Genomic DNA, 41262 nt, shown 5'->3' on the forward strand with positions numbered 1-41262 from the left:
CCAGCTGGCCGACGACAATGGCGTGGAACTGTCGGCGACGTTGCTCTCCGCCCACGCCACGCCGCCGGAATATCAAGGAGATGCCGATGGCTATATCTCGCTGGTCTGCGAGACCATACTGCCGACGCTGTGGCAGGAGGGACTGTTTGAAAGCGTTGACGTCTTCTGTGAAAACGTTGGCTTCAGCCCGCAGCAAACCGAGCGCGTATTTCAGGCGGCGCAGGCGCTGGGCATTCCGGTAAAAGGCCACGTTGAGCAGCTCTCGTCGCTGGGCGGTGCGCAGCTGGTGAGCCGCTATCACGGACTGTCCGCCGACCATATCGAGTATCTGACGGAAGAGGGCGTGGCGGCGATGCGCGAAAGCGGCACCGTGGCGGCCCTGCTCCCCGGCGCGTTCTACTTCCTTAATGAAACCCGCAAACCGCCGGTGGAACTGCTGCGCAAATACCAGGTGCCGATGGCGGTGGCGACCGATTTCAACCCCGGCACCAGCCCCTTCGCCAGCCTGCATCTGGCGATGAACATGGCCTGCGTCAAGTTTGGTTTAACGCCGGAAGAGGCCTGGGCCGGGGTAACGCGCCATGCCGCGCGGGCGCTGGGGCGGCAGGACAGCCACGGTCAGCTGGCGGCGGGCTTTGTGGCTAACTTTGCCATCTGGGATGCCGAGCATCCGGTCGAGATGGTGTATGAGCCGGGGCGCGCGCCGCTCTGGGGACGCGTGGTACGAGGAGAACGGCAATGATGCTGTGGCAAGCTACGCCCGCCAGTCTCTGGCAGGGACGCGATGATAGCGCGGAAGCGCCCAATGCGCTGCGCCTGTTCCAGACTATCGCCCGCGCGGAACGCTTCGCGCCGCAGGAGATGCCCGGTGATATCGCGCTGCTCGGCTTCGCCTGTGACGAAGGCGTCCGGCGTAACAAAGGGCGTACCGGCGCCGGGCATGGTCCGGAAGCGCTGCGCCGGGCGCTGGCCAATATGGCCAGCCATCAGGGCCACGACCGCTGCGTGGATATGGGCACCATCAGCGTCGACGGCGAACAGTTAGAAGCCGCGCATCAGGCGCTGCGCGAGGCGGTGGCCGCCTGCCAGCGTGCCGGCAAACGCACGCTGGTCCTGGGCGGCGGTCATGAGACGGCCTTCGGCCATGGCGCTGGGGTTCTGGATGCCTTTCCGGGCGAAAAAGTGGGCATTATTAATCTCGATGCGCATCTGGATTTACGCTTTGCCGAATGCGCCAGCTCCGGGACGCCGTTCCGCCAGCTGGCGCTGGAGTGTGACGCCCAGCAGCGCGGTTTTCACTATACCTGCATCGGCGTCAGCCGGGCGGCGAACACCCAGGCGCTATGGGATGAAGCAGCGCGCCGCCAGGTGGCTGTCGTTGAGGATCTGGCGGTGCTGGCGGCCTTCGACACTCACGTGTTGCCGGAGCTGGAGCGCAATATCGCGCAGTATGATCGTCTGTATCTGACCATCGATCTCGACGTGCTGCCGGCGCGCGAAATGCCGGCGGTTTCCGCGCCGGCGGCGCTGGGCGTGCCGCTGGCAATCCTGCTGCGCATCGTTGAGCCGTTGTGCCGCAGCGGAAAGCTGCAGGCGGTGGATTTGGTCGAGTTTAATCCGCAATTTGACATCGACGGACAGGGTGCCCGCGCGGCGGCCCGTCTGGCATGGCAAATCGCCCATTGGTGGCGCTAGCGATCCGCGCTATTATTTTCGCTTCGCCGCTCCGCTTATTATGCATAAGGAAAGCCAGGCCATGTTTGCACAACAACCTCGTTCCGCGCCCGCGCCTTTCTATGAAAAGGTGAAGCAGGCGATTAGCGAAAAAATCTACCGCGGCGAGTGGCGTCCGCACGACCGAATTCCCTCGGAGGCTGAACTGGTTGCCCAGTTCGGCTTCAGCCGGATGACCATCAACCGCGCGCTGCGCGAGCTGACGGATGAAGGCCTGCTGGTCAGGCTGCAGGGGGTCGGGACCTTCGTCGCCGAGCCGAAAGGGCAGTCGGCGCTGTTTGAAGTGCGCAGCATTGCCGATGAAATTGTCTCTCGTCGCCATCAGCACCGCTGTGAAGTGCTGCTGCTGGAGGAGACCGAAGCCGATCTCATTCAGGCGGAGGCGCTCACCGTCGCCGAAGGCACGCGTATCTTTCATTCACGGATGGTGCATTTCGAAAACGAGGTTCCGGTACAAATCGAAGATCGCTGCGTGAATGCTGCGGTGGTGCCGGATTACTTGTTACAGGATTACACCACTACCACGCCGCATGATTATCTGTCGCTGATCGCGCCATTAACCGAAGGCGAACATATTGTCGAGGCGGTGCAGGCGACGTCAGAGGAGTGCGCGTTGCTGCGCATTCTGCCGCACGATCCCTGCCTGCTCATTCGCCGTCGCACCTGGTCGAAGACGCATATCGTCTCACACGCTCGCCTGCTGTTCCCCGGCGCGCGCTACCGTCTGCAGGGCCATTTCAGCTCGTAATTTTCCCTGGCGTCAGCAAAACGTGATTGCTGACGCAATATAACAAAATTGTATCATTTCTGTTAAATCCTGGCTTGCGCATAGTTGTATAGACAAGTATATGTATCTACGTACACAACGTTAATTGTCAGGAGAAACCCCGATGTCGCAAAGCAAATATCGCCAGCTGGACGTCCGTGCACCGAGAGGCACGACGCTGACCGCCAGGAGCTGGTTGACCGAAGCGCCGCTGCGTATGTTAATGAACAACCTCGATCCCGATGTCGCTGAAAACCCGCATGAGCTGGTGGTCTATGGCGGTATTGGTCGCGCTGCGCGCAACTGGGAATGCTATGACGCTATCGTGAAGGCGCTGAAAAACCTGGAAAGCGACGAGACTCTGCTGGTGCAGTCCGGCAAACCGGTCGGCGTCTTTAAAACGCATGAAAACTCGCCGCGCGTGCTGATCGCTAACTCCAACCTGGTTCCGCACTGGGCCACCTGGGAACACTTCAACGAACTGGATGCCAAAGGGCTGGCGATGTACGGCCAGATGACCGCCGGCAGCTGGATCTACATCGGTAGCCAGGGCATCGTGCAGGGCACCTACGAAACCTTCGTCGAAGCCGGTCGCCAGCACTATCAGGGCAGCCTGAAAGGCCGTTGGGTATTAACCGCCGGTCTGGGCGGCATGGGTGGCGCGCAGCCGCTGGCCGCGACGCTGGCGGGCGCCTGCTCGCTGAACATCGAATGTCAGCAGAGCCGCATCGATTTCCGTCTGCGTACCCGCTACGTAGATGAACAGGCCACTTCTCTGGATGACGCCCTGGCGCGCATCAAAAAATACACCGCCGAAGGCCGCGCCATCTCCATCGCGCTGTGCGGCAACGCTGCGGATATCGTGCCAGAGCTGGTGAAACGCGGCGTGCGCCCGGATATGGTTACCGATCAGACCAGCGCCCACGATCCGCTGCATGGCTATCTGCCGAAAGGCTGGAGCTGGGAGGAGTATCAGCAGAAAGCCGAATCCGATCCGCAGGGCACCATTCTGGCGGCGAAACGCTCAATGGCCGACCACGTGCAGGCGATGCTGGCCTTCCACGAGATGGGGGTGCCGACCTTCGACTACGGCAACAACATTCGCCAGATGGCGCAGGAAGTGGGCGTCAGCAACGCCTTCGATTTCCCGGGTTTCGTGCCGGCGTATATCCGCCCGCTGTTCTGCCGGGGTATCGGCCCGTTCCGTTGGGTAGCGCTGTCCGGCGATCCGCAGGATATCTACAAAACCGACGCGAAAGTGAAAGAGATCATTAAAGATGATAAGCATCTGCACCACTGGCTGGATATGGCGCGCGAGCGCATCAGCTTCCAGGGACTGCCGGCGCGTATCTGCTGGGTAGGCCTGGAGTGGCGTCAGAAGCTCGGTCTGGCGTTTAACGAAATGGTGCGCAGCGGCGAAGTCTCCGCGCCGATCGTGATTGGCCGCGATCACCTTGATTCCGGCTCCGTCGCCAGCCCGAACCGCGAAACCGAAGCCATGCGCGACGGCTCAGATGCGGTATCCGACTGGCCGCTGCTGAACGCTTTGCTTAACACCGCCAGCGGCGCGACCTGGGTGTCGCTGCACCACGGCGGCGGAGTAGGTATGGGCTTCTCGCAGCACTCCGGGATGGTTATCGTCTGTGACGGTACCGATGAAGCGGCGGCGCGTATCGCTCGCGTCCTGCGCAACGACCCGGCGACCGGCGTGATGCGTCATGCCGATGCGGGTTACGATATTGCTATTGAATGCGCAGCAGAACAGGGTCTGAATCTTCCGATGGTGGCAGCAACGCAGGGGAACGCTAAATGAAATCGTTAACGCTCATTCCGGGGAAACTGAGCCTGTCGCAGCTCCGCGAGGTTTACAGCCACCCGCTGAACATTACCCTCGACAGCAGCGCGTTTGCCGCCATTGATGAGAGCGTGGCCTGCGTCAACGCCATCCTTGCCGAAGGGCGTACCGCCTACGGTATCAACACCGGTTTTGGCCTGCTGGCGCAAACCCGTATCTCGACGGACGATCTGGAGAACCTGCAGCGTTCGCTGGTGCTGTCCCATGCGGCGGGCGTAGGTGAGCCGCTGGACGACGACCTGGCGCGGCTGATTATGGTGTTGAAGATTAACAGCCTGTCCCGCGGTTTCTCCGGGATCCGCCTGAGCGTGATCCAGGCGCTGATTGGCCTGGTGAATGCCGGCGTGACGCCGTGGATCCCGGCGAAAGGTTCCGTCGGCGCCTCCGGTGACCTCGCACCGCTGGCGCATATGTCGCTGACGCTGCTGGGCGAAGGCAAAGCGCGGGTACGCGGCGGCGAATGGCTGCCGGCCACCGACGCGCTGCGTCAGGCGGGGCTGGAACCGATTACCCTGGCGGCGAAAGAGGGATTGGCGCTGCTGAACGGCACCCAGGCCTCGACGGCTTTTGCGCTGCGCGGTCTGTTCGAAGCCGAAGATCTGTTCGCCTCCGCGGTCGTCTGCGGGGCGTTAACCACTGAAGCGGCGCTGGGTTCGCGTCGTCCGTTCGACGCGCGTATTCACGAGGTGCGCGGCCAGCGCGGGCAGATTGATGCGGCGGCACTGTATCGTCACCTGTTGACCGATGACAGCGCGATCTCGCGGTCGCATCATAATTGCACCAAGGTTCAGGATCCGTACTCACTGCGCTGCCAGCCGCAAGTGATGGGCGCCTGCCTGACGCAGATCCGCCAGGCGGCGGAAGTACTGTTAGCCGAAGCGAATGCGGTCTCCGATAACCCGCTGGTCTTTGCCGCCGAAAATGACGTCATCTCCGGCGGTAACTTCCACGCCGAACCGGTGGCGATGGCGGCGGATAATATCGCGCTGGCGATCGCCGAAATCGGCTCGCTCTCCGAGCGTCGTATCGCGCTGATGATGGACAGCCATATGTCGCAGCTGCCGCCGTTCCTCGTGAAAAATGGCGGCGTCAACTCCGGGTTTATGATTGCCCAGGTCACAGCGGCGGCTTTGGCCAGTGAAAACAAAGCGCTGTCACACCCGCATAGCGTTGATAGCCTGCCGACGTCCGCCAACCAGGAAGACCACGTCTCGATGGCGCCGGCTGCCGGCCGTCGCCTGTGGGCGATGGCGGAAAACACCCGCGGCGTACTGGCCGTTGAGTGGCTGGCGGCGGTGCAGGGCCTGGATATGCGCGAAGGGCTGACCACCAGTCCGCTGCTGGAAGAGGCGCGCCATCTGCTGCGCGAACGCGTATCTCACTATACGCAGGATCGTTTCTTCGCCCCTGATATTGAAAATGCCATTGCACTTTTGGCTGCACGTCACCTGACGCGTCTGCTGCCTGCCGTACTGCATTAATCACCGTTGTTCTCTGTACCCGCGTCGGGGGAAGTCATTCCCCCGGCCGACCTACATCGCATATTTGTCGTCATATAAAAAAATCAGGACACCTGTATATGCAACAACAACACAAACCGCATCTGCTGCGCGGGCTGAATGCCCGACACATTCGTTTTATTGCGCTCGGTTCCGCTATCGGCACCGGGCTGTTCTACGGTTCGGCCTCCGCCATTAAGGCGGCGGGCCCGGCGGTGCTGCTGGCCTACCTGATTGGCGGCGCGGCGGTCTTTATGGTCATGCGCGCGCTGGGTGAAATGGCGGTGCGCAATCCGGTTTCCGGCTCCTTTGGCAGCTATGCGCGCCAGTATCTCGGGCCGCTCGCCGGGTTTATCACCGGCTGGACCTATACCTTTGAAATGGTGATCGTGGCGCTGGCCGACGTCACCGCGTTCGGTATCTATATGGGGTTGTGGTATCCCGATGTGCCGCGCTGGATCTGGATCCTCAGCATCATTTTCTTTATTGGCGCGATGAACCTGTGCAACGTGCGGGTGTTCGGCGAGATGGAGTTCTGGCTGTCGCTGATTAAAGTGGTGGCGATTATCGCCATGATGGCGGCGGGCGCGGGGATCATCTTCTTTGGCTTTGGCCATAGTTTCCCGGCTACCGGGCTGGAAAATTTGTGGAGCCACGGCGGCTTTGCGCCACATGGCTGGCAGGGGATCATCGCCTCGCTTGGCATCGTGATGTTCGCTTTCGGCGGCGTGGAAATTATCGGCGTCACCGCGGCGGAAGCGCAGAACCCGAAGAAGGTCATCCCGCAGGCCATCAACACCATTCCGCTGCGTATTATTCTGTTTTACGTCTGCACCCTGGCGGTGCTGATGGCGATCTTCCCGTGGAATAGTTTTGGCGAGCAGGGCAGTCCGTTTGTGCTGATCTTCGATGGCCTCGGGATCCCGGCGGCGGCGACCGTGCTGAATATCATCGTGATTAGCGCCAGTATCTCGGCGATTAACAGCGATATTTTTGGCGCCGGGCGCATGATGTACGGCATGTCGAAAGAGGGGCTTGCGCCGAAGTGCTTCCAGCGGATTGCCAGCAACGGCGTACCCTGGATGACGGTGGTGGTGATGGGCGTGGCGCTGCTGGTGGCGGTGGTGCTTAACTATCTGATGCCGGAGCAAGTCTTTGTGCTGATTGCCTCGCTGGCGGCGTTCGCCACCGTCTGGGTATGGCTGATGATCCTGCTCTCTCATTTCTCGATGCGCCGCGGTTTGTCGGCCGAAGAGCGCAGTAAGATCGAATTCCCGATCCCCTTCTGGCCGGTTGGCCCGCTGTTGACGCTACTGTTTATGGGGCTGGTGATCGCCGTGCTGGGAATGGTGGAAGAGACGCGCGTGGCGCTGTTAGCCGGGCTGGTCTGGCTGGGGCTGCTGACGGTGGTGTGGTATGCACGCGTGCGTAAAACCGCGCTGCAGGTGGCCACGGAACAGTAAGGTCAATCTCCCCGGTGGCGCTGCGCTTACCGGGGCTACAAATGGCACGGAGCGTAGTATTGTAGGACCGTAGGCCGGGCAAGGCGTCAGCCGCCGCCCGGCATAAAAGCGGCTCCGCGCCCGCGGCAATCGCCCGGCGGCGCTGCGCTTGCGTAGGTCTAAGGATATTGTAGGTCGGGTAAGCGTAGCGCCACCCGACAATATACCGGCACCGTGGGTTGCCCGGATAAGGCGCAAGCCGCTATCCGGGGGGATAATTAACTGAACAGGGCGGTGATGGAAGCGCTGGCGAGGGAATGGAAATGGACGTTAAAGCCGACCATCGCGCCGCTGGCCTCGGCATCGACATCAATCTTATCGATATCCAGGGCGTGGACGGTAAAAATGTAGCGGTGGGTTTCGCCCTTCGGCGGTGCCGCGCCGCCGTAGCCTGCCTTACCAAAATCGGTGCGGGTCTGAACGGCCTCTTCCGGTAGCTCCGCCTGACCGGAGCCGGCACCCTGTGGTAGCACCCGAGTATCGGCAGGCAGGTTGACTACCACCCAGTGCCACCAGCCGGAGCCGGTCGGTGCATCCGGGTCGTAGCAGGTGACGACAAAGCTTTTGGTGCCCGCGGGCACATCATCCCACATCAGGTGCGGCGAAATATTGTCGCCATCATAGCCCATGCCGTTGAAGACGTGACGATTAGGCAGCTTGCCGCCGTCCTGGAGATCGTGACTGATCAATTTCATGCTTCATCCTCATTGATAATGTGCAGATTAACAAAGAAGTGTAGCCTTCCCGGCGGCGCAAATCCGCTGTTTATTCGCTAAAAAATGTTTCGTCCTGCACGGCCAGGTTGACCGCACGGGTCAGGCGGGTCAGCTGTTTGGGCGTGATGATGTACGGGGGCATCAGATAAATCAGACGGCCAAACGGGCGGATCCACACCCCTTGTTCGACGAAAAAGCGCTGCAGGGCGGCCATATTTACCGGACGCCGGGTTTCAACCACGCCAATCGCGCCCAGCACGCGCACATCGGCGACCAGCGCAGATCCCCGCGCCGAAGCCAGCTCGGCCTGTAGTTGGGCTTCAATCGCCGCCACCTGCTGTTGCCACTCGCCGCTCTCCAGCAGGCGCAGGCTTTCGCTTGCCACCGCGCAGGCCAGCGGATTGCCCATAAAGGTGGGGCCGTGCATAAAGCAGCCGGCTTCGCCATTGCTGATGGTTTCCGCGATCTCGCGGGTGGTCAGTGCGGCGGAAAGAGTCATGGTGCCGCCGGTCAGCGCTTTACCCAGACACAGAATATCGGCGGCGATACCAGCGTGTTCGCAGGCGAACAGTTTGCCGGTGCGGCCAAAGCCGGTAGCAATCTCATCGGCGATCAGCAAAATCCCTTCCCGGTCGCACATTTTACGCACCCGCCTCAGCCACTCCGGATGGTACATCCGCATTCCGCCGGCGCCCTGGACGATCGGTTCGAGGATCACCGCGGCGATGTCGTGGCGATGCGCGGCCATCAGGCGGGCAAACGGCACCATATCCAGCTCATCCCACTCGCCGTCGAAGCGGCTTTGCGGCGCGGGGGCAAACAGGTTATCCGGCAGATAGCCCTGCCACAGGCTGTGCATTGAATTCTGCGGATCGCAGACCGACATCGCGCCGAACGTGTCGCCATGATAGCCGTTGCGGAAGGTCAGGAAACGACGACGCGGCTGGCCTTTGGCCTGCCAGTACTGCAGCGCCATTTTCATCGCCACCTCTACCGCCACCGAACCGGAATCGGCGAGGAAAACGCACTCCAGCGATTCCGGGGTCATCGCCACCAGTTGGCGGCACAGCGCCACCGCCGACGGATGGGTGATCCCGCCAAACATCACGTGCGACATCTGATCGATCTGCGCTTTCATCGCCGCATTGAGGCGCGGGTGATTGTAGCCGTGGATCGCCGCCCACCAGGAGGACATGCCGTCAACCAGTTGTTCACCGCCGGCGAGGGACAGCTCGCACCCGTGGGCGGAAACCACCGGGTAGACCGGCAGGGGAGAAGTCATAGAGGTGTAGGGGTGCCAGATGTGGCGCCGATCGAAGGCGAGATCGTCCAGTGTCATAAGCGACTTGTAAACCATTTTGAAAACATTTAGGTTTACGAGTATAAACCGAACCGCAAATTAACAAAACCTTTTGGAGAGGCTAATGGCTCACCACGCACGCTGGACAATGTCGCAAGTTACTGAGTTATTTAATAAACCACTCATCGATCTGTTATTCGAAGCGCAGCAAATCCACCGCCAGCATTTTGACCCGCGTCAGGTGCAGGTCAGTACGTTGCTGTCGATTAAAACCGGCGCTTGTCCGGAAGACTGTAAATATTGCCCGCAAAGCGCACGCTACAAAACCGGTCTTGAATCCGAGCGCCTGATGGAGGTCGAGCAGGTGCTGGAGTCGGCACGTCAGGCGAAAAACGCCGGCTCCACCCGCTTCTGCATGGGCGCGGCGTGGAAGAACCCCAATGACCGCGATATGCCCTATCTGGAGCAGATGGTGAAAGGCGTCAAGGCGCTGGGGCTGGAGTCCTGTATGACGCTCGGTACCCTTACCGATAGCCAGGCGCAGCGCCTGGCCGGCGCGGGGCTTGATTACTACAACCATAACCTCGACACCTCGCCGGAATTTTACGGCAACATCATCACCACCCGTACCTATCAGGAGCGTCTGGATACGCTGGATAAAGTGCGCGATGCCGGGATCAAAGTCTGCTCCGGCGGCATCGTCGGGCTGGGAGAGACCGTAAAAGATCGCGCCGGGCTGCTGCTGCAGCTGGCTAATCTGCCGACGCCGCCGGAGAGTGTGCCGATCAACATGCTGGTGAAAGTTAAAGGCACGCCGCTGGCGGATAACGACGATGTCGACGCTTTCGATTTCATCCGCACCATCGCCATCGCACGCATCATGATGCCCACCTCTTACGTGCGTCTCTCCGCCGGCCGCGAACAGATGAACGAGCAGACCCAGGCGATGTGCTTTATGGCCGGGGCGAACTCGATTTTCTACGGCTGCAAGCTGCTCACCACGCCGAACCCGGAAGAGGACAAAGACCTGCAGTTGTTCCGCAAGCTGGGAATCAACCCGCAGCAGACGGCGGTGCTGGAAGGCGATAATGAGCAGCAGCAGCGCCTGGAGCAGGCCTTACTCACCCCCGACACTGAGGAATATTACAACGCGGCGGCGCTATGACCTGGCAGCAACGAATCGAGCGGGCGCTGGACGAGCGGCGGGCGGCGGAGGCGTTTCGCCGTCGCCTGCCGGTAAGCCACGGCGCCGGACGCTGGCTGGAGCGTGAAGGGGAGCGCTGGCTCAACTTCTCCAGTAATGACTACCTGGGCCTGAGCCAGCATGCCGGCATTATCGCCGCCTGGCAGCAGGGGGCGGAACGTTATGGCGTCGGCTCCGGCGGATCGGGCCACGTAAGCGGCTATAGTGAGGCCCACCGCGCGCTGGAAGAGGAACTTGCCGACTGGCTCGGTTACCCGCGCGCGCTACTGTTTATCTCCGGCTTTGCCGCCAATCAGGCGCTGGTTGCCGCGCTGGCGGAAAAAGAGGATCGGATTGTCGCCGACCGCCTGAGCCACGCCTCCCTGCTGGAAGCGGCGAGCCTCAGCCCGGCCCAGCTGCGGCGCTTTGCCCACAACGATCCGCAGCAGCTCGCGCAACTGCTGGCGAAACCGCTGGACGGTCTGCAGTTAGTGGTGACTGAAGGCATTTTCAGTATGGACGGCGACAGCGCGCCGCTGGCGGCCATTCATGCCGCAGCGCAGACCGCCGGGGCGGTATTGCTGGCGGATGACGCCCACGGCATCGGCGTGGTTGGTGAGGAAGGGCGTGGAAGCTGCGCCGCGCAGGGGGTGCGCCCGGAGCTGCTGGTGGTCACCTTCGGTAAGGCGTTTGGGGTGAGCGGCGCGGCGGTACTGTGCAGCGAATCGATGGCCGATTATCTGCTGCAGTTTGCCCGTCATCTGATCTACAGCACCGCCATGCCGCCCGCCCAGGCGGTGGCGCTGAGCGCGGCGCTGCGGGTCATTCGTAGCGATGAGGGCCAGCAGCGGCGGGAAACTCTGGCCGCCCGCATCCGTCAGTTCCGTGCAGGGATGGGCGATGTGTCGCTGGGGCTGACCGATTCCGTCAGCGCGATCCAGCCGCTGATCGTCGGCGATAACGCGCGAGCGCTGAGCCTGGCCTGCCGTCTGCGCGAGGCCGGCTGCTGGGCGACGGCGATCCGACCACCGACGGTGCCGGTCGGCAGCGCTCGCCTGCGTCTGACCCTGACCGCCGCTCATCAGGCTGAGGACATTAACCGTTTACTGGAGGCGCTGCATGGTCACGGTGAATAAGCAGGCGGTGGCCGCGGCGTTTGGCCGGGCGGCCAGCGGCTATACGCAACATGATGAATTGCAACGGCGTAGCGCCGATCTGCTGCTGCGCCAGCTGGCGCGCCGCGATTTTGCTCAGGTGCTGGATGCCGGCTGCGGCCCCGGCAGCATGAGCCGCTACTGGCGTGAGGCGGGCAGCGTGGTGACCGCGCTGGATCTCTCCGCCGGCATGCTGGCCCAGGCGCAGCGCCACAACGCCGCACAGCATTATCTGCAGGGCGATATCGAAGCGCTGCCGCTGCCGGATGGCTGCGTCGATCTGGCATGGAGCAACCTGGCGGTGCAGTGGTGCGACGATCTGCGCGCGGCGATCGGCGAGCTGTGCCGGGTGGTGCGGCCCGGCGGGCGGGTGGCGTTTACCACGCTGCTGGCCGGATCGCTGCCGGAGCTCAATCAGGCGTGGCAGGCTATCGACGACCGGCCACATGCCAACCGTTTTCTCAGCGAACCGGCGGTAAGGGCCGCACTGAGCGGCCTGCGCGCCGAAGGCGTCGTTCATCAGATTAGCCTGCCGTTCGCCGATGCGCTGAGCGCTATGCGCTCCCTGAAGGGCATCGGCGCTACCCATTTGCACCAGGGGAGGGCATCCGCCCCGCTTGGCCGCGGCAAACTGCGCGAACTGCAGCTGGCCTGGCCGCAACAGCAGGGTATCTGCCCGCTGACGTATTATCTTTTTACAGGAGTCATTGAACGTGACTAAACGTTTTTTCGTCACCGGAACCGATACTGAAGTCGGGAAAACGGTCGCCAGCAGCGCGCTGCTGCAGGCGGCGAACCAGTTGGGTTTTAACACCGCCGGCTATAAACCGGTGGCTTCCGGTAGCGACCTGACCGCACAAGGGTTACGCAATGAAGATGCGCTGGCCCTGCAGCGTAATAGCCGGGTGGCGCTGAGCTATGAACAGGTCAACCCTTATACTTTTGCCGAACCGACCTCGCCGCATATTATTAGCGCCGATGAAGGGCGACCGATTGCCGCTGCGGCGCTTTCCAGTGGCTTACGCGAACTGGAGCGCCTGGCAGACTGGGTACTGGTGGAAGGGGCCGGCGGCTGGTTTACGCCGCTCTCGGACACCCTGACCTTCGCCGACTGGGCGCAGCAGGAGCAGCTGCCGGTGATTCTGGTGGTGGGGGTCAAGCTCGGCTGTATCAACCATGCGATGCTTACCGCCCAGGCGGTGCGCCAGGCGGGGCTGCCGCTGGCGGGCTGGATCGCCAATGACGTGCAGCCGCCGGGCAAGCGCCATGGCGAATATCTGGCGACGCTGAAAAACCGGTTGGCCGCGCCGTTTCTTGGTGAAATACCGTGGCTTGTCGATATCGCGCAGCGCGACGATCTCGGCCAGTATCTGGATCTCAGCGCGCTGGATCTGGCGTCATCCACTGCGCCAGCAGCGGTTCATCCAGCGCCATAATATCGCCCTCGGCGACATTACGCCCCCGGTGAAGGACACAGAACCGATCCGCCACCCGGCGGATAAAGGGCAGGTGCTGCTCGGCGAGCAGCACCGTCAGACCGATATCGCGATTTAACCGCAGCAGCAATTCCGCCAGCTTTTGCAGGCAGCGCGGCCCTGCGCCGCGTGAGGGTTCGTCAAGGATCAGCAGTCGTGGCTGGACGATCAGCGCCCTGGCCAGCGCCAGCTGGTACTGATCGTCGGCGCTTAGCGAAGCGCCTTTGCGCTGCCGTAGCGCATAGAGTTCGGGAAAATGGTCATAAATTTCGCCGCCGCTGGCGTTAGCCCCGGGTTTCCCGGCCGCCAGGGCAATATGCAGGTTCTCTTCCACGCTGAGCTGGGAAAAGATGCGTTTATCCTGCGGCACGTAGCCGATGCCGATGGCGCTGCGCGACTGAGCGGACAGGGGGGTGAGATCGCACGGCGGGGCGCCAATGTCATGCCAGGTCATCCGACCGCTGGCCACCGGCAGATGGCCGGCAATGCAGTTGACCAGGGTGGTTTTTCCCATTCCCTCGCGTCCCAGTACGCCAATGCACTCTCCCGGGCGTAGTTCAAGATCGACATTCCACAGCGAGTGCTGATTACCGTAAAAATGATTTACTGCCTGTAAATTCAACATGGACGTTTTCTCCTTATCCTGGCGTCAGGGCGACAGAAAGATGCTGCAAAACTCTTGCCAGGAAAAAGAACGCTCGGAAAAAACCGCGAAACGCCGACACCATCGGGCATAGTCAGCGCGGGCGCTGCACTTTTCCGGTGCCCGACGCTAAAGGGTGGTGCAAAAAGCAGCAAAAATCGAGCGGCTTTAAACGGATAGTTATCAAAAATAGTTCGATAAAAATTTTTCGCCGCACGGTTTACAGCGAAAGTCGATTTGCGCCGGGCGGCGGCGGTCTTGGGCTGCAGACAGTTATCCACTATTCCTGTGGATAACCTTGTGCATTAGAGTTAGAAAACCTGCGGTAAGCTAGAGCGTACGCGGCCTGCGGCTGAATTGGCGCGAAAGGCGTCTTTTCGTTAAAGCACTTAAATATCAGCGTGTTATATAAAATCAATGGGTGTAAGAAAAGCGTCATCTACTGCCATAAAACTTTCACCCGTCCGCTTGACAAATGTTAAAAGGTAAAAATTTCTGGGGATAACCCTGCCGGCCGGAGGATTATTCCACCCGGCGCGCGTTTTATGCGCACCATGGCGCCGAAATAAGCCGTTTACTGACGCTATCATAGTAATGTACTGTTTAAATATCCAGTATAATTTGTTGGCAAAAAATGGCCCGGAGGGTAGAATTAAACACCGGCCGCTAAATCCATCTTCAGGTTTTGATCAATGAGTAAATCGTTTGTTCTGCATTCCGCCTTTCGCCCCTCCGGAGACCAACCGGAAGCCATCCGCCGCCTGGAAGAGGGGCTGGAGGATGGGCTCGCGCATCAAACGCTGCTGGGGGTCACCGGCTCCGGTAAAACCTTCACCATCGCCAACGTGATTGCCGACCTGCAGCGGCCGACGATGGTGCTGGCGCCAAACAAAACCCTGGCGGCCCAGCTCTATGGCGAGATGAAAGAGTTTTTCCCGGAGAATGCCGTCGAGTATTTCGTCTCCTACTACGATTACTATCAGCCGGAAGCCTACGTCCCCAGCTCAGATACCTTCATTGAGAAGGACGCCTCGGTAAACGAACATATCGAGCAGATGCGCTTGTCGGCGACCAAAGCGCTGCTCGAGCGGCGCGACGTGGTGGTAGTGGCGTCAGTCTCGGCTATCTACGGCCTCGGCGACCCGGACCTGTACCTGAAGATGATGCTGCACCTGACGGTCGGGATGCTGATTGACCAGCGCGCTATCCTGCGCCGTCTGGCCGAACTGCAGTATACCCGCAACGATCAGGCCTTCCAGCGCGGCACCTTTCGCGTGCGCGGCGAGGTGATCGACGTCTTCCCGGCGGAATCCGACGATATCGCGCTGCGCATTGAGCTGTTTGATGAAGAGGTCGAGCGCCTGTCGCTGTTCGACCCGCTCACCGGCCACGTGGAATCGACGGTGCCGCGCTACACCATTTATCCCAAGACCCACTACGTGACGCCGCGGGAACGCATCGTCCAGGCGATGGAAGAGATCAAGCTGGAGCTGGCGGAGCGGCGCAAGGTTCTGCTGGCCAACAACAAGCTTCTGGAAGAGCAGCGCTTAACCCAGCGTACCCAGTTCGACCTCGAAATGATGAACGAGCTGGGCTACTGCTCGGGCATTGAAAACTACTCGCGCTTCCTTTCCGGTCGCGGGCCCGGCGAGCCGCCGCCCACTCTGTTTGACTATCTGCCGGCAGACGGTCTGCTGGTGATAGACGAATCCCACGTTACGGTGCCGCAGATCGGCGGTATGTACCGGGGCGACCGGGCGCGCAAAGAGACGCTGGTGGAGTACGGTTTCCGCCTGCCGTCGGCGCTGGATAACCGGCCGATGAAGTTTGAAGAATTTGAAGCGCTGGCCCCGCAAACCATCTACGTCTCGGCAACCCCCGGCGCCTACGAGCTGGATAAATCCGGCGGCGAAGTGGTGGATCAGGTGGTGCGGCCGACCGGTCTGCTTGACCCGATCATCGAAGTGCGGCCGGTAGCCACCCAGGTAGACGATCTGTTGTCAGAGATCCGCCTGCGCACGGCCATCAACGAGCGCGTGCTGGTGACCACCCTCACTAAGCGGATGGCGGAGGATTTAACCGAGTATCTTGAGGAGCACGGCGAGCGGGTGCGCTATCTGCACTCGGATATCGACACCGTCGAGCGCATGGAGATTATCCGCGACCTGCGCCTTGGCGAGTTTGACGTGCTGGTAGGGATCAACCTGCTGCGTGAGGGGCTGGATATGCCGGAGGTGTCGCTGGTGGCGATCCTGGATGCCGATAAAGAGGGCTTCCTGCGCTCCGAACGCTCGCTTATCCAGACCATCGGCCGCGCGGCGCGAAACATCAACGGCAAGGCCATCCTTTACGGCGATAAGATCACCCCTTCCATGGCCAAAGCCATTGGCGAGACCGAGCGTCGACGGGAGAAACAGCAGCGTTATAACGAAGAGCATGGCATCGTACCGCAGGGCCTCAACAAGAAAGTGGTGGATATCCTGCAGCTGGGCCAGGGCCTGGCGAAAACTAAAGCCAAAGGGCGCGGTAAAGCGAAGGCCGTTGAGCCTGCCGGGCTTAGCGCCGTGGAGATGACGCCAAAAGCGCTGCAGCAGAAGATCCACGAGCTGGAAGGGCAGATGATGCAGCACGCCCAGAACCTCGAGTTCGAAGAGGCGGCGCAAATTCGCGACCAGTTGCATCAGCTGCGCGAGCTGTTTATCGCCGCCTCCTGAGTCCCGGCGCATACTGCCGGAGTGGGCGTGTGGGGCGTAGTGAAGGCGGGACGCTTCTCTCATTGTCCCGCTACCAGATAGCAAACCTTTGAGAAGAAAAAAGGCCGCATTGCGGCCTTCTTAATGTTTGCTTAATCTCGCCAGGCGACACTAACCTCCCCATGATGAGGATAGCGCCCATGCAAAAAATCAACTTCCGTGAATATCTGGCGGTTGCCACCGCCCTGGTTATTATTGTTGCCTTTTTCCATCAGTGGGTACTGACGTTCTGACCCGCGCGCCGCGGGAATAACACCCACGCGCGGACGCCGGGCCCCGGCTGGCGGTTGTGCAGGAAGAACTGGGCGTCATGCAGCTGAGCAATGCGCGTGACGATGCTCAGTCCGAGGCCTATGCCGCCGTAGCGACTGTCCATGCGCACAAACGCTTTACTGAGTTCGCCGCTTTTCGCCTCATCAATCCCTGGGCCTTCATCTTCCACCGCCATCACCGGCATCAGGCCCGCTTTCACCGACACGCGGATAGTTGACCCTTCCGGGCTGTAGCGGTGAGCATTCTCCACCAGATTGCGCAGGATCACACGGATTAACGTCGCGTCGCCAGAGACGATGGCCTCGCTTTCGACATCCGTCAGCAGCAGCCGCTGCTGACGCTGCGCCAGCATGGTCTCCAGCTCATCCTGCAGCGGTTTGACCACGTCATCCAGCAGCAGCACCTGCTGATAGCTGCCGGCGGAAAAAGACTGTCCGACGCGCGCCAGCTGCAGCAGCTGCGAAATGCTGGTGGTCATCTGGTCGAGGCGCTGGATCAGCGGGTCGACGCCCACGCCGTGCACTTTCGACAGTAGTTCGAGGTGCAACCGCAGGCCGGCCAGCGGGGTACGTAGCTCATGCGCCACGTCGGCGGTAAACAGCCGCTCACGGTCGAGGGTCAGATTGAGACGGGAAACCAGCTGATTCAGGGCGGTGGTCACCGCCGTGACTTCGGGCACCGATTCGCTGAGCACGATGGGGGTGAGGTTGTCCGGCGTGCGGCTCTCCAGCTCGCTTTGCAGTCGGGAGAGCGGGCGGGTGATCTTGCGCACCGCCAGCATGCTGATATACAGCGCCAGGCCAACGATCAACAGGCTCGGCACCAGCAGGCTGGCGACCGCTTCCCGTACCTCATGCTCCACATGTTTCTGGTTATTGTGGCCTTCGATGGCGCTGGCCACCAGCAGCTGGATCTGCTCTTTGCTCTCATGCCATAGCCAGAAGACGCTGATCAGCTGGCAGACCACCAGGATGGCGCCAATGGTCAGCAGCAGCCGGTGGCGCATGGTCCAGGTTTCGGTTGCAAACAGAGCCATGGTCTATTCCGTGTCGATGTGGTTAGCCAGCATATAGCCAAAACCCCTGACGGTGCGGATCCGCGATTTGCCAATCTTTTCGCGCAGGTTATGAATATGCACCTCAAGGGTATTGGTCGCCGGCTCGTTGTCCCAGCTGTAGATGTCGTTGTAGAGGATTTCACGATGCACCGGGCTACCGGCTTTCATCATCAGCCGCGACAGCAGGGCATACTCTTTTGGCGTCAATTCCAGCGCCGTCTCACCCAGCCATACCAGGCGGCGGGTGACGTTGAGGCGCAGATCGCCGACGCTGATTTCGTTATCGCCCTGGTTATTATGCCGGCGGAGCAGGGCGCGAATGCGCGCATTCAGCTCTTCCAGGGCAAAGGGTTTCACCAGATAGTCATCCGCGCCGGTATCGAGACCGCTAATGCGATCCTCAAGCGTATCGCGGGCGGTGAGGATCAGCACCGGCTGGGTCATCTTCTCCCGCCGCATACGGGTGAGAAAATGCAGACCGTCTTCATCCGGCAGGCCGAGGTCGAGTACGATCAGGCTGTAGTGATTGCTGGCCAACGATAGCGCCGCTTCGTGCGCTGTGGAGACGCCGTCGCATACGTATCCTTCACTTTGCATCGCCAGAATCAACCCCTGCAACAGCAGCGCATCGTCTTCAATGACTAAGATTTTCATCAACCAGCCTCTCTACATGGCGTTAAAATATCATCTGCTGCCTGGTACTCGTGGGTGCTGACGCCGAGCAGGCCGAGCAGGGTGGAGAACAGATTATCTTGTGAATAATCCTTCGTCTTGGCCTGTTGTTGCAAACACTGGCTGGAGACACCGTAACGTTGCTGGTAATCCGGCGACAGCCACAGCAGCATGGGCACGTGTTTTTGCGTATCCGGCGCAATTGAGTACGGCAGACCATGCAAATAGACGCCATCTTCACCCAGCGATTCGCCGTGGTCTGACAAATAAACCAGGCTAGTGGTAAATTTATCCTGTTTGGATTGCAGTAATTTTATCGCTTTATCAACAACATAGTCGACATACAGAATGGTGTTGTCGTAGGTATTGGTCAACTGTTGTTGCGTACAACTTTGGATTTCATTGGTATCGCAGGTCGGGGTGAATTTTTTGAATTCAGCCGGATAGCGGTTGTAATAGGTCGGGCCGTGGCTGCCGATAGTATGCAGTACGATAATGCCATCCTGTTTCAGGTTGTCGATGTAACTGTCCAGATTATGGAACAGGACCTCATCGTAGCACTCGCCGTCGATGCACTGACCGCTGAGGTGCAGATCGGTGACGTTCTGGTGCGGTACACGGTCACAGGCGCCTTTACAGCCACCGTCATTGTCGTTCCACAGCACCTGAACACCGGCGCGCTGCAGAATATCCAGGACGCCTTCCTGATGGTGCGCCAGTTCTTCATCGTAATGCGCGCGCGGCATATTGGAGAACATACAGGGGACGGAAACCGCAGTTGCCGTGCCGCAGGAGGTGGTTTTCGGGAAGTACACCACGTCGTCCTGTTGCAGGCGTGGGTTAGTCTCCCGATCGTAGCCGCCCAGCGAGAAGTTCCCGGCGCGCGAGGTTTCGCCCAGCACCACAATCGTCAGGTTTTTGCGGGGGCCGCTATGCATCACTGGTTTCTGCCTGGCATCTTCGCCAATCTTCACCAGCGGCAGATTGTCCATGCGGTTGTGCGCATACCACGAGTTCAGCGCCACAATGCTGTTGGAGGGACTTAGGGATTTCACCAGTTCTTTGTTGTTACGGAACACCGAGGCGTAATCTTTGTAGAACAGCGCGGCCACCAGAATAATCAGCAGCGCCGAAACGGCGATATTGAGCAGGCGCATCGCCGCGCCGCGCCACCGTGTGGCGGGCTTACGGATTTTCACCCACCAGGCGACGAATACCGCTAAAACCCCCGAGAGGCCGAGGACGGCGATCATTTCGCCGGAGAGCAGAGCAAAGCTCTCCGCCGGAGTGGTGTCGAGGATATTGGTGATCATGCTGCGGTCGATCACTACCCCGAAGTTCCAGATAAAGTACTGCGCCGACGCGCTGAGCAGAATAAACAGGCTGATGACCACCCGATCGAGCTTCAGGAACGAGGCGAGGGTGGTGATGATATTCATCACGCTAATGGCCACGATCGGCATACTGAGGAATACCAGCCAGTTATGCAGGCTGTTTACCGGCAGTAACGGGAAAACCTGGCGATAAAAAGCCAGGTTGAGAAAGATACCGATATAGCAAGCAAAGAGAATCAAATAAGTCGTGCGGCTGAAGAGCGGCCGACGCAGAGGCAATAACGACATAATACCTACCCACAGAAAGAGATAAGCGTATAGTGCCAGCCCTATTTTAAGACAACCTTAAGATTTTAAGGTGCACCGAAGGTTGGCCCTCCGGCGCGCAGCGTCAGCCAGGAAGCTGAATCGCCTTTTCCAGCGCGCCGCGGAGCAGCGCCCGATCATGGCGATAGGGCACGTCACTGGCCTCCAGCGGCGTCTGGATCACCAGCCGGTCGTTGATGCCGCGGATATCGGCTTTTGGCCCGGCGATCACCGCATCCACCACCCGCTTACCCACGTAGTGCTCCATAATCGCAATGCGCTCCGCCAGCGACAGCCTCGCCGCCGGGCTGTGCTCTTTACCCAGATTATCGATAAACACCATCGGCGCCGGGGTGCGGCGCAGCGCCTGGGCCATCTCGTCGAGCAGCAGGATCGGCAGCAGGCTGGTGTAAAAGCTGCCCGGGCCGATGAGGATCAGATCGGCTTCGGCGATCGCTTCCACCGCCTCGCGAGTGGCGGGTACCGGTGGGGTAAGCATCAGCTCCTGCGGTAGGTTGTCGAGCTGATCGATATTCACTTCGCCGTAAACTTCATGGCCTTCATGATCGAGCGCCATCAAATCCACCGGTTGTTCCGACATCGGGATAAGAAACGCGTCTACTTTGAGCAGGTTTCTGATTAAATTGATAGCTTCTAAAGGCCGCACGCTCAGGTGGTCCAGCGCCTTTAACATCAGATTTCCGAGGTTATGCCCGGAAAGTTCGCCATTACCGCTAAAACGATACTCGAACATCGCCGACGCCACGCTGGGCTCGGCAATTAACTGATTGATGCAGTTGCGCATATCGCCCCAGGCAATGCCGCCTTCCGAGCGGCGGATCCGCCCGGTGGAGCCCCCGTTGTCGGTGGTGGTGACAATGCCGGTCAGCCGCGAGCCGAGCGAGGAGAGGGAGGACATCACCCGGCCCAGACCATGCCCGCCGCCGAGCGCGACCACCCGATCGAGGTCAGCGAATGTACGATTGCGCATAGAAATTCCTTATTTCACATAAACGGCCACACACTACCCGATCTACCCCTAAAAGACGATGGGAGGAGCCCGACAAACTGACCGACATCAAGGCAAAAAAATGATTTATGGCTATTCTGTAGCGAAAATGCACGAAGGTAGCGATATATACAATGTTATATAACGAAATCGCAAATGGCGAAACCGTCCGTAACGCGCTACTATCGGCATAACCTGTTAACACTCTAGCCTCTTCGCCTGTGTCAAAAGATATGGCGGTTTGGCCGCGACCCCTCCGGGTGTCGCCAGGGCGTGGGAAGAAATGACCGCGCCTCCCGTATTTGGAAAGGTGTATATGGCCTCACAGCTTACCGATGCATTCGCGCGTAAGTTTTTTTACCTGCGTCTGTCGATTACCGATGTGTGCAACTTCCGTTGCACCTACTGCCTGCCGGACGGCTACAAACCCGGCGCCGTCAATAACAACGGCTTTCTCAGCGTAGACGAAGTGCGCCGCGTCACGCGCGCTTTCTCCGCGCTGGGCACCGAAAAAGTTCGCCTCACCGGTGGGGAACCCTCTCTGCGTCGCGACTTCACCGAAATCATTGCCGCGGTGCGTGAAAACCCGGCGATCCGTCAGATTGCGGTTACCACCAACGGTTACCGCCTGGCGCGCGATGTCGAACGCTGGCGCGATGCCGGGCTGACGGCGATTAACGTCAGCGTTGATAGCCTCGACGCCCGTCAATTTCATGCCATCACCGGCCAGGACAAGTTCCACCAGGTGATGGACGGCATTGATGCTGCTTTCGCCGCGGGCTTTGACAAGGTGAAGGTCAATACCGTGCTGATGCGTGATGTTAATCATCACCAGCTCGATACCTTTCTCGCGTGGATCCAACCCCGTCGTATTCAGCTGCGTTTTATTGAGCTGATGGAAACCGGAGAGGGCAGCGATCTATTCCGCCGTCACCATCTTTCCGGCATGGTGCTGCGCGACGAGCTGCTGCGCCGCGGCTGGATCCACCAGATCCGCCAGCGCAGCGATGGCCCGGCGCAGGTCTTTTGTCACCCGGATTACGCCGGTGAAATCGGCCTCATCATGCCGTATGAAAAAGATTTCTGCGCCACCTGCAACCGTCTGCGCGTCTCATCCGTTGGCAAACTGCACCTGTGTCTGTTTGGCGAAGGCGGCGTCGACCTGCGCGACCTGATGGCTGAGGACGAGCAACAGGCCGAGCTGGAAGCGCGGATAGCCGAAGCCTTGACCCATAAAAAGCAGACCCATTTCCTGCATCAGGGCAACACCGGTATTACGCAGAACCTGTCCTATATTGGCGGTTAATCGTTTTCGAAAGGAGCATTCAGATGAGCCAGGCTAGCGCTGAGTTTATTCCGACCCGTATTGCTATTCTTACTGTTTCCAGCCGCCGTGGCGAAGAGGACGATACCTCCGGCCACTGGCTGCGCGAGGCGGCGCAGGAGGCGGGACACCATGTCGTCGATAAGGCGATGGTGAAAGAAAACCGCTACGCCATCCGCGCCCAGGTGTCGGCGTGGATCGCCAGCGATGACGTGCAGGTGGTGCTGATCACCGGCGGGACCGGGTTCACCGAGGGTGACCAGGCGCCGGAAGCGCTGCTGCCGCTGTTTGACCGTGAGGTCGAAGGCTTTGGTGAAGTGTTCCGCATGCTGTCGTTCGAAGAGATCGGCACCTCGACGCTGCAGTCCCGGGCCGTGGCCGGCGTCGCCAACCGCACGCTGATTTTTGCCATGCCGGGCTCGACCAAAGCCTGCCGCACGGCGTGGGACAACATCATTGCCCCGCAGCTGGATGCTCGCACCCGTCCGTGTAACTTCATTCCTCACCTGAAGAAATAATCTATGTCACAACTGACCCATATTAACGCCGCGGGCGAAGCCCATATGGTGGATGTCTCCGGCAAAGCGGAAACGGTGCGCGAAGCGCGCGCCGAGGCTTACGTCGAAATGCAGGCGGCGACGCTGGCGATGATTATCGACGGCAGCCACCATAAAGGCGATGTGTTCGCCACCGCGCGTATCGCCGGGATCCAGGCGGCAAAACGTACCTGGGAGCTGATCCCGCTGTGCCATCCGCTGATGCTGAGCAAAGTGGAAGTCAATCTGCAGGCGCAGCCGGAGCATAACCGGGTGCGCATTGAGTCGCTTTGCCGTCTGACCGGTAAAACCGGCGTTGAGATGGAAGCATTGACCGCCGCCTCCGTTGCCGCGCTGACCATCTACGACATGTGCAAGGCGGTGCAAAAAGATATGGTGATTGGCCCGCTGCGCCTGCTGGCGAAAAGCGGCGGCAAGTCCGGCGATTTTAAGGTGGACGAACGCCATGATTAAGGTTCTGTTTTTCGCCCAGGTGCGCGAACTGGTCGGCACCGATACTCTGACCCTCGACGCCAGCGACCTGGCAACCGTCGAGGCCGTGCGCCAGCAGCTTGCCGCGCGCGGCGACCGCTGGGCGCTGGCCCTGGAAGAGGGCAAGCTGCTGGCGGCAGTCAACCAGACGCTGACCGCGTTTGACCATCCGGTCGCCAGCGGCGACGAAGTGGCGTTCTTCCCGCCGGTGACCGGAGGCTAAGATGACGCAAACTCGTATCGTGGTTAGCCCGGCACGCTTTAGCGTCGGCGATGAGTATCCGTGGCTGGCCGAGCGCGATGAAGACGGTGCGGTGGTTACCTTCACCGGTAAAGTGCGCAATCACAATCTTGGCGACAGCGTAAAAGCGCTGACCCTCGAGCACTATCCGGGGATGACCGAGAAATCACTGGCGGAAATTGTCAACCTGGCGCGCGAGCGCTGGCCGCTGGGCCGGGTGACGGTTATCCACCGCATCGGCGAAATGTGGCCGGGGGAAGAGATTGTGTTTGTCGGCGTCACCAGCGCCCACCGCGGCAGCGCCTTCGCCGCCGGCGAGTTTATTATGGACTACCTGAAAACCCGCGCGCCGTTCTGGAAGCGTGAGGCGACGCCGGAAGGCGAACGCTGGGTCGACGCCCGCGACAGCGATCGTCAGGCGGCAGAGCGCTGGTAGTGTGATACGCTTACAGGGTGAAACTTTGTTAATCAGGAGAGAGTCATGGACAGATATCCGCGTTCCGATTCAATCGTGCAGGGCCGTACCGGCCTGCAGACTTACATGGCGCAGGTATACGGCTGGATGACGGTCGGCCTGCTGCTGACGGCGTTTATCGCGTGGTTTGCGGCGAATACCCCGGCGGTGATGATGTTCGTCTTTTCGAGCAAAATCACTTTCTTCGGGCTGATTATTGCCCAGCTGGCGCTGGTGTTTGTGCTGTCGGGGATGGTGCAGCGGCTGAGCGCCGGGATGGCCACCACGCTGTTTATGCTCTACTCGGCGCTGACCGGGCTGACGCTGTCGAGCATTTTTATCGCCTATACCTACTCATCGATCGCCAGCACCTTTGTGGTCACCGGCGGGATGTTCGGGGCGATGAGCTTGTATGGTTACACCACGAAGCGCGATCTGAGCGGCTTCGGCAGCATGCTGTTTATGGGGCTGATTGGCATCGTGCTGGCATCGCTGGTCAACTTGTGGCTGAAGAGCGAGGCGCTGATGTGGGCGGTGACCTACATTGGGGTGGTGCTGTTTGTCGGCCTGACGGCGTATGACACCCAGAAGCTGAAAAACATCGGCGAGCAGATTGACACCCGCGACAGCGCCACGCTGCGTAAATACTCGATCCTCGGGGCCTTAACGCTGTACCTGGACTTTATCAACCTGTTCCTGATGCTGCTGCGTATTATGGGCAATCGCCGCTAACCTCTTAATATCAGAGGGTTGCATCTCCTAACGCCCGGCAAGCGCAGCGCCGCCGGGCGATGGCATCAGGCACGGTACCCGTGGTGCTGCCGGGTGGCGGCTGGCGCCTTATCCGGCCTACGGTGCGTGCGACCTGTCGTTAATTTATTCACCTTTCTTGCTGAAACTGCCGGTGCTGACGGCCTCAAAATCGCTGAGACGTTCCCGGAAGGCCGGGGCAGCCCGCATGGATGCGGGCTGAGGGCCGTGTTTTGCAGGGACGCTGCCTCGGCCCGACCCGAAGCCTGCAGGGATAAGTCGAAGGCACCACGAAGTGGCGATTTTGCTGGCCGGAGCCCGGGGGTACAGGGGGCGGCGGCGACTGGCCGCCCCCTGTGCGCTCCCTGCGCCATGAATGACATAACGCAGAAGACTAACCGGGAGCGCAAACTACGCTGAAGCCACAGATAATATAAACAACCACACCGCAGTGCTTCCCCTCACCCTGTCCCTCTCCCGGAGGGAGAGGGAACCGTCCGGCTGGCGTTTAGACCTGCCAAGCGCAGCGCCGCCGGGCAAGATATCAGGCACGGTACCCCTGGTATTGCCGGGTGGCGGCTGGCGCCTTACCCGGACTACAGGATCCTCTCATAGGCTCACACCCCGCAGGCCCGGCAAGCGCAGCGCGACCTGGCCGTGTCATTCGCGGGCCAGCTTACGCTGGTTCTTTTGCCGCAGCTTTTTCGCCCGACTCTCCAGCAGCAGATAAGCCACCGTCGCCAGCAGCAGCGGCAGGAAATAATAGAGCGCGCGCCAGGCGAGCAGGGCGGCGATAATCGCGCCCTTCGAAATCTCCTCTCCGGAGAGCATGGCGATAAACACCGCCTCCAGCACGCCGATACCGGCCGGAATATGAACGATCACCCCGGCGATACTGCTCACCAGCAGCACCCCTAATACCAGGAAATAGTTAATTTCGCTGCCCAACAGCAGCCAGATTATCGCCCCCATCGCCATCCAGTTCGCCGCCGAAATCCCCATCTGCAGCAACGCGAAGCGCCAGGAGGGCAGCACCAGCCGCTGGCCTTTAATCGTCAGGTGACGGCGTTTGGCAAACGCGCAACCGAACAGATAGCAAAGCGTAAGGATCAGCATCACCCCGCCGATAACGCGCAGAGTGGTCTGGCTGATGTACCAGTGCGGCGGCAGCTTCACCAGATCCGCCGTAAATATCACCCCACCGAGCAGGATATAGCCCAGCCAGTTGGTGGTAATGCTTAAGGAAAAAATACGGGTGATGGTGCCGCCGTTGAGCCCCAGCCGCGAGTACAGCCGGTAGCGCATGCCGATCCCGCCGACCCAGGTGCTGAGCGTCAGGTTAAAGGCATAGCAGATAAACGACACCAGCATCACTTGGCGTTTCGCCAGCTTATGCCCACAATAGGCCCGGCCAAGCAGATCGTAGCAGCCGTAGATCAGATAGCTGACGATGACCAGCGCAATGGCGCTAAACAAGGCCAGCCGATCGTAGCCGCGGATCACCTTCCACACGTCCTGCCAGTCGACTTTTTGCGCGTAAATCACCAGCAGGACGATCACCGCGATAAAAAAGAGCACGGTAAGTACTCTTTTCGCCATCCGCCAGCGGGGATGCGATTTGCTCATAGCGGATTATCCCTGGTTTGTGAGTCGACACGATCCTGGGTTTCAATCTCCGGCTGCACCGGCGGGCTGACCCTGGCCAGCCGCGGCGTATGGGCTGGTAGCCAGCCGACCCACGCCGGGAAGTGGCGCAGAAAGTGGAAGGCCATCACGCTGACGCCCAGCCGCCACCAGTTGCGTTTCGGCAGCATCGTTTTATCGATCCGCTGGCAATCCCTGGCGATAAGCCCGTTAAGGTTATCGCGCAGCGTCTGGTTAAACACCCGGTCGTGGATAATCAGATTGGCTTCCAGATTCAGCGACAGGCTCAATGGATCCAGGTTGCTCGACCCGACGGTGGCCCAGTGGTCATCCGCCAGGGCGACCTTGCCATGCAGCGGACGGCGGCGATATTCGTAGATCTGCACCCCGCCCTTAACGAGATAGTGATAGAGCAGGTGGGCGCCAAACTTCACAATCGGAATATCCGGCTCGCCCTGGACGATCAGCTTGACCCGCACGCCGCGTCGCGCAGCGTTGCGCATCGCATGCAGCAGGCGGTAGCCGGGAAAGAAATAGGCGTTGGCAATGATCACCTCCCGGCGGGCGCTGGTGAGCATCTTCAGGTAGTGGCGTTCGATATCGTCGCGGTGATCCTGGTTGTCGCGCCAGATGAACAGCGCCTGCGCCTCGCCGGGAGTCTGGTTGATCTCTGGCTGGTGGCGACGGCGGCGCCACCAGCGGCGGGCGGTTTCGCTGTTGGGCAGGTTCTCCAGCTCGAACTGGAGAATATCAAGCACCACCGGCCCCTCGACCTGCACCGCATAATCCTGTTTCGCCTCCGGGCCGTAGTCGCTCATATGCTCGGCGGAGTAGTTGATGCCGCCGACAAAGGCGGTGGTGTCGTCAATCACCACGATTTTACGGTGCATCCGACGGAACAGGTTGGTGCGCATCCCCATCAGCTTAGGGCGCGGATCGTAGTAGCGAAAAATCACCCCGGCGGCGGTCAGTTCGCCGACAAACTCATCGCTGAGATCCGGCGAGCCGTAGCCGTCAAGCAGCACCTCCACCTGAATACCGCGGCGGGCGGCTTTCAGCAGCACCGCGTGCAGCCGCCAGCCCACCTCATCTTCAAACCAGATAAAGGATTCGAGGATCACCCGCCGGCTGGCGCGACCAATAGCCGCAAACAGCGCCGGATAGTACTGGTCGCCGTTCTCCAGTAGCGTAATGCGGTTGCCTTCCTGCCAACGACATTTCACAAGTGTATCTCCACGCTAAGGGGCGCATGATCGGACAGATGCCGCCATTGTTTGAGGGCCAGCGCCTTCGGGTGGCTGGCGTGGGCGTTTTTGACATAAATACGATCGAGGCGCAGCAGCGGAAAACTGACCGGAAACGTACGCGCCGGCCGTCCGCGGGCGCGGGTAAAGATCTCTTCCAGCCCGGCTTGCGCTTTTAACGGCTGATTCGCCTGCTGACGCCAGTCGTTAAAATCCCCGGCCACCACCACCGGCTCACCGGCGGGGAGGGTATTGACCCATTCTGCCAGCATGGTCAACTGCGCCTGCCGTTGGTCGGCGCGTAAACCCAGGTGAACGCAGATCACATGGATCGTCACGCCGCTCTCTGGCGGCACGATGCGGCAGTAAAGCAGACCACGTTTCTCGCCGTTGCCGACTGAAATATCCCGATTTTCATAGTATTCAATGGGAAAGCGCGACAGTACGGCATTGCCGTGGTGGCCTTCCGGATAGACCGCGTTGCGCCCGTAGGCGTAATCGCTCCACATGGTGTCGGCGAGAAATTCATAATGGGTGGTATCTGGCCAGTTCTCGATGTGCAGCGGGTGAACCTCGTGAGCGCCCATCACTTCCTGCAGGCAAACAATATCCGCGCTGACGCTGCGCACGGCGTCGCGCAACTCGGGCAAAATAAAACGCCGATTAAACGCCGTAAAGCCTTTATGGGTGTTAATTGTCAGCACGTTCAACGAAAATCCCGACGTTGGCTCAGCCATAATTCTCCAGTAAATGTCACTTTCCTGAATAAAATAGTGTAGTAGACGTCACAAAAAGATGCGGTGTTACGGAATTTTCCGTAAAGTGCGGTACTCTGAGTAGCAGAGAAAAATCCTTCAGGAGAGAAGCCATGAAGTGGCAACAACGTGTACGCGTCGCAACAGGTCTTAGTTGCTGGCAGATTATGTTGCATCTACTGGTCGTGGCAGTGCTGGTGATGGGATGGATGAGCGGCGCGCTGGTGCGCGTCGGATTGGGGCTGTGCGTCCTCTATAGCGTCACGCTGCTGGCGATGCTGTTTTTGCAGCGTCACCACGAGGCGCGCTGGCGCGATGTGGGAGACTTCCTTGAGGAGCTCACCACCACCTGGTACTTTGGCGCGGCCATGATAGCGCTGTGGCTGCTGTCGCGCGTGCTGCACAACAACCTGCTGCTGGCCCTCGCCGGGCTGGTGATACTGGCAGGCCCGGCGGTGGTCTCGCTGCTGGCGAAAGATAAAAAACTACGCAATCTTTCTTCGGAACATCGCATACGCCGCTGAGCCGGTGGTGGCCGCTATGACCAGTAGCGGCCACAAACTTCCCCACACAATCTTCAGACTCGCATCCTTCAGATAAATTTGCTTGGTGATATCGGTAAAATGGCGGATCGGGTTTATCCAGGTCAGATCCTGCAGCCACTGCGGCATATTTTCCACCGGTGAAACGTAGCCCGAAAGCAGGATCGCCGGCATCATAAAGACGAACACGCCGATAAACGCCTGCTGCTGGGTGGCGCACAGCGATGAAATCAATAAACCGAAGCCCACCAACGATAAGCCATAAATCACCATCGTGAAATAGAACAGCAGCAGCGAGCCGGCAAACGGGATCTGATAGGCCCAGATACCAATCGCCAGCACGATAGTCGCCTGCAGGGTGGCGACGATCAGCGCCGGCACTGCTTTGCCAACGAAGATTTGCCAGGTGGCGAGGGGCGAGACCAGCAGCTGATCGAGGGTACCCTGTTCGCGCTCACGGGCCACCGACAACGACGTCACGATCATCACCCCGATGGTGGTGATCATGGCGATAAGCGACGGCACCACGAACCACTTATAGTCGAGATTCGGGTTGTACCAGTTGCGCACCACCAGTTCGCTGTTGTTCGGCTTCGCTTTCCCCTCCAGCAGCTCCTGCTGATAGTTTTTTACGATCTGCTGCAGGTAGTTGGCGGCGATTTGCGCGCTGTTGGAGTTGCGCCCGTCGAGCAGGAGCTGCAGCGGGGCGGTTTGATAGTTGTCGAGATTACGCGAGAAATCCGCCGGGAAGCGTACCACCAGCAGGGCTTTTTGTTCATCGATGGTCGGCTGGATCGCCTGCGGGCTTTTCAGCAACAGGACGTGGGTAAAGGCTTTGGCGCGGGCGAAGCGCTGAGTGAGTTCCACCGCGTGGCGGCCGCTGTCTTCGTTGTAGATGGCGATGGTGGCGTTGGTCACCTCCAGCGTCGCGGCAAAGGGAAACAACAATACCTGAATCAGCACCGGCATGATTAAAATTGCCCGCGTTTGCGGCTCGCGCAGCAGCGACTGCAGCTCTTTGCGGATCAATGTCCATAAACGGTGAAACATAATTGCTCCTTTGGCCCATTCAACCACGCCGGGCGGCACTGCGTTTGCCCGGCCTGGGGGATCGGCGAACCGTATAATCGATGTTGGTTAAACCGTAGGCCCGGTCAGCGCAGCGCCACCGGGCAAAACCTAATCCAGACGCCGCTTGGTTTTTAACCACGTCAGGCCGATAAACATCACCGCCGACGCAATCAAAAACAGCACATTCACCAGCAGCACCACCGGAATATTGCCCGCCAGAAACAGGCTTTGCAGGGTGTTGACGAAATAGCGCGCCGGGATCACGTAGGTCACCGCGCGGATCACCGCCGGCATACTGTCTATCTGGAAAATAAACCCGGACAGCATAATCGACGGTAAAAACGCGGCATTCAGCGCCACCTGCGCGGCGTTAAACTGGTTGCGGGTAATGGTTGAGATCAGCAGCCCCATCCCCAGGGTGCTGAGCAAAAACAGACTGGTGATGACAAACAGGATCGGCAGCGAGCCGCGATAGGGCACGCCGAGAATAAATACCGACACCAGCATACAGAGCAACATCGCCAGCATGCCGAGGAAATAGTAGGGAATGAGCTTGCACAGCAGCAGTTCGGCGCGGGTGATCTCCGTCGACAGCAGCGCCTCCATGGTGCCGCGCTCCCATTCGCGCGCCACCACCAGCGAGGTCAGGATCGCGCCGACCACGGTCATGATGATGGTAATTGCGCCGGGGATAATAAAGTGCTGGCTAATAGCCGCCGGGTTAAACCAGTAGCGCATCTGCACGTCGATCAGCGGTTCAAAGGTTTCGCCGCGGTCTTCCGCCCGCTGCTGCTGCCAGATCTGCCAGATACCTTCCACGTAGCCCTGAGCGAAGTTGGCGGTATTGGGCTCGCTGCCGTCGGTGATGAGCTGCAGCGGTGCGTCGGCGCCGGCGCGGGCCATCTGGCGGTCGAAGTCCACCGGAATGACCACCATGGCGCGGATGCGCCCGGCCTGCATCATTTGAATCAGTTGCTGGCGATTATCGCTGACCGTGGCGTCGATATAGGGCGAGCCGGTCATGGTATGGACGAAATCCAGCGCCTCTTCGCTCTGTTGCTCCAGTAATACGCCGACCCGCAGTTTGCTGGAGTCGAGGTTAATGCCATAGCCGAAGATAAACAGCAGGAGTAGCGGGATCACCACCGCGATCAGCCAGCTGCTGGGATCGCGGACGATCTGCCGGGTCTCTTTCACGCACAGGGCGCGGACCCGCCGCCAGGAGAGAATGCTATTGCTCATGGCTATTCTCCTTATCCCAGCGGTTAATCAGGGTAATGAACGCCTGCTCCATGGTCGGGTCCGTCTGGCTGTCATCCGCTGCCTGGGCCTTCAGCGCGTCCGGGGTGCCGCTGGCGATAAGTTTACCGTGGTAAACCAGCCCGATACGGTCGCAGTATTCCGCCTCATCCATAAAGTGGGTGGTCACCATCACCGTCACCCCTTTATCGACCATGCTGTTGATATGCAGCCAGAACTCGCGGCGGGTGAGGGGGTCGACGCCGGAGGTCGGTTCATCGAGAAACAGAATATCGGGCTCATGCATCAGCGAGCAGGCCAGCGCCAGCCGCTGCTTGTAGCCGAGCGGCAGCTCGTCGGCGGCGTGACGGGCGATACTTTTCAGGCCAAAGGCATCGCTCATTCGGGCGATTTTTTCATTTTGCGCCCGGCCGCGCAGGCCATAGACGCCGGAGAAAAAGCGCAGGTTCTGCTCGACGCTGAGGTTGCCATACAGCGAAAATTTTTGCGCCATATAGCCCAGATGCTGGCGCGCCTTGCCAGAGCTGACCTTAAGATCCATCCCCAGCACCAGCGCTTTGCCGGAGGTGGGCACCAGCAGGCCGCACATCATTTTGAAGGTGGTGGATTTCCCCGCGCCGTTGGGGCCGAGCAGGCCGAAAATTTCACCGCGCTTAACCTGGAAATCGACGTGGTCGGTAGCGGCGAAATCACCAAACTTTTTCGTTAACGACTGGGCTTCAATGACCGTTTCGTCTTTGCTGCCGTCAACACGATGGATAATCGCTCCCAACGGCGATTCGGCGGTTCCCGCTCCGCCGAGCAGATCGATAAACGCATCTTCAAAGCGCGGCGCGGTGTCGGCCACCTGCAGCGGCGGCATGTCGCCATGCTGCTGGACTTCCTCAATGCGGGCGTCCTTTTTCAGGATCAGGCGCACCGATTTGCCCTGGATCACGCCATCGCTGACCTGCGGCAGCTTCAGCGCCCGCTGCAGCAGACGGCGGTTGTTTTCCTGTGGGCTGGAGACGAGGAAACTGCGCCCGGCCATGGTTTGCGTCAGCGCCGTCGGCTCACCCTGGTAGAGCAGTTTGCCTTCGTTCATCAGCAGCACGTCGCGGCATTGTTCCGCTTCATCGAGATAGGAGGTGCTCCACAGGATCAGCATGCCGTCGCCGGCCAGCTCGTGCACCATCTGCCACAGCTCGCGGCGCGAGATAGGGTCGACGCCGACGCCGGGCTCATCCAGCAGCAGTACTTTCGGGTCGCCCACCAGGGTACAGGCGAGCCCCAGCTTTTGCTTCATGCCGCCGGAAAGCTTGCCTGCCAGCCGTTCGGTGAACGGGCCAAGGGAGGTGAACTCCAGCAGACGGTCGAAAATTTTCTTCCGCGCCTCGCCGGTGACGCTGCGCAGGTCGGCGTACAGGGTCAGGTTTTCCATCACCGTCAGATCTTCATACAGGCCGAACTTCTGCGGCATATAGCCGAGCACCGCGTGCAGAGCGCTGTCGTCTTTTAGCGGGTCGAAGCCGATCACGCTGGCGCGGCCCTCATCAGGCTTGAGCAAACCGGCCAGCATTCGCATCAGGGTGGTTTTCCCCGCGCCGTCGGGCCCCACCAGCCCGGTGACGTAGCCGGCGTGGATCGTGCAGGTGAGCGGCGCCACCGCTGGCCTGTCCATTCCGGGAAAACGGCGGCTCAGACCGTTTAAGGCAATGATGGCCTCACTCATGTCCGTTCCCGTGGTTAAAGGAGACGGTCACCGGCATCCCCTGGCGCAGGGCGCCGTCGGCATCGTTCACCACAATACGCAGACGATAAACGAGGTCGGTACGCAGATCCGGCGTTTCAACGGTCTTCGGCGTGAATTCAGCGCTTGGCGAGACAAAGCCGATTTTGCCGTGATAGGGCTTATCCGGCCGGCTGTCGGTATACAGCAGCACTTCACGTCCCGGCTGCGCCTGACCAAGGTTTTTTTCGTCAACATAGGCGCGGACCCATACCGGATGGGTTAACGACAGCGTCAGTACGGTGCCGCCGGCGTTGAGCATGGTGCCGGGCTCGACGGCGCGGGTCATCAGCGTACCGTCGGAAGGGGCGGTGAGCACGGTATCGTGCAGGTCCAGTTTGGCCTGGGCCAGCGCCGCCTGCGCCTGTTCCAGACTGGCTTTGGCCTGGGCAATCTCCTGCGGGCGGTTACCGGCGCGATACTGACGCAGTTTATCCTGCGCCGATTTGAGCGTTGCCTGCGCCTGGTCGCGTGAGGAGCGGGCGTTCTCCAGATCGTTGGCGGAAATCGCGCTGCTGGCGCGCAGCCCGAGCTGGCGCTGATAAAAGTTTTGCGCATAGTCGTAAGCGGCCTGCGCCTGTTTCACCGCCGCCGCGGCCTGGGCAATCTCTTCCGCGCGGTAGCCGGCCATCATCAGGTCATACTGCGCCTGGGCGGTGGAGACGTTGGCCTGGGCCTGCAGCAGGGCATTTTCATACGGCGCGCGATCAAGCTCGCCGAGAGTTTGCCCGGCGCGGATGCTGTCGCCTTCGTCGACGGTCAGCGAAGCCAGTCTGCCGCCGACGCGGAAGCTCATGTTGACGGTGCGGATATCGACATTGCCATACAGGGTCAGCGGCTGCTGCCGGCTGCTCTGGTACCACCACCAGCCGCCGCCCAGCGCGGCGAGAAGAATCACGATCAGCAGAATGACGACGACGGGTTTTTTCATCAGCCCAAACTCCTTTGCGATAACCCATGCAGAATGAAATCGATATGACAGGTAATGACCTCGAAAATCTGTTCGGTCTTTTGCGCGTCAAACTGCGTCCAGCCGGTGCGTAGCAGGATGGTTTCACGCCCAAGACGGAAAGCCAGCACCTCGCCCAGCAGGGCGTGGGTGTGGAGGATCATTTGCGTATCACCGGCATCGCGGCCTGTCCAGGCGGCAATCAGCCGGGTGAGATAGTGGTGCAGGGGGGCGATCACCTGCTGGTGGATCAGATGGTAGGCGGCGGTCGGCGCCAGCTGCTCACGGGAAATGAATTTGCTTAAGTTGACCGTATCATCCTGGGTCAGCAGCAGGATCATGTTATGGCAGGCGTTGAGAATGAGGGCGCGTATTGCCTGGCGATCCGGCGACTTCCCGGCGAGCAGGGCCTCCGCCGCTTCGGCCTGTGGGCGAAAATTGTCGCCGATAAAATCGGCGATCCATTGGGCACAGGCGAGATATAAGTCGTCTTTCGAGCCAAAATAATAGGTGATAGCGGCGATATTCTGCCCGGCCTGGGCGGCGATATCGCGGGTGGTGGCATGCTGACCATACTCGCCAAACTGGGCGATAGCGGCCGCGATAAGCTGATTTTTTGCCTGTTCGCCTTTACTGGTCATCGCGCTCGGTAAAAAGTTAATCAATCGATTGATTAACTTTAGGCCTCGATCGGCGGTTTGTCCACCAGCCGGGATCAAATATGGAACCCTTCCTCCTTCAGCTCCCCGGCGACCCAGGCGAAGAAACGCTGGACCTTCTCCTTCTGTTCATTGGCATGGGGAAGAACGAAGTGGTGCGCGCCGACCGGCATACTCCGCTCGTCGTCAAATACTGGCGTCAGCTGCCCCTGACGCACGTGCCCGCCGGCCAGCAGATTGCTTTCGAGGATCACGCCCATCCCCATTCTGGCCGCCTCGATGCTCATGTACGACCGGTCGAAATTAAAAATGAAGTTTTTATGCCAGCCGCGGACCTTGTGCCACGACAGCCAACTGCTCCAGTTAATTAAGGTGCTGTCGGAGTGGATCAGATCGCAGGCCAGCAGATCTTCCACCGCATGCACAGGATGGCTGGCTAAATAAGACGCTGCGCTGTAGGGCAGGACACACTCATTTTTAATGGTTCTGACCAACAGCGTTGGCCACTGTGATAGCCCGTGACGAATATCGATATCAATATTATCCCGGGAGAACTGGATGCTTTCGTAGGAACAGGTCAGGCTGATTTTTAACTCCGGCCACGCCTGGCGAAATTTATCCAGGCGAGGCATCAACCACAGCAGGCCGAAGCTCGGCGCCGAGTGAATACGTAAATAATCCTGATGGATATCATTGATCACCTGGCTGGTGGCCTGGCCAATCATATTCAGCGCCCCGGAGACCTCTTTGAGATATTTTTCTCCCACCGCCGTTAACATGACGCCTTTACTGCTGCGGGAGAACAGTTTTTTCCCCAGAAAGTGCTCCAGGCTGGCTATCTGATGGCTGACCGCCGAGGCGGTAATATTGAGATTCTCTGCGGCCAGGTTGAGGCTGCCGGTAGCGGCGACTTCAATAAAGGCCTGGATATTGCGTAAAGAGGGCATCGGCAAATTTTTATTGGGCAGCGGTTGACTCATGGCAGCATCCTGGGCAGGGCGTTTCTAAAAGAAAATAGCGAACAGCGTGGCGCAGTCGTGATAGCCAGCATAGGGAAAAGGAAAAAAATGATTTTAATTTGTGATGGGCTTAACAATTTATCTCGTTAAAAGTGCGCGTGTCAGTAAAGACTAAAAATTTGCGGGAAGTCACTAACTCAATTTTTCTCAATCATAATTGAGGTTTTTTGAATACCGTTTCATTTTGGGGTTGTTATATTCCTCTCACAGGCCTGATCACAAACGGCGATGCGTTGAGATCGCCATTATAAAACACCTAACCACCTGTTTAGCTGAGCGAAAAGATATTTATCTTTTGCTGCTGTATGGAACGTGAAAACGCGGTGATCCGAAGCGGCAACGGGCAGCGAAGTGGATGAGGTATAAGATGAGGAAACCCTATGTCACGTATAGATACTCTAGTCTGTACTGACGCCAGGAAAACGAAATATCGTTTCGTGGTTTTGACGATGATTTTCCTGGTATATGCCATCAATTACGCCGACAGAACCAATATTGGCGCGGTTCTGCCGTTTATCATTGATGAGTTTCATATCAATAATTTTGAAGCCGGGGCCATCGCCAGTATGTTTTTCCTCGGCTATGCGGTAAGCCAGATCCCGGCCGGTTTTTTCATCGCCAAACGCGGTACCCGGGGGCTGGTTTCGCTGTCCATTTTCGGCTTCTCCGCCTTTACCTGGCTGATGGGCACGGTGAGCTCCGTGTTTGGCCTGAAGCTGGTGCGTCTGGGACTGGGGCTAAGCGAAGGGCCTTGCCCGGTGGGGCTGGCTTCCACCATAAATAACTGGTTTCCACCAAAAGAGAAAGCCACGGCAACCGGCGTTTACATCGCGGCGACCATGTTTGCGCCGATTATTGTCCCGCCGCTGGCGGTGTGGATTGCGGTGACCTGGGGCTGGCGGTGGGTCTTTTTCTCCTTCGCGATACCCGGGATTGTGGCAGCGATAGCCTGGTATCTATTGGTGAAGTCAAAGCCATCAGAAAGCGGATTTGTTTCACAAAGTGAACTGGCAGAGATTAATGCCGGGCGTGAAAGTCATAATAATAGCGTACGCGAAAATATATTAATTGCCGATCGATTCACCTGGCTGGATAAAATCATTCGGGTAAAGAAGATGGCGCCAATTGATACGGCGAAAGGCTTATTCACCTCAAAAAATATTCTCGGTGACTGCCTGGCGTATTTTATGATGGTTAGCGTGCTGTACGGATTATTAACCTGGATCCCGCTGTACTTAGTCAAAGAGCGTGGCTTTGATGTAATGAGTATGGGTTTCGTGGCCAGTATGCCGTGCATCGGCGGCTTTATTGGCGCGATTGGCGGCGGGTGGATTTCAGATAAAGTTCTGGGCCGCCGACGTAAACCCACCATGATGTTTACTGCCGTGTCAACGGTGGTCATGATGTTAATTATGCTGAATATCCCGGCAAGCACCCTGGCGGTCAGTATTGGATTATTTTTTGTCGGTTTTTGTTTGAATATCGGCTGGCCGGCTTTTACCGCCTACGGTATGGCCGTTTCGGACAGCAAAACCTATCCAATCGCCTCTTCCATAATTAATAGCGGCGGCAACCTCGGTGGATTTGTCGCGCCGATGGCAGCCGGTTTCTTACTTGATAAAACCGGGAGTTTTAATTCTGTATTTACCTATTTTGGTATCTGCGCCGCCATTGGTTTGGTGGTGATTCTTTTCCTCGATGAACCACAATAACGGAAATATATCCTGTTAATTAATATGACGTAATGTCATGGAGTGAAACTATGTTATTAAAAGATAAAGTTGCCATTATTACTGGCGCGGCCTCCGCTCGCGGTTTGGGTTTCGCCACCGCGAAATTATTCGCCGACAACGGCGCGAAAGTGGTCATTATCGACCTCAATGGTGAAGCCAGCAAAACCGCGGCGGCGGCATTAGGCGAAGGCCATCTCGGCCTGGCGGCGAACGTCTCCGACGAAGTGCAGGTGCAGGCGGCCATCGAACAAATTCTGGCGAAATATGGCCGGGTTGATGTGCTGGTGAATAACGCCGGGATTACCCAGCCGCTGAAGCTGATGGAGATCAAGCGCGCCAACTATGACGCGGTACTTGATGTCAGCCTGCGCGGTACGCTGCTGATGTCGCAGGCGGTTATTCCCACCATGCGGGCGCAAAAATCCGGCAGCATTGTCTGCATCTCGTCCGTTTCCGCCCAGCGCGGCGGCGGTATCTTCGGCGGCCCGCACTACAGCGCGGCAAAAGCCGGGGTGCTGGGTCTGGCGCGGGCGATGGCGCGCGAGCTTGGCCCGGATAACGTCCGCGTTAACTGCATCACCCCGGGGCTGATTCAGACCGACATTACCGCCGGCAAGCTGACCGACGACATGACGGCCAACATTCTTGCCGGGATCCCGATGAACCGCCTCGGCGATGCGGTAGACATCGCGCGCGCTGCGCTGTTCCTCGGCAGCGACCTCTCTTCCTACTCCACCGGTATCACCCTGGACGTTAACGGCGGCATGTTAATTCACTAAGCGAGGCAACAGATGAAGATGACCGAATCACAAAAAGTCGCCGCGGCGGCGTGGCGTATTCGCCGTTACGCCCTGCAAATGGGGGAAGTGCAGGGGCAGGGCTATATCGGCCAGGCGCTGGGCTATGCCGATGTGCTGGCCACCGCCTTCAGCCACGCCATGACCTATCGTCCGGAAGATCCCGAGTGGGAGGGGCGCGATCGCTTCCTGCTCTCTCATGGCCATTACGCTATCGCTTATTATGCCGCGCTGCTGGAGGCGGGCATTATCCCGGAAGCCGAGCTGGAAACTTACGGCTCCGACGACAGCCGCCTGCCGATGTCCGGCATGGCGACCTACACCCCAGGCATGGAGATGTCCGGCGGTTCGCTGGGACAGGGGCTGTCCATTGCCGTCGGCATGGCGCTTGGGCTGCGGCAGAAACAGAGCACGGCCTGGGTCTACAACTCCATGTCCGATGGGGAGCTGGACGAAGGGTCGACCTGGGAAGCGGCGATGTCGGCGGCTCACTATGGCCTGAGCAACCTGATTAACCTTGTCGACGTCAACAAACAGCAGGCCGACGGCGATTCACGCAAAATCCTCGGCTTTGAGCCGCTGCATGAAAAATGGGCCGCCTTCGGCTGGTACGTACAGCGCGTGGACGGTAACGATCTGCCGGCGGTGATGGCCGCTTTTGACAACGCGAAAAGTTATTCCGGCAACCAGCCGCGGGTCATTTTATGCGACACGCTGATGGGCAAAGGGGTGCCGTTCCTCGAAACCCGCGATAAAAACCATTTTATTCGCGTCGATGCCGACGAATGGCAAAAAGCGATTGCGGTGCTGGACGCTAACAAACCAGAAGGAGTGCTGTAATGAGCCAGAGTCAACCCCGTTTAAAAACGTCGGCGATGATCGCCTCGATTGCCGATGAAGGCCAGGCGACCATCTCTGCGCCCTTCGGCGTCGCGCTGTCAAAACTGGCGGCGCAGCGTCCGGAAATCGTCGGCATGACCGCGGACCTGTCAAAATATACCGATCTGCATATTTTCGCCCAGGCCTTCCCGGATCGTTTCTTCCAGATGGGCATGGCCGAGCAGCTGCTGATGGCGGCGGCGGGGGGAATGGCGAAGGAGGGATTTATTCCTTTCGCCACCACCTATGCCGCCTTTGCAACCCGTCGCGCCTATGATTTTATTCATCAGGTCATCGCCGAAGAGCATCTGAACGTGAAGATCTGCGCGGCGCTGCCGGGCCTGACGACCGGTTATGGCCCCAGCCATCAGGCCACTGAAGATCTGGCGATTATGCGCGGTATCCCCGGCATGGTCATCGTCGATCCTTGCGATGCGCTGGAGATAGAGCAGGCGGTGCCGGCCATTGCCGATCACCAGGGGCCGGTGTATATGCGCCTGCTGCGCGGTAAGGTGCCGCTGGTGCTGGATAAATACGACTATCAGTTCGAACTGGGTAAAGCAAAGCTGCTGGAGGACGGCAACGATGTGCTGATCATCTCCTCCGGGCTGATGACCATGCGCGCGCTGGAGGCGGTTGAAAAGCTGCGGGCCGATAACATCAGCGTGGCGGTCCTGCACGTGCCGACCATCAAACCGCTGGATGAAAAAGCGATTATTGAACAGGCGTCGAAGCCAGGTCGTCTGGTGGTGACTGCGGAAAACCACACCGCGGTCGGCGGCCTGGGGGAGGCGGTGGCCGCGCTGTTGATGCGTAAGGGTGTGCGCTGTGAGCTGGATACTGTGGGGCTGCCCGACGCGTTCCTGTTAGCCGGCGCGCTGCCGACCCTTCACGATCGCTACGGCATCTCCACCGCGAAGATCGTTGAAAAACTTAAGTATCGTCTGCGTTAATCGCTTTGCCATGACGCACCAGGCCGCTGAGCTCGCTCAGCGGCCTTCTCATGCCCGCCAGCCAGGCGCGGTATTCTTTTGCAGATTTTATGCGGCCTGTCACAAAATCTGCTAGACTGCGCCCCTTCATGGCATTGTGGTTTTTGCCATCTCTTATCGCAATAATCTCCCTGAAAACTACGCCCTTCACCGGGCCGGGGCGGTTCGGAGTTGTTATGTCTTTTGATTCCCTTGGCCTGAATCCCGATATCCTGCGCGCTGTCGCTGAGCAGGGCTACGTTGAGCCGACCCCTATCCAACAGCAGGCGATCCCGGCAGTAATGCAGGGGCGCGACCTGATGGCCAGCGCCCAGACCGGTACCGGTAAGACGGCGGGCTTTACCCTGCCGCTGCTGCAGCGCCTGATTGACAAAGAGCCGCACGCAAAGGGTCGCCGTCCGGTACGCGCGCTGATCCTGACCCCGACCCGTGAGCTGGCGGCGCAGGTGGGCGAGAACGTCCGCGATTACAGCAAGTACCTGAATATTCGCTCGCTGGTGGTATTCGGCGGCGTGAGCATCAACCCGCAGATGATGAAGCTGCGCGGTGGCGTCGACATCCTCGTTGCCACCCCGGGCCGTCTGCTGGACCTCGAACATCAGAACGCGGTCAGCCTTGATAGCGTGGAAATCCTTGTGCTGGACGAAGCGGACCGCATGCTGGATATGGGCTTTATCCATGACATCCGTCGCGTACTGGCTAAACTGCCGGCGCGTCGACAGAACCTGCTGTTCTCGGCCACCTTCTCCGACGAGATCAAGGGCCTGGCCGAGAAACTGCTGCACAACCCGCTGGAAGTGGAAGTGGCGCGTCGCAACACCGCGTCCGAGCAGATCACCCAGCACGTCCATTTCGTTGATAAGAACCGCAAGCGCGAACTGTTGTCGCAGCTGATCGGCGAAGGCAACTGGCAGCAGGTGCT

General features: G+C 59.4%; 39 protein-coding genes, 1 pseudogene and 1 riboswitch. Of the genes and pseudogenes, 23 read left to right on the forward strand and 17 right to left on the reverse strand.

What is annotated here, in order from left to right; translation table 11 throughout:
• From CW267_RS20135 to CW267_RS20160, 6 genes are all read left to right on the forward strand, one after another.
• The coding region (locus tag CW267_RS20135) for an amidohydrolase family protein (protein ID WP_165787456.1) at positions 1-742 on the forward strand (742 nt) is incomplete at its 5' end.
• Complete coding sequence (gene hutG / locus CW267_RS20140) at positions 739-1695, forward strand: formimidoylglutamase (RefSeq protein WP_023297244.1); 957 nt, start codon at positions 739-741, stop codon at positions 1693-1695. The genes CW267_RS20135 and hutG, both read left to right, overlap by 4 nt.
• 61 nt (positions 1696-1756) lie before the next feature.
• On the forward strand, positions 1757-2482 hold the full coding sequence (locus CW267_RS20145; protein ID WP_008805728.1) for a histidine utilization repressor: 726 nt from the start codon (positions 1757-1759) through the stop codon (positions 2480-2482).
• Positions 2483-2624: 142 nt separating this feature from the next.
• The gene (hutU, locus tag CW267_RS31410; protein WP_008805729.1) at positions 2625-4313 is read left to right on the forward strand and encodes a urocanate hydratase; all 1689 of its coding nucleotides are present in this window, start codon (positions 2625-2627) and stop codon (positions 4311-4313) included.
• Positions 4310-5836 carry a histidine ammonia-lyase gene (hutH, locus tag CW267_RS20155; protein WP_032729716.1) on the forward strand — a complete coding sequence of 509 codons (1527 nt, stop codon included), beginning with the start codon at positions 4310-4312 and terminating at the stop codon, positions 5834-5836. The genes hutU and hutH overlap by 4 nt, the downstream gene beginning before the upstream one ends.
• 98 nt (positions 5837-5934) lie before the next feature.
• On the forward strand, positions 5935-7317 hold the full coding sequence (locus CW267_RS20160) for an amino acid permease (RefSeq protein ID WP_022065242.1): 1383 nt from the start codon (positions 5935-5937) through the stop codon (positions 7315-7317).
• Positions 7318-7574: 257 nt separating this feature from the next.
• On the opposite strand, the gene CW267_RS20165 is transcribed toward CW267_RS20160, so the two are convergent.
• Complete coding sequence (locus CW267_RS20165; RefSeq protein ID WP_012542402.1) at positions 7575-8051, reverse strand: kinase inhibitor; 477 nt, start codon at positions 8049-8051, stop codon at positions 7575-7577.
• Positions 8052-8121: 70 nt separating this feature from the next.
• Positions 8122-9411 (reverse strand): adenosylmethionine--8-amino-7-oxononanoate transaminase, encoded by a 1290-nt coding sequence (gene bioA / locus CW267_RS20170; RefSeq protein ID WP_012542401.1) that lies wholly within the window; start codon positions 9409-9411, stop codon positions 8122-8124.
• Positions 9412-9496: 85 nt separating this feature from the next.
• On the opposite strand from bioA, the gene bioB reads away from it, so the two are divergent.
• The 4 genes from bioB to bioD are packed head-to-tail and all read left to right on the forward strand — an operon-like array spanning position 9497 to position 13145.
• A complete protein-coding gene (bioB, locus tag CW267_RS20175; RefSeq protein WP_008805734.1) occupies positions 9497-10537 on the forward strand; it encodes a biotin synthase BioB in 1041 nt (346 codons plus the stop codon).
• Positions 10534-11691 (forward strand): 8-amino-7-oxononanoate synthase, encoded by a 1158-nt coding sequence (gene bioF, locus CW267_RS20180; RefSeq protein WP_023339814.1) that lies wholly within the window; start codon positions 10534-10536, stop codon positions 11689-11691. Before bioB ends, bioF begins: the two co-directional genes overlap by 4 nt.
• Positions 11675-12430, forward strand: a complete 756-nt coding sequence (gene bioC, locus CW267_RS20185) for a malonyl-ACP O-methyltransferase BioC (protein WP_023339815.1) — start codon at positions 11675-11677, stop codon at positions 12428-12430. The genes bioF and bioC overlap by 17 nt, the downstream gene beginning before the upstream one ends.
• Positions 12423-13145, forward strand: a complete 723-nt coding sequence (gene bioD / locus CW267_RS20190) for a dethiobiotin synthase (RefSeq protein ID WP_012542397.1) — start codon at positions 12423-12425, stop codon at positions 13143-13145. The genes bioC and bioD overlap by 8 nt, the downstream gene beginning before the upstream one ends.
• On the opposite strand, the gene CW267_RS20195 is transcribed toward bioD, so the two are convergent.
• Together CW267_RS20195 and CW267_RS20200 are read right to left on the reverse strand one after the other, a co-directional pair.
• The gene (locus CW267_RS20195) at positions 13087-13809 is read right to left on the reverse strand and encodes an ABC transporter ATP-binding protein (protein ID WP_008805739.1); all 723 of its coding nucleotides are present in this window, start codon (positions 13807-13809) and stop codon (positions 13087-13089) included. The two genes, bioD and CW267_RS20195, sit on opposite strands and share 59 nt — an antisense overlap.
• An 89-nt stretch (positions 13810-13898) precedes the next feature.
• Positions 13899-14108: pseudogene (locus CW267_RS20200) on the reverse strand (hypothetical protein); the annotation flags it as partial.
• A gap of 411 nt (positions 14109-14519) precedes the next feature.
• Here CW267_RS20200 and uvrB point away from each other — a divergent pair.
• Positions 14520-16541, forward strand: coding sequence for an excinuclease ABC subunit UvrB (gene uvrB / locus CW267_RS20205; protein ID WP_008805740.1), 2022 nt, complete (start codon positions 14520-14522; stop codon positions 16539-16541).
• A 250-nt stretch (positions 16542-16791) separates the two neighbouring features.
• Here uvrB and pmrB read toward each other — a convergent pair whose 3' ends face one another.
• From pmrB to yvcK, 4 genes are all read right to left on the reverse strand, one after another.
• A complete protein-coding gene (pmrB, locus tag CW267_RS20215) occupies positions 16792-17889 on the reverse strand; it encodes a two-component system sensor histidine kinase PmrB (protein ID WP_012542394.1) in 1098 nt (365 codons plus the stop codon).
• Between the two features lie 3 nt (positions 17890-17892).
• Positions 17893-18564: a two-component system response regulator PmrA gene (pmrA, locus tag CW267_RS20220; protein WP_008805743.1), complete on the reverse strand. Its 672-nt coding sequence runs from the start codon at positions 18562-18564 to the stop codon at positions 17893-17895.
• Positions 18564-20204, reverse strand: coding sequence for a phosphoethanolamine transferase EptA (gene eptA, locus CW267_RS20225; RefSeq protein WP_012542393.1), 1641 nt, complete (start codon positions 20202-20204; stop codon positions 18564-18566). The genes pmrA and eptA overlap by 1 nt, the downstream gene beginning before the upstream one ends.
• A 103-nt stretch (positions 20205-20307) precedes the next feature.
• Positions 20308-21213 (reverse strand): uridine diphosphate-N-acetylglucosamine-binding protein YvcK, encoded by a 906-nt coding sequence (gene yvcK, locus CW267_RS20230; protein WP_023297252.1) that lies wholly within the window; start codon positions 21211-21213, stop codon positions 20308-20310.
• Positions 21214-21421: 208 nt separating this feature from the next.
• Positions 21422-21560: riboswitch (molybdenum cofactor riboswitch) on the forward strand.
• On the opposite strand from yvcK, the gene moaA reads away from it, so the two are divergent.
• The 6 genes from moaA to CW267_RS20265 all read left to right on the forward strand — a co-directional run bounded on the left by moaA (position 21548) and on the right by CW267_RS20265 (position 25010).
• Complete coding sequence (gene moaA, locus CW267_RS20240) at positions 21548-22537, forward strand: GTP 3',8-cyclase MoaA (protein ID WP_022065255.1); 990 nt, start codon at positions 21548-21550, stop codon at positions 22535-22537. (Overlaps the previous riboswitch by 13 nt.)
• Before the next feature lie 23 nt (positions 22538-22560).
• Positions 22561-23073 carry a molybdenum cofactor biosynthesis protein B gene (gene moaB, locus CW267_RS20245; protein ID WP_049138651.1) on the forward strand — a complete coding sequence of 171 codons (513 nt, stop codon included), beginning with the start codon at positions 22561-22563 and terminating at the stop codon, positions 23071-23073.
• Between the two features lie 3 nt (positions 23074-23076).
• Positions 23077-23565 carry a cyclic pyranopterin monophosphate synthase MoaC gene (moaC, locus tag CW267_RS20250; protein ID WP_008805748.1) on the forward strand — a complete coding sequence of 163 codons (489 nt, stop codon included), beginning with the start codon at positions 23077-23079 and terminating at the stop codon, positions 23563-23565.
• Entirely contained in the window at positions 23558-23806 is a 249-nt protein-coding gene (moaD, locus tag CW267_RS20255) for a molybdopterin synthase sulfur carrier subunit (protein ID WP_032732722.1), read from the forward strand. Before moaC ends, moaD begins: the two co-directional genes overlap by 8 nt.
• Before the next feature lies 1 nt (position 23807).
• Entirely contained in the window at positions 23808-24260 is a 453-nt protein-coding gene (gene moaE, locus CW267_RS20260) for a molybdopterin synthase catalytic subunit MoaE (protein WP_008805750.1), read from the forward strand.
• Between the two features lie 45 nt (positions 24261-24305).
• Positions 24306-25010: a Bax inhibitor-1 family protein gene (locus tag CW267_RS20265; protein WP_004142079.1), complete on the forward strand. Its 705-nt coding sequence runs from the start codon at positions 24306-24308 to the stop codon at positions 25008-25010.
• A 678-nt stretch (positions 25011-25688) separates the two neighbouring features.
• Here the strand turns inward: CW267_RS20265 and CW267_RS20275 are convergent.
• From CW267_RS20275 to CW267_RS20285, 3 genes are read right to left on the reverse strand one after another with little or no spacing between them, the layout of a single operon-like run.
• A complete protein-coding gene (locus tag CW267_RS20275; protein ID WP_100781275.1) occupies positions 25689-26654 on the reverse strand; it encodes a lysylphosphatidylglycerol synthase domain-containing protein in 966 nt (321 codons plus the stop codon).
• Positions 26651-27895, reverse strand: coding sequence for a cardiolipin synthase ClsB (gene clsB, locus CW267_RS20280; protein ID WP_008805753.1), 1245 nt, complete (start codon positions 27893-27895; stop codon positions 26651-26653). Before clsB ends, CW267_RS20275 begins: the two co-directional genes overlap by 4 nt.
• A complete protein-coding gene (locus CW267_RS20285) occupies positions 27892-28653 on the reverse strand; it encodes an endonuclease/exonuclease/phosphatase family protein (RefSeq protein ID WP_008805754.1) in 762 nt (253 codons plus the stop codon). Before CW267_RS20285 ends, clsB begins: the two co-directional genes overlap by 4 nt.
• 131 nt (positions 28654-28784) lie before the next feature.
• On the opposite strand from CW267_RS20285, the gene CW267_RS20290 reads away from it, so the two are divergent.
• Positions 28785-29195, forward strand: a complete 411-nt coding sequence (locus tag CW267_RS20290; protein ID WP_012542390.1) for a YbhQ family protein — start codon at positions 28785-28787, stop codon at positions 29193-29195.
• Here the strand turns inward: CW267_RS20290 and CW267_RS20295 are convergent.
• The 6 genes from CW267_RS20295 to CW267_RS20320 all read right to left on the reverse strand — a co-directional run bounded on the left by CW267_RS20295 (position 29157) and on the right by CW267_RS20320 (position 35900).
• Positions 29157-30263: an ABC transporter permease gene (locus tag CW267_RS20295; RefSeq protein WP_012542389.1), complete on the reverse strand. Its 1107-nt coding sequence runs from the start codon at positions 30261-30263 to the stop codon at positions 29157-29159. The genes CW267_RS20290 and CW267_RS20295 overlap by 39 nt on opposite strands.
• Before the next feature lie 129 nt (positions 30264-30392).
• Positions 30393-31526 (reverse strand): ABC transporter permease, encoded by a 1134-nt coding sequence (locus tag CW267_RS20300; protein ID WP_008805757.1) that lies wholly within the window; start codon positions 31524-31526, stop codon positions 30393-30395.
• On the reverse strand, positions 31516-33255 hold the full coding sequence (locus CW267_RS20305; RefSeq protein WP_012968663.1) for an ATP-binding cassette domain-containing protein: 1740 nt from the start codon (positions 33253-33255) through the stop codon (positions 31516-31518). The genes CW267_RS20300 and CW267_RS20305 overlap by 11 nt, the downstream gene beginning before the upstream one ends.
• Complete coding sequence (gene hlyD, locus CW267_RS20310) at positions 33248-34243, reverse strand: secretion protein HlyD (protein ID WP_008805759.1); 996 nt, start codon at positions 34241-34243, stop codon at positions 33248-33250. Before hlyD ends, CW267_RS20305 begins: the two co-directional genes overlap by 8 nt.
• Entirely contained in the window at positions 34243-34902 is a 660-nt protein-coding gene (gene cecR, locus CW267_RS20315; RefSeq protein WP_008805760.1) for a transcriptional regulator CecR, read from the reverse strand. Before cecR ends, hlyD begins: the two co-directional genes overlap by 1 nt.
• A gap of 74 nt (positions 34903-34976) precedes the next feature.
• Positions 34977-35900, reverse strand: a complete 924-nt coding sequence (locus tag CW267_RS20320; RefSeq protein WP_012542386.1) for a LysR substrate-binding domain-containing protein — start codon at positions 35898-35900, stop codon at positions 34977-34979.
• A gap of 419 nt (positions 35901-36319) precedes the next feature.
• On the opposite strand from CW267_RS20320, the gene CW267_RS20325 reads away from it, so the two are divergent.
• From CW267_RS20325 to CW267_RS20345, 5 genes are all read left to right on the forward strand, one after another.
• Entirely contained in the window at positions 36320-37651 is a 1332-nt protein-coding gene (locus CW267_RS20325; RefSeq protein WP_082227404.1) for an MFS transporter, read from the forward strand.
• 50 nt (positions 37652-37701) lie between these two features.
• Positions 37702-38451 (forward strand): SDR family NAD(P)-dependent oxidoreductase, encoded by a 750-nt coding sequence (locus CW267_RS20330; RefSeq protein ID WP_022065514.1) that lies wholly within the window; start codon positions 37702-37704, stop codon positions 38449-38451.
• 12 nt (positions 38452-38463) lie between these two features.
• The gene (locus CW267_RS20335; protein WP_016160531.1) at positions 38464-39309 is read left to right on the forward strand and encodes a transketolase; all 846 of its coding nucleotides are present in this window, start codon (positions 38464-38466) and stop codon (positions 39307-39309) included.
• Complete coding sequence (locus CW267_RS20340; protein ID WP_008805765.1) at positions 39309-40301, forward strand: transketolase family protein; 993 nt, start codon at positions 39309-39311, stop codon at positions 40299-40301. The genes CW267_RS20335 and CW267_RS20340 overlap by 1 nt, the downstream gene beginning before the upstream one ends.
• Positions 40302-40516: 215 nt before the next feature.
• Positions 40517-41262 (forward strand): DEAD/DEAH box helicase (locus CW267_RS20345; protein ID WP_133124748.1); only part of this gene is annotated, 746 nt, incomplete at its 3' end.

Origin of the sequence: Klebsiella sp. X1-16S-Nf21, assembly GCF_002837615.1 — a bacterium.
Classification (GTDB): Bacteria; Pseudomonadota; Gammaproteobacteria; order Enterobacterales; family Enterobacteriaceae; genus Klebsiella; species Klebsiella variicola.

What these genes read in the sequence shown, in the direction of transcription:
- moaA (WP_022065255.1), top strand. Translation starts at nt 21,548, where the DNA reads ATGGCCTCACAGCTTACCGATGCATTCGCGCGTAAGTTTTTTTACCTG.
- hutU (WP_008805729.1), top strand. Translation starts at nt 2,625, where the DNA reads ATGTCGCAAAGCAAATATCGCCAGCTGGACGTCCGTGCACCGAGAGGC.
- eptA (WP_012542393.1), bottom strand. Translation starts at nt 20,204, where the DNA reads ATGTCGTTATTGCCTCTGCGTCGGCCGCTCTTCAGCCGCACGACTTAT.
- CW267_RS20165 (WP_012542402.1), bottom strand. Translation starts at nt 8,051, where the DNA reads ATGAAATTGATCAGTCACGATCTCCAGGACGGCGGCAAGCTGCCTAAT.
- cecR (WP_008805760.1), bottom strand. Translation starts at nt 34,902, where the DNA reads ATGACCAGTAAAGGCGAACAGGCAAAAAATCAGCTTATCGCGGCCGCT.
- moaC (WP_008805748.1), top strand. Translation starts at nt 23,077, where the DNA reads ATGTCACAACTGACCCATATTAACGCCGCGGGCGAAGCCCATATGGTG.
- bioA (WP_012542401.1), bottom strand. Translation starts at nt 9,411, where the DNA reads ATGACACTGGACGATCTCGCCTTCGATCGGCGCCACATCTGGCACCCC.
- moaB (WP_049138651.1), top strand. Translation starts at nt 22,561, where the DNA reads ATGAGCCAGGCTAGCGCTGAGTTTATTCCGACCCGTATTGCTATTCTT.
- CW267_RS20335 (WP_016160531.1), top strand. Translation starts at nt 38,464, where the DNA reads ATGAAGATGACCGAATCACAAAAAGTCGCCGCGGCGGCGTGGCGTATT.
- CW267_RS20320 (WP_012542386.1), bottom strand. Translation starts at nt 35,900, where the DNA reads ATGAGTCAACCGCTGCCCAATAAAAATTTGCCGATGCCCTCTTTACGC.
- CW267_RS20275 (WP_100781275.1), bottom strand. Translation starts at nt 26,654, where the DNA reads ATGAGCAAATCGCATCCCCGCTGGCGGATGGCGAAAAGAGTACTTACC.
- CW267_RS20290 (WP_012542390.1), top strand. Translation starts at nt 28,785, where the DNA reads ATGAAGTGGCAACAACGTGTACGCGTCGCAACAGGTCTTAGTTGCTGG.
- CW267_RS20265 (WP_004142079.1), top strand. Translation starts at nt 24,306, where the DNA reads ATGGACAGATATCCGCGTTCCGATTCAATCGTGCAGGGCCGTACCGGC.
- CW267_RS20305 (WP_012968663.1), bottom strand. Translation starts at nt 33,255, where the DNA reads ATGAGTGAGGCCATCATTGCCTTAAACGGTCTGAGCCGCCGTTTTCCC.
- bioB (WP_008805734.1), top strand. Translation starts at nt 9,497, where the DNA reads ATGGCTCACCACGCACGCTGGACAATGTCGCAAGTTACTGAGTTATTT.
- hlyD (WP_008805759.1), bottom strand. Translation starts at nt 34,243, where the DNA reads ATGAAAAAACCCGTCGTCGTCATTCTGCTGATCGTGATTCTTCTCGCC.
- bioF (WP_023339814.1), top strand. Translation starts at nt 10,534, where the DNA reads ATGACCTGGCAGCAACGAATCGAGCGGGCGCTGGACGAGCGGCGGGCG.
- pmrA (WP_008805743.1), bottom strand. Translation starts at nt 18,564, where the DNA reads ATGAAAATCTTAGTCATTGAAGACGATGCGCTGCTGTTGCAGGGGTTG.
- CW267_RS20300 (WP_008805757.1), bottom strand. Translation starts at nt 31,526, where the DNA reads ATGAGCAATAGCATTCTCTCCTGGCGGCGGGTCCGCGCCCTGTGCGTG.
- hutG (WP_023297244.1), top strand. Translation starts at nt 739, where the DNA reads ATGATGCTGTGGCAAGCTACGCCCGCCAGTCTCTGGCAGGGACGCGAT.
- CW267_RS20340 (WP_008805765.1), top strand. Translation starts at nt 39,309, where the DNA reads ATGAGCCAGAGTCAACCCCGTTTAAAAACGTCGGCGATGATCGCCTCG.
- moaE (WP_008805750.1), top strand. Translation starts at nt 23,808, where the DNA reads ATGACGCAAACTCGTATCGTGGTTAGCCCGGCACGCTTTAGCGTCGGC.
- CW267_RS20295 (WP_012542389.1), bottom strand. Translation starts at nt 30,263, where the DNA reads ATGTTTCACCGTTTATGGACATTGATCCGCAAAGAGCTGCAGTCGCTG.
- CW267_RS20195 (WP_008805739.1), bottom strand. Translation starts at nt 13,809, where the DNA reads ATGTTGAATTTACAGGCAGTAAATCATTTTTACGGTAATCAGCACTCG.
- CW267_RS20285 (WP_008805754.1), bottom strand. Translation starts at nt 28,653, where the DNA reads ATGGCTGAGCCAACGTCGGGATTTTCGTTGAACGTGCTGACAATTAAC.
- moaD (WP_032732722.1), top strand. Translation starts at nt 23,558, where the DNA reads ATGATTAAGGTTCTGTTTTTCGCCCAGGTGCGCGAACTGGTCGGCACC.
- CW267_RS20145 (WP_008805728.1), top strand. Translation starts at nt 1,757, where the DNA reads ATGTTTGCACAACAACCTCGTTCCGCGCCCGCGCCTTTCTATGAAAAG.
- CW267_RS20160 (WP_022065242.1), top strand. Translation starts at nt 5,935, where the DNA reads ATGCAACAACAACACAAACCGCATCTGCTGCGCGGGCTGAATGCCCGA.
- hutH (WP_032729716.1), top strand. Translation starts at nt 4,310, where the DNA reads ATGAAATCGTTAACGCTCATTCCGGGGAAACTGAGCCTGTCGCAGCTC.
- pmrB (WP_012542394.1), bottom strand. Translation starts at nt 17,889, where the DNA reads ATGGCTCTGTTTGCAACCGAAACCTGGACCATGCGCCACCGGCTGCTG.
- uvrB (WP_008805740.1), top strand. Translation starts at nt 14,520, where the DNA reads ATGAGTAAATCGTTTGTTCTGCATTCCGCCTTTCGCCCCTCCGGAGAC.
- yvcK (WP_023297252.1), bottom strand. Translation starts at nt 21,213, where the DNA reads ATGCGCAATCGTACATTCGCTGACCTCGATCGGGTGGTCGCGCTCGGC.
- bioC (WP_023339815.1), top strand. Translation starts at nt 11,675, where the DNA reads ATGGTCACGGTGAATAAGCAGGCGGTGGCCGCGGCGTTTGGCCGGGCG.
- CW267_RS20330 (WP_022065514.1), top strand. Translation starts at nt 37,702, where the DNA reads ATGTTATTAAAAGATAAAGTTGCCATTATTACTGGCGCGGCCTCCGCT.
- CW267_RS20325 (WP_082227404.1), top strand. Translation starts at nt 36,320, where the DNA reads ATGTCACGTATAGATACTCTAGTCTGTACTGACGCCAGGAAAACGAAA.